General features: G+C 61.4%; 51 protein-coding genes and 2 tRNA genes (2 of these 53 cut by a window edge). 30 read left to right on the top strand and 23 right to left on the bottom strand.

Annotated elements, in window-relative coordinates:
- Both ACQ66J_RS12595 and ACQ66J_RS12590 read right to left on the bottom strand, forming a co-directional pair.
- A protein-coding gene (locus tag ACQ66J_RS12595) for a hypothetical protein (protein ID WP_430431900.1) crosses the window boundary here: on the bottom strand, positions 1–285 show its 5' portion. It extends 156 nt beyond the left edge of the window; 285 of the gene's 441 nt are visible here — the first part of the coding sequence; its start codon is at positions 283–285; its stop codon lies off the left edge, out of view.
- A 330-nt stretch (positions 286–615) separates the two neighbouring features.
- Positions 616–691 (bottom strand) — tRNA-Phe (locus tag ACQ66J_RS12590).
- A gap of 194 nt (positions 692–885) precedes the next feature.
- Here ACQ66J_RS12590 and ACQ66J_RS12585 point away from each other — a divergent pair.
- Positions 886–3,522, top strand: coding sequence for a TonB-dependent receptor domain-containing protein (locus tag ACQ66J_RS12585; RefSeq protein WP_430431899.1), 2,637 nt, complete (start codon positions 886–888; stop codon positions 3,520–3,522).
- Positions 3,523–3,591: 69 nt separating this feature from the next.
- Here the strand turns inward: ACQ66J_RS12585 and ACQ66J_RS12580 are convergent, their stop codons facing one another.
- The 9 genes from ACQ66J_RS12580 to ACQ66J_RS12540 form a co-directional block, all read right to left on the bottom strand.
- Positions 3,592–3,792, bottom strand: a complete 201-nt coding sequence (locus tag ACQ66J_RS12580; protein WP_022701932.1) for a DNA gyrase inhibitor YacG — start codon at positions 3,790–3,792, stop codon at positions 3,592–3,594.
- Positions 3,789–4,853 carry a ribonuclease E/G gene (locus tag ACQ66J_RS12575; protein WP_430431898.1) on the bottom strand — a complete coding sequence of 355 codons (1,065 nt, stop codon included), beginning with the start codon at positions 4,851–4,853 and terminating at the stop codon, positions 3,789–3,791. Before ACQ66J_RS12575 ends, ACQ66J_RS12580 begins: the two co-directional genes overlap by 4 nt.
- The gene (locus ACQ66J_RS12570; RefSeq protein WP_430431897.1) at positions 4,850–5,434 is read right to left on the bottom strand and encodes a Maf family protein; all 585 of its coding nucleotides are present in this window, start codon (positions 5,432–5,434) and stop codon (positions 4,850–4,852) included. Before ACQ66J_RS12570 ends, ACQ66J_RS12575 begins: the two co-directional genes overlap by 4 nt.
- A gap of 7 nt (positions 5,435–5,441) precedes the next feature.
- Positions 5,442–5,660, bottom strand: a complete 219-nt coding sequence (gene infA, locus ACQ66J_RS12565) for a translation initiation factor IF-1 (protein ID WP_009800516.1) — start codon at positions 5,658–5,660, stop codon at positions 5,442–5,444.
- 154 nt (positions 5,661–5,814) lie between these two features.
- Entirely contained in the window at positions 5,815–6,237 is a 423-nt protein-coding gene (locus tag ACQ66J_RS12560; RefSeq protein WP_375549386.1) for a low molecular weight phosphatase family protein, read from the bottom strand.
- 2 nt (positions 6,238–6,239) lie between these two features.
- Positions 6,240–6,713 carry a UPF0262 family protein gene (locus ACQ66J_RS12555; RefSeq protein ID WP_375549387.1) on the bottom strand — a complete coding sequence of 158 codons (474 nt, stop codon included), beginning with the start codon at positions 6,711–6,713 and terminating at the stop codon, positions 6,240–6,242.
- A 28-nt stretch (positions 6,714–6,741) separates the two neighbouring features.
- Complete coding sequence (locus tag ACQ66J_RS12550) at positions 6,742–7,188, bottom strand: DUF2948 family protein (protein ID WP_375549388.1); 447 nt, start codon at positions 7,186–7,188, stop codon at positions 6,742–6,744.
- Positions 7,189–8,466, bottom strand: a complete 1,278-nt coding sequence (murA, locus tag ACQ66J_RS12545) for a UDP-N-acetylglucosamine 1-carboxyvinyltransferase (protein ID WP_430431896.1) — start codon at positions 8,464–8,466, stop codon at positions 7,189–7,191.
- Between the two features lie 152 nt (positions 8,467–8,618).
- Positions 8,619–8,768, bottom strand: a complete 150-nt coding sequence (locus ACQ66J_RS12540) for a hypothetical protein (RefSeq protein WP_375549390.1) — start codon at positions 8,766–8,768, stop codon at positions 8,619–8,621.
- Positions 8,769–8,884: 116 nt separating this feature from the next.
- Here ACQ66J_RS12540 and ACQ66J_RS12535 point away from each other — a divergent pair.
- Positions 8,885–8,959: transfer RNA gene (locus ACQ66J_RS12535), tRNA-Thr, on the top strand.
- A gap of 357 nt (positions 8,960–9,316) precedes the next feature.
- A complete protein-coding gene (locus ACQ66J_RS12530; RefSeq protein WP_430431895.1) occupies positions 9,317–10,330 on the top strand; it encodes an alpha/beta fold hydrolase in 1,014 nt (337 codons plus the stop codon).
- Positions 10,331–10,349: 19 nt separating this feature from the next.
- Here the strand turns inward: ACQ66J_RS12530 and ACQ66J_RS12525 are convergent, their stop codons facing one another.
- Positions 10,350–11,171 (bottom strand): DUF2793 domain-containing protein, encoded by an 822-nt coding sequence (locus tag ACQ66J_RS12525; protein WP_430431894.1) that lies wholly within the window; start codon positions 11,169–11,171, stop codon positions 10,350–10,352.
- Positions 11,172–11,314: 143 nt separating this feature from the next.
- Between ACQ66J_RS12525 and ACQ66J_RS12520 the strand changes: the two genes are divergently transcribed.
- From ACQ66J_RS12520 to meaB, 9 genes are all read left to right on the top strand, one after another.
- Entirely contained in the window at positions 11,315–13,282 is a 1,968-nt protein-coding gene (locus ACQ66J_RS12520; RefSeq protein WP_430431893.1) for a methylmalonyl-CoA mutase family protein, read from the top strand.
- Complete coding sequence (gene scpA / locus ACQ66J_RS12515) at positions 13,279–15,420, top strand: methylmalonyl-CoA mutase (protein ID WP_430431892.1); 2,142 nt, start codon at positions 13,279–13,281, stop codon at positions 15,418–15,420. Before ACQ66J_RS12520 ends, scpA begins: the two co-directional genes overlap by 4 nt.
- Positions 15,421–15,494: 74 nt before the next feature.
- The gene (locus ACQ66J_RS12510) at positions 15,495–15,815 is read left to right on the top strand and encodes a heavy metal-binding domain-containing protein (protein WP_430431891.1); all 321 of its coding nucleotides are present in this window, start codon (positions 15,495–15,497) and stop codon (positions 15,813–15,815) included.
- Between the two features lie 164 nt (positions 15,816–15,979).
- A complete protein-coding gene (locus tag ACQ66J_RS12505; RefSeq protein WP_430431890.1) occupies positions 15,980–16,264 on the top strand; it encodes a GIY-YIG nuclease family protein in 285 nt (94 codons plus the stop codon).
- A 258-nt stretch (positions 16,265–16,522) separates the two neighbouring features.
- Positions 16,523–16,954 carry a peptidase S1 gene (locus ACQ66J_RS12500; protein ID WP_375549396.1) on the top strand — a complete coding sequence of 144 codons (432 nt, stop codon included), beginning with the start codon at positions 16,523–16,525 and terminating at the stop codon, positions 16,952–16,954.
- A gap of 293 nt (positions 16,955–17,247) precedes the next feature.
- Positions 17,248–17,685: a peptidase S1 gene (locus tag ACQ66J_RS12495; protein ID WP_375549397.1), complete on the top strand. Its 438-nt coding sequence runs from the start codon at positions 17,248–17,250 to the stop codon at positions 17,683–17,685.
- A gap of 177 nt (positions 17,686–17,862) precedes the next feature.
- Complete coding sequence (locus ACQ66J_RS12490; RefSeq protein ID WP_430431889.1) at positions 17,863–18,378, top strand: CC0125/CC1285 family lipoprotein; 516 nt, start codon at positions 17,863–17,865, stop codon at positions 18,376–18,378.
- A 69-nt stretch (positions 18,379–18,447) separates the two neighbouring features.
- Positions 18,448–18,963, top strand: coding sequence for a CC0125/CC1285 family lipoprotein (locus ACQ66J_RS12485; RefSeq protein WP_430431888.1), 516 nt, complete (start codon positions 18,448–18,450; stop codon positions 18,961–18,963).
- 60 nt (positions 18,964–19,023) lie between these two features.
- Positions 19,024–19,992: a methylmalonyl Co-A mutase-associated GTPase MeaB gene (gene meaB / locus ACQ66J_RS12480; RefSeq protein WP_430431887.1), complete on the top strand. Its 969-nt coding sequence runs from the start codon at positions 19,024–19,026 to the stop codon at positions 19,990–19,992.
- A gap of 15 nt (positions 19,993–20,007) precedes the next feature.
- Here meaB and ACQ66J_RS12475 read toward each other — a convergent pair whose 3' ends face one another.
- From ACQ66J_RS12475 to ACQ66J_RS12465, 3 genes are all read right to left on the bottom strand, one after another.
- Positions 20,008–20,544, bottom strand: a complete 537-nt coding sequence (locus ACQ66J_RS12475; RefSeq protein WP_430431886.1) for a helix-hairpin-helix domain-containing protein — start codon at positions 20,542–20,544, stop codon at positions 20,008–20,010.
- On the bottom strand, positions 20,544–21,626 hold the full coding sequence (locus tag ACQ66J_RS12470) for a hypothetical protein (protein ID WP_430431885.1): 1,083 nt from the start codon (positions 21,624–21,626) through the stop codon (positions 20,544–20,546). The genes ACQ66J_RS12475 and ACQ66J_RS12470 overlap by 1 nt, the downstream gene beginning before the upstream one ends.
- A 70-nt stretch (positions 21,627–21,696) precedes the next feature.
- Positions 21,697–23,097: a helix-turn-helix domain-containing protein gene (locus tag ACQ66J_RS12465; protein ID WP_430431884.1), complete on the bottom strand. Its 1,401-nt coding sequence runs from the start codon at positions 23,095–23,097 to the stop codon at positions 21,697–21,699.
- A 144-nt stretch (positions 23,098–23,241) separates the two neighbouring features.
- On the opposite strand from ACQ66J_RS12465, the gene aceA reads away from it, so the two are divergent.
- From aceA to aceB, 3 genes are all read left to right on the top strand, one after another.
- Complete coding sequence (gene aceA / locus ACQ66J_RS12460) at positions 23,242–24,537, top strand: isocitrate lyase (RefSeq protein WP_430431883.1); 1,296 nt, start codon at positions 23,242–23,244, stop codon at positions 24,535–24,537.
- 150 nt (positions 24,538–24,687) lie between these two features.
- Positions 24,688–25,173, top strand: coding sequence for a ribonuclease E activity regulator RraA (gene rraA, locus ACQ66J_RS12455; protein ID WP_430431882.1), 486 nt, complete (start codon positions 24,688–24,690; stop codon positions 25,171–25,173).
- A 17-nt stretch (positions 25,174–25,190) separates the two neighbouring features.
- Complete coding sequence (gene aceB, locus ACQ66J_RS12450) at positions 25,191–26,789, top strand: malate synthase A (RefSeq protein WP_430431881.1); 1,599 nt, start codon at positions 25,191–25,193, stop codon at positions 26,787–26,789.
- A gap of 182 nt (positions 26,790–26,971) precedes the next feature.
- On the opposite strand, the gene ACQ66J_RS12445 is transcribed toward aceB, so the two are convergent.
- Positions 26,972–29,518, bottom strand: a complete 2,547-nt coding sequence (locus ACQ66J_RS12445) for a TonB-dependent receptor (RefSeq protein ID WP_430431880.1) — start codon at positions 29,516–29,518, stop codon at positions 26,972–26,974.
- 398 nt (positions 29,519–29,916) lie between these two features.
- Positions 29,917–32,469: a TonB-dependent receptor gene (locus ACQ66J_RS12440; RefSeq protein WP_430431879.1), complete on the bottom strand. Its 2,553-nt coding sequence runs from the start codon at positions 32,467–32,469 to the stop codon at positions 29,917–29,919.
- 300 nt (positions 32,470–32,769) lie between these two features.
- On the opposite strand from ACQ66J_RS12440, the gene ACQ66J_RS12435 reads away from it, so the two are divergent.
- The 5 genes from ACQ66J_RS12435 to ACQ66J_RS12415 all read left to right on the top strand — a co-directional run bounded on the left by ACQ66J_RS12435 (position 32,770) and on the right by ACQ66J_RS12415 (position 38,558).
- Positions 32,770–33,939: a hypothetical protein gene (locus ACQ66J_RS12435; RefSeq protein ID WP_430431878.1), complete on the top strand. Its 1,170-nt coding sequence runs from the start codon at positions 32,770–32,772 to the stop codon at positions 33,937–33,939.
- A gap of 66 nt (positions 33,940–34,005) precedes the next feature.
- Positions 34,006–36,063, top strand: coding sequence for a prolyl oligopeptidase family serine peptidase (locus ACQ66J_RS12430; protein ID WP_430431877.1), 2,058 nt, complete (start codon positions 34,006–34,008; stop codon positions 36,061–36,063).
- Positions 36,063–36,695 (top strand): class I SAM-dependent DNA methyltransferase, encoded by a 633-nt coding sequence (locus tag ACQ66J_RS12425; RefSeq protein WP_430431876.1) that lies wholly within the window; start codon positions 36,063–36,065, stop codon positions 36,693–36,695. The genes ACQ66J_RS12430 and ACQ66J_RS12425 overlap by 1 nt, the downstream gene beginning before the upstream one ends.
- 109 nt (positions 36,696–36,804) lie before the next feature.
- Positions 36,805–37,779 carry an LLM class oxidoreductase gene (locus ACQ66J_RS12420; protein ID WP_430431875.1) on the top strand — a complete coding sequence of 325 codons (975 nt, stop codon included), beginning with the start codon at positions 36,805–36,807 and terminating at the stop codon, positions 37,777–37,779.
- On the top strand, positions 37,776–38,558 hold the full coding sequence (locus ACQ66J_RS12415; protein ID WP_430431874.1) for an SDR family NAD(P)-dependent oxidoreductase: 783 nt from the start codon (positions 37,776–37,778) through the stop codon (positions 38,556–38,558). Before ACQ66J_RS12420 ends, ACQ66J_RS12415 begins: the two co-directional genes overlap by 4 nt.
- On the opposite strand, the gene ACQ66J_RS12410 is transcribed toward ACQ66J_RS12415, so the two are convergent.
- Entirely contained in the window at positions 38,549–39,178 is a 630-nt protein-coding gene (locus ACQ66J_RS12410; RefSeq protein ID WP_375549414.1) for a glutathione S-transferase family protein, read from the bottom strand. The genes ACQ66J_RS12415 and ACQ66J_RS12410 overlap by 10 nt on opposite strands.
- Before the next feature lie 377 nt (positions 39,179–39,555).
- Between ACQ66J_RS12410 and ACQ66J_RS12405 the strand changes: the two genes are divergently transcribed.
- Positions 39,556–40,614: a hypothetical protein gene (locus ACQ66J_RS12405; protein ID WP_430431873.1), complete on the top strand. Its 1,059-nt coding sequence runs from the start codon at positions 39,556–39,558 to the stop codon at positions 40,612–40,614.
- 71 nt (positions 40,615–40,685) lie between these two features.
- Positions 40,686–41,474, top strand: a complete 789-nt coding sequence (locus tag ACQ66J_RS12400; RefSeq protein WP_430431872.1) for a hypothetical protein — start codon at positions 40,686–40,688, stop codon at positions 41,472–41,474.
- A 94-nt stretch (positions 41,475–41,568) separates the two neighbouring features.
- Here ACQ66J_RS12400 and ACQ66J_RS12395 read toward each other — a convergent pair whose 3' ends face one another.
- Entirely contained in the window at positions 41,569–42,183 is a 615-nt protein-coding gene (locus ACQ66J_RS12395) for an FMN-dependent NADH-azoreductase (RefSeq protein WP_430431871.1), read from the bottom strand.
- A 111-nt stretch (positions 42,184–42,294) separates the two neighbouring features.
- Positions 42,295–43,737 (bottom strand): M20/M25/M40 family metallo-hydrolase, encoded by a 1,443-nt coding sequence (locus ACQ66J_RS12390; protein ID WP_430431870.1) that lies wholly within the window; start codon positions 43,735–43,737, stop codon positions 42,295–42,297.
- A 107-nt stretch (positions 43,738–43,844) separates the two neighbouring features.
- Between ACQ66J_RS12390 and ACQ66J_RS12385 the strand changes: the two genes are divergently transcribed.
- Both ACQ66J_RS12385 and ACQ66J_RS12380 read left to right on the top strand, forming a co-directional pair.
- A complete protein-coding gene (locus ACQ66J_RS12385) occupies positions 43,845–44,783 on the top strand; it encodes an FkbM family methyltransferase (protein ID WP_430431869.1) in 939 nt (312 codons plus the stop codon).
- 33 nt (positions 44,784–44,816) lie between these two features.
- Positions 44,817–45,758, top strand: a complete 942-nt coding sequence (locus ACQ66J_RS12380; RefSeq protein ID WP_430431868.1) for a pirin family protein — start codon at positions 44,817–44,819, stop codon at positions 45,756–45,758.
- A 70-nt stretch (positions 45,759–45,828) separates the two neighbouring features.
- On the opposite strand, the gene ACQ66J_RS12375 is transcribed toward ACQ66J_RS12380, so the two are convergent.
- On the bottom strand, positions 45,829–47,178 hold the full coding sequence (locus ACQ66J_RS12375; protein ID WP_430431867.1) for a DEAD/DEAH box helicase: 1,350 nt from the start codon (positions 47,176–47,178) through the stop codon (positions 45,829–45,831).
- Between the two features lie 518 nt (positions 47,179–47,696).
- On the opposite strand from ACQ66J_RS12375, the gene ACQ66J_RS12370 reads away from it, so the two are divergent.
- The 6 genes from ACQ66J_RS12370 (at position 47,697) to ACQ66J_RS12345 (ending at position 53,679) form a co-directional block, all read left to right on the top strand.
- Positions 47,697–49,409 carry an FAD-dependent oxidoreductase gene (locus tag ACQ66J_RS12370; protein ID WP_430431866.1) on the top strand — a complete coding sequence of 571 codons (1,713 nt, stop codon included), beginning with the start codon at positions 47,697–47,699 and terminating at the stop codon, positions 49,407–49,409.
- Positions 49,410–49,689: 280 nt separating this feature from the next.
- Positions 49,690–50,889: a tyrosine-type recombinase/integrase gene (locus tag ACQ66J_RS12365; RefSeq protein WP_430431865.1), complete on the top strand. Its 1,200-nt coding sequence runs from the start codon at positions 49,690–49,692 to the stop codon at positions 50,887–50,889.
- 1 nt (position 50,890) lies between these two features.
- Positions 50,891–51,592: a hypothetical protein gene (locus tag ACQ66J_RS12360; protein WP_430431864.1), complete on the top strand. Its 702-nt coding sequence runs from the start codon at positions 50,891–50,893 to the stop codon at positions 51,590–51,592.
- Positions 51,593–51,719: 127 nt separating this feature from the next.
- The gene (locus tag ACQ66J_RS12355) at positions 51,720–51,947 is read left to right on the top strand and encodes a helix-turn-helix transcriptional regulator (protein ID WP_430431863.1); all 228 of its coding nucleotides are present in this window, start codon (positions 51,720–51,722) and stop codon (positions 51,945–51,947) included.
- 176 nt (positions 51,948–52,123) lie between these two features.
- A complete protein-coding gene (locus tag ACQ66J_RS12350) occupies positions 52,124–52,480 on the top strand; it encodes a DUF736 domain-containing protein (protein WP_430431862.1) in 357 nt (118 codons plus the stop codon).
- Positions 52,481–52,542: 62 nt separating this feature from the next.
- Positions 52,543–53,679, top strand: coding sequence for a hypothetical protein (locus ACQ66J_RS12345; protein WP_430431861.1), 1,137 nt, complete (start codon positions 52,543–52,545; stop codon positions 53,677–53,679).
- A gap of 28 nt (positions 53,680–53,707) precedes the next feature.
- On the opposite strand, the gene ACQ66J_RS12340 is transcribed toward ACQ66J_RS12345, so the two are convergent.
- Complete coding sequence (locus tag ACQ66J_RS12340) at positions 53,708–56,236, bottom strand: DEAD/DEAH box helicase (protein WP_430431860.1); 2,529 nt, start codon at positions 56,234–56,236, stop codon at positions 53,708–53,710.
- Positions 56,233–57,282 carry the 3' portion of a site-specific DNA-methyltransferase gene (locus tag ACQ66J_RS12335; protein ID WP_430431859.1) on the bottom strand. 834 nt of this gene lie beyond the right edge of the window, so the window shows 1,050 of its 1,884 coding nt (coding positions 835–1,884); the start codon falls outside the window, past its right edge; it ends in the stop codon at positions 56,233–56,235. The genes ACQ66J_RS12340 and ACQ66J_RS12335 overlap by 4 nt, the downstream gene beginning before the upstream one ends.

The raw sequence follows: 57,282 nt of genomic DNA, 5'->3' as shown, positions 1-57,282 counted from the left end.
AGCGTTGCCGCCCGCAGAACCGACATACCCGTCTGCGCCGAAGACGTCAGACAGGACTTGCTCACGCAGCTGATCAAGACTGCGTCTTGCGCGCTCGACGCCCTCCGGCGTCGAGATGTCGCCCGGTCCGTCTTCCAGCGAGATGATGTAATTGACCCGGTCCGCCATAGGCTGCTCCTGCGCGCCTGCTTGCTCGGACGCTGAGGGCGCAGCGCATCCTCCCGCACATGCCAGTGCAGCGCTCAAGGCTGTGATCATGATCACAGAATACGAGTGATTGCGCATATGGGTCCGCCCTCCCCTGAGCGTCACTGCAGCCCGCAGACAGGCCGCAAATACGATCATTAAACCTTCAACCGCCTGAATGCGCCATTAACGGGTTTTTCCATGGCTGACTCAACCCGAGACAGAAGAATCCGTCGAGCTTCATTTCAAGCGCGTGCAAGTCTTCAGGCAGGCCGACTAAAGTTGACCGATGCTAGACTCATCAAGGACTGAGCACCCGCCAAAAGCGGCGCGGCATCAGACATCAGCCCACTCGCGATGTCGTCGCCATTGAAAGCGCGCAGACCCAAACGGGCGCGAGCGCTGTCATCAATATGGATTGAAAAGAGATGGTGCCCGGGGGCGGATTCGAACCACCGACACGCGGATTTTCAATCCGCTGCTCTACCAACTGAGCTACCCGGGCGGCGAGGCGCACATATAAGTGCGCCGCGCTGAGGACGCGGTTTATAGGCAAGCGCGCGAGGGCTGTCCATGCCCTCCAATCAGTCTTGTGCAGTCAATTTCAGATTTGTCCGGTCTGCCTTCCTGCTTGCCCATCAAGGCCGGGGACTGCTACCCGCTGCGTCATAAATACGTTTAAAACCTCCGAGGCGAGCAATGAATAAAAAAGTCTGCGTCAGTGCGCTGGCCCTGGCGGCCGTGCTGGGTGAAGGCGGCATGGCGTTCGGCCAGTCCGTCACGAGCGATATCATCACCATCACGGCGGGCCGCGCGCCCGGCGCGCAGACAGGCGATCGCCCGGTGGTCACGCTGGATTCTGACGCGCTCGCTGCGAGCGGCCTGTCCGACCTGGGCGACGCGCTGGCGTTCAATCCCGCGATCGTCGGGTCTGAGTTCAATGACGATCCGGGCACGCAGAACGACACCTCAGGCACGTCGAGCGTCAATCTGCGCGGTCTGGGTCTCGGCGCGACCTTGGTGCTGGTCAACGGCGTCCGGCAAACCCCGTCTTCTGTGGCGTCTGACGACGGCGCGAGCTTTGTGGACATGAACGCGCTTGTGCCAGACATCGCCATCAGCCAAGTCGAGATCCTGAAAGACGGCGCCTCGCCGCTTCACGGCTCGGACGCCATTGCAGGCGTGGTGAATGTGATCACGCGCGACCGGTTTGACGGCGTCGAAGTTCAGGCCGAGGCGCGCGGACCGGACGGGTTTGAGGGCGCAGGCTTCACCTCCATCCTCTCCGCCATCGCCGGGACCGAACTGGGCGCCCTGCATCTGACCGGCGCGGTGAGCTATCGCGACACCGATGGCGTTGAGGGCTTTGAGACGGACTTCATTCCGGGCACCGGCCTGTCCGCTCTGGGCCAGCCGGGCGCGTATTCAGTTTCCACGCCGGGCGGCTCGCAGGTGATCATTGACCGCGATTGCGCCGCGGGGGGCGGCCAGCCCCTGGTGCTGGGCGCGGACACAGCCTTTGGCACGCCGGGCTATTGCCGACTTGATTACGGCCAGTTCTTCTCGCTCATCCCCGATGAAAGCCGGCTCAATGTCTATGGCGCGCTGACGGGTGATTTCGGCGACACGCGCCTGACCGTGCGGGCGGCCGGGGCCGATACGCAGCTGACACGCGGCAACTCGCCCTCTCTGCCCGCCTTGAGCTTTCCCACCATCCCCACCGCCAATCCGGGCAATTATTTCGGGCAGGACGTGATCTGGAACGGGCGTCCTCGGGGCGTCAGCGCAGGCGCGGCGCGCCGTAGTTTTGACCATGATACGCTGCGCTTTGACGCCGGGCTGGAGCGTGATTTTAACGCTCTGGGCCGCGACTGGACGGGCGCGGTCACCCTCGCCTATTCCCGCAATGAGCTGGAAGCGACCATCACCGATCATATAGGCGACCGTGTAAGCGCGGCGCTGAACGGCTTTGGCGGCGCCGCTTGCCAGCCCGGCGCCAGCGCGGGCGATCAGAGCGCAGGGTGCTATTGGTTCAACCCGTTCGGCTCGGGCGGCCTGGTCACAGACCCGTCAGATCCGCGCTATAACAATCCGGACCTTCTGGCCTGGATGCTGGGCAAGGATGTGCGCACCTCCACCTCCGAGCTCACCAGCCTGGACGCCAGCATGACCAGTGCGGCGCTGTTCGCGCTGCCCGCTGGCGACGTGTCCTTGACCATCGGCGGTCAGCTGCGCACGGAAAGCCTTGAGGTCAATCACGGCCAGACCTTCAATGACGACGCCTTCCTCTTTATTGTCGGCGGCCCTGATTATGCGGGCGAGCGTGACGTGGTCAGCCTGTTCGCGGAAAGCGTCATCCCGCTTCACGAGCGCGCCCGGCTGACGCTGGCGGCGCGGCATGAAGACCTTGAAGCGTTCTCCTCCACCGATCCCAAAGTCGGGTTGGCGGTGGATGTCACCGAGACCCTGACCCTGTCGGCGAGCTGGTCGCAATCCTTCCGCGCGCCGTCCTTGCATCAGCAAGTCAGCGCCACGACCACGCTGCAATCGCTGACCCTGGGCAATCAGAGCCTGTTCCGCCCGGTGCGCACGGTGGGCTCGACGGCGCTCGATCCGGAAACCTCTGACAGCGTGACGCTGAGCGCCAGCTGGCGCTACGCGGGCTGGAGCGCGCGGGTGGACGCCTGGCGGCTTGAGATCGAGGACCTGATCATCGAGGAAAGCGCCAACGCCATCCTCGCCGCCGATTTCGCCGATGACGGGATCTACAATGACCCGCGCGTCGAGCTGTCCCAGTCTGGCGATGTGGTGCTGGTGCGCGCCAATTTCGTCAACGCCCCGAGCGTTGAAGCGCAGGGCGTGGATTTCGCCCTCTCCCATGACGGGGTGGATCTGGGCCGGTTCGGCCTGATCAATGCCGGGCTGGACGCGGTCTATATCGACGAATTCACGCTATTCGACCCCGTGCTCAACACGACGATCGACGCGGCGGGTAATCGCAACTTCACAAACTTCGCTCGCTCCCTGCCGCAATGGCGCGCCAGCGCACGCGCCGGCTGGATGAACGGGCCGTGGAGCGTCAACGCGCAAGCGCGTTTCATCTCGGCCTATGATGATGATGAAAACGGCGGCGCCGAGATCGACAGCTGGACCGCCTATGACCTTCAGGCCGGCTGGAGCGAAGAGATGCGCGGCCATGTGCTGACCGCTTCCATCGGCGCGCTCAACGTCTTTGATGAAGCCGCGCCGACCGTGAACACGCCGCTGGGCTATGACACCAAGGTGCATGACGCGCGCGGCCGCGTGCTCTATGCCCGGATCAGCGTGACGCGCTAGGCTCCGAGTTCAGATCAAACAAAAGCCCCGCAGCAATGCTGCGGGGCTTTTTTTGTACTCGAGAGCGGATCAGTGTTGATCGCCGCCTTCTTCATCGCCGCGCGCTTCGGGCGGCAGGGCTTCGGGCGGGACCGGCTCGCCGGGCACCGCATAGGCGCCGGAGAACCAGCGCCCGAGGTCTGCATCAGCGCAGCGCGCCGAACAGAAGGGCTTGTATTGCGGGTCGACAGGTTTCTTGCAGATGGGGCAGCCGGGTTTGGATTTGCTCATAGCGGGCGCACCTCAAAATCGCGCGCCCCCTTGGCTTCATCCAGCACCAGTTCAAACCGGTCGCCGAGGCGCGATTTCATCGCTTTTGACCATCCGATGGGATCAGTTTCAAGCCAGGCGTGAACCTCTTTACCGGCCAGCAGCGCCAGACGGCCGCCGCGCTTGGCCTGGCCTTCGGCCTCCAGACGGCGCAGAGCGGCGAGCGCGCACGTCTCCACATTGTCGACGCCAAAGCGCTCCCAAGCGATTTCATGCAGGGCGCGGCCCAGGCGCTGACGCGCCAGCTCAACAATGGCGAACCGGCTCGACGGCGCAACATCGACCTTGGCGGGATCGCGCTTGAACGCGCCCTTCAGCGTCTGGTCGAGCTGGCTCTGGTCCTGCTTTTTCTTCAAGGGCAGAAAATCAATCGCTACCACGCCGCCAATGCCGCGCAACCGGATTTGACGCGCCGCCTCGCGCGCGGCGGTCTTGTTCAGATCCAGCGCCATTTTCGGCGCGCCGCCTTGGGACTGGCGCCCTGCGGCGTCCACATCAATCACGGTCATGGCGGTCACTGGTTCGATGATCAGCTTGCCGCCGCCGGGCAGCGGAACCACCGCTTCCAGCGCCTCGTCAAACAACTCATCAAGGGCGACATCGGCCTCTTTGGGCGTGCGCACCGGCGCTTCAAACATCATCGACAGACGCTCGGCCAGCGGCGGCGCAGACACCACGATTTCCGGCGCCTCGCCCGGCTCGACCTCAAACAGGGTCAGCGTCGGGCCTTTGTCCTGAAACTGTTCGCGTGCGATCTGAACGCCGATCGCGGCGCCTTCATGCAGACCTTCAGGGCGGCCGGCCTTGCCAAACGGCAGAAAGGCCGTCGGACCGCGCCCGATTTCGCAAAATGCGCCGTTCAGCGATCCGTCCACCTTGGTGACGCGAGCGCGAAAGACTTCGCCGCGCAAAGCACGTTGGCCGCGCTCGGACCAGCGCTCCAGATGCAGCTCGATGGCGCGATCACCATCGAGGACAGCGGCGCGGGTTTCCCCCACATGATCAGCAGCGACGATTCTCAAAACACATATCCCAATCCGACCAGCATCTGACGCGCCTCATAGACCGGAAGTCCCATCACCCCGGTGTAAGAGCCGATCAGCTTACTGATATAGGCGCCGGCGCGGCCCTGAATGCCATAACCGCCCGCTTTGCCATCCCACTCCCCGCTATCAAGATAGGCGGTGAGTTCATCTTCGCTCAGACGTTTGAAGGCCAGCCGGGTTTCAACCACGCGGCTGATCTCGCGACCGTCCGGCGCACGCACAGCGACGCCGGTATAAACCCGGTGATTGCGACCGCTCAAAAGCCGCAGACACGCCTCGGCGGTTTCCCGGTCTTCGGATTTCGGCAGGATGCGGCGTCCGACGGACACAACCGTGTCGCTCGCCAAAACATAAGCGCCCGGATGCTCGGCGGCGGCGAGTTTCCCAACCGCCAGCCGCAGCGCCAGATCGCGCGGCAGCTCTCCAGGTCGTTCGGTCTCATCGATATCGGTGGGCGCGATCTGATCGGGCGGCGCACCGATCCCGACCAGCAGATCGCGTCGACGCGGAGAGGCGCTCGCCAGGACAAACGGCGCGCGCACAATATCGGGCGTCACGCTCACCTTATTTGAAGCGATAAGTGATGCGCCCTTTGGTCAGGTCGTAAGGCGTCATCTCGACCAGAACCTTGTCGCCAGCCAGCACGCGGATGCGATTCTTGCGCATCTTGCCCGCCGTATGAGCGATGATTTCGTGATCATTTTCCAGTTTGACCTTGAAGGTCGCATTGGGCAGCAGTTCCACGACTTCGCCTGGAAACTCCAGCAGTTCTTCCTTCGCCATGCAGCTCCTCTTGATCAATGGCGTATTTTCAGGCGCGAGTGCGCCAAACGCAAAAACCCCGTACGCTCTAGCATGAGATGTCATGCCAGCGTCGGGCGGTCTCGTGCCGCTATATAAGCGTGATCGCGCCGATCGTCGAGCGCGGTTGTAAGGACTAGCCCGGAATAAAGGCTGAAATACGCGCTTTTATGTCGTCACGCGCAGCGCGATAGGCGTCCAGACGCGCTTCATGACGGCCTTCAACCGCCGCCGGATCGGGAATCGCCCACAGGTGATAGTCCGCCCCCCGCGCCTCGGCGAAGGCGCTGGCGGCGGGATCGGCGTCCTGAGCCAGGCACACGACGAGCTCGACGGGATCATCCGCCGTATCAGCGAGATCCCGGCATTCGAAGTTTGACAGATCGACGCCGCTTTCCTCCATGACATTGATCATGAAGCCATCTGGCCAGGCGGCCGGCTCGACGCCGCAGGATCGCGCCAGGCAATCCGCGCCGAAACGCGCTTTCCAGAACCCTTCAGCCATGGGGGAGCGCACCGCATTGCGGCCGCACACAAAAACGACGGAGGGAACCGCCATGCTCAGGCGCCCCGCCGGTGCAAGGCGCAAATCAGGGTGAAGAGGCGCCGCGAGGTGTCAAAATCCACCTCGATCTTGCCCGCCAGACGCTCGCGCAACAGCTCGGAGCCTTCATTGTGCACGCCGCGCCGACCCATATCGATCGCCTCGATCTGGCCCAGGGGCGCATCGCGCACAGCCGCGTAATAGCTTTCACACATCAAGAAATAGTCCTTGATGATCCGGCGCAGCGGCCCCAGCGAAAACACAAACATGCGAACGGCGTCGCCGTTCTCGCGCTTGATGTCGAAAACCAGACGCTGGTCCTCGATGGCCAGACGCAGCGCATAGGGTCCAGCCTCGGACTCAGCGGGATGGAAGGTGTTGGAATCCAAGAGATCAGCAATAGCCACGCGGCGCTCATGCTCCACGGCCTCATCGGCCTTGCCGATGGTCAGTTGGTCAAGCTCGACCGCGACCAGGCGCTGATCGGTCATAGAGAACTCCTGTCGACCCCGATGGGGGTCATGCCTCGTCTTCGTCTGGATGGCTCGGCCGCGCCGCCGCCCGCCAGGGCTCGGACACATCCGCCAGAGCCATATCAATGCATTCCACCTCAAGACGCAGCTCGCCGCCACCGGAAAAGGTGAAGCTGAGCACCCCGCCCGGCGCTTCCTCAGGCTCAAACGCCAGCGTCAGGAGACTGATCACCCCGTCTTCATTGGTCTGGTTGAGACGTTTCGCCTGCGCCTTGAGCACCGAGCCGACCTGCAGCGCCGCGCGCACGCGCTCGCCATGCCCCTTGCTCGGCCCTTCCCAGCGAAACCGGTTGAGCGCCAGGGTGAACTGGCGCGCCTTCGGCTCGTACTGAAAATCACCCAGCAGCCCCACAGCGTCCTGCAACGCGGCTGAGAGCACAGTGAGGTCGTCCGGGGATTGCGCCAGCAGGCGCATCGGCGTGTAGCCGGCCATTCAATTCTCCGCAGTTTCGGCGACGCGGCGAATCTGTGCGCCGCAGGCGGACAGCTTGTCCTCCAGGCGCTCAAATCCCCGGTCCAGATGATAGATTCGGCTGACCATCGTCTCACCTTCAGCAGCAAGACCGGCGATGACAAGGCTGACAGATGCGCGCAGATCCGTGGCCATCACCGGCGCACCCTTGAGCGCGCATGGACCACGCACCACCGCTTCGTTGCCGCGCACATCAATCCGGGCGCCCAGACGCGACAATTCCGGCGCGTGCATGAAGCGGTTCTCAAAAATGGTTTCGCGGATCACCGACGCGCCGTCCGCCAGACTCATCAACGCCATGAATTGCGCCTGAAGATCAGTGGGAAAGCCCGGGAAAGGCGCGGTTTGCATGTCGACCGCCGTGAGACCGCCAGGGCGTTTAACCCGCACGCCGCCCTCTTCCGCCTGGATCTCGACACCGGCTTTACGCAGCAAAGCCCACAGTGCGCCGTTATGGTCAAAGATGGCATCCTTGAGCAGGACGTCGCCGCCAGGAACGGCCGCGGCCGCCATGGCGTAGGTGCCGGTTTCGATCCGGTCTGGCACCACGGCCCAGTCCGCACCATGAAGCTTAGACACGCCCTCAATGGTGATGGTGGCGGTTCCCGCGCCGCTGACCTTTGCGCCCATGGCGTTCAGACAGCCGACGAGATCGGCGATTTCCGGCTCGCGCGCGCAGTTTTCCAGCACCGTCTCGCCCTTCGCCAGAACGGCCGCCAGCATGGCGTGCTCTGTGGCGCCCACTGAGACCATGGGAAAGACGATCCGCGCGCCTGTCAGGCCGCCTGATGGCGCTTTGGCGTTCACATAACCTTCTGACAGCTCAATCTCCGCACCCAGCGCTTCAAGCGCCTGCAAATGCAGATCCACGGGCCGAGCGCCGATGGCGCACCCGCCCGGCAGCGAGACCTTAGCATGGCCGACCCGCGCGATGAGGGGGCCGAGGACATTGAAGCTCGCCCGCATTTTGCGCACCAGATCATAGGGCGCGAAGGGCTCGCCCAGATTGCTCGCATGCATGAACAGCTTCGCTCCGGCGCGCTCCTCCACCGTCACGCCCAACCGGGCCAGCAAATGCCCCAGAAAGCGCGTGTCAGCAAGGCGCGGCATGCGCGACAGCTCAAGCGGCCCGTCCGTCAGCAGACAGGCGGCCATGAGCTTGAGCGCGGAGTTTTTCGCGCCTGAAATCTCGATGTCACCGGAAAGGCGCGATCCGCCGCGAATAGAAATGCTGTCCATACTGCCCTCATGGTTCTAGAAGCGCGCGCCGACGCCAGCGCCCCACCCTGCTGCGCCCGTATCTAAGGGCATTCGCACGATGACGAAATAAGGGCGTCACAGAGGCGATGATTTGTGGTCGCCGCGCTTGGAACGCAAGGGCGCAGACTTGCTTATGACCCTGCGTCCGGTTTGGGCGCATCGTTCTTGCGCGCCGCCGCCTTGCGGCGTCGCAAATTGGCGCGCAAGGCCTGGGCCAGGCGCTGCTCTCGATCGGTGGGCGAAGTTTCACCCTTTGCAGGCTTGTGATCTGAGGTGCTCATGGGCTCTCAACTGCCTTATATCTGCAAAAGAGGTCAAGCCCGGTCTTGGCGCGCGAAGAATCAAACGCTATAAGCCCGGCTCCGACGACGCGAGAGCATGCTCTTGCTTTCCGGACGCCGCTATAGCTCAGGGGTAGAGCGTTCCCTTGGTAAGGGAGAGGTCGAGTGTTCAATTCACTCTAGCGGCACCACTCTTCTCATAAAATTGTTGCACTGGCCGGGGACGAACGCTCCTGTCGAGCTAATCCTTTCCGTCGTGCTTCGGGTTTACGCATTGTGTGGGCACAAATGCGCTACGCTTTTTTATGCAAAAGCTCGGTTATATCTTTTTCCGTTGCACGTTTCGCCTTTGCGAGACGGCTTTCAGGGCGCACGACGCGCAAACTGGCGAGGACTTACTCTCGCAGACACGGCGAAGTCTTTCCTTTTTTGTCTGCAAACAACCGCCGCCTTTTAGTCTTCCCGCTTTAAATCGCATGCAAATAAAGCAATAAATTGAAAGAACTTTCTCGCGCGCCGCATCTGCCAGGTCCCATTGCATGCCTCTCATGACCCCGCTTTTCCCCGCGCTTGAGCCCTATTCCAGCACCTGGCTTTCCGACGATCAGGGTAGCGCGCTCTATGTCGAAAGCTCCGGCTTACCCGATGCGCCCACAGTGCTGTTTGTGCACGGCGGACCAGGGTCCGGCGCCAGCCCGCGACACCGGCGGTATTTCAATCCCAGCAAATGGAATATTGTTTTGTTTGATCAGCGCGGATGCGGGCGCTCACGGCCCTTGTTCGAGCTGGAAACCAACACCACCGCACATCTGATCGAGGATATGGAGCGCGTACGAGAGGCGCTAGGCTTGGAGCGATGGACCCTGTTTGGTCCGTCCTGGGGCTCCACCCTGGCGCTCGCTTATGCGCAAACCCACCCGGATCGTGTTGAAACCCTGGTGATTGAAGGCGTGTTGCTGGGCGAACGTGAAGAGATGGACTGGTTCCATGATCCTGCCGGCGCAGGGTCGATCCGCCCTGACGCGCTCGAACGCCTGATGCAGGGCGTGCCGGCCGCCTACCAGACCCCGGTCGAGTTTCGCCATTGGGCGCTTGCGCAAATGCAAGAAGAAATCGCCGCCGGGCGGCCGCTTCTGGCAGGACTTGAAGATCCTGACACTCCGTTGGAAACCCTGCAGCGGTCGGTTCTCTACCGCTGGAGCGAGTATGAGGAAACCCTGGGCTGGCTCGACAAGTCCAATGCTGAGATCAAAAAGGACTATGCCGAGCGCGGCGTCGACTGGCTGACCGCGCACTCAGTGTTAGAGGCCTGGTATTTCGCCCATGATTGCTTTCTGGAACCGGGGCAGATTCTGGACAACGCCCATACGCTGACAATGCCGGTTCAGATCATCCAGAGCCGTTATGATCTGGTATGTCCGGGACGCGCGTCCCAACGACTCGCCGAAGTCACGCCCCATGCGCGTCTGCACTGGGTTGAGCGATCAGGGCATGTCATGACCACACCGGTGCATCGCGAAGTCCGCGCCGTGTTCGAGGCGTTGGCGTCCAATCGTCGCTAAGCTGAATCTGCGCGCCAGCTCACCACGCCGCCAGCGCAGCGCGCCGCCACTGATTAGCCGCTACGCAAACATAAATATATGCGGCGTCCCAACAGATTGCGCCCGCCTCGCCCGGCGCAGCCGCGCTTGCTGGCGTGTGGCTGGCGCTCAAGCTGAGCCGATCTGACAGCACCGCCAGCCCCGACAGCCTGACAACGCCATCCGCTTGCGACACTTTCAGCGCTTCCAGCCAGCTGGAGCCATCATCTGAGACCTTGATGGAAAACGCCTCCTCGCCCGCCAGGCCAAACTCGGCGCGGCCAGACCAGTTTGATTGAAACACCAGGCTCGCGGTTCGCGCGGCGTCCGACTTGTTCAAGGTCAGGCGCATATCGCCAGGCCCGGCGTCATCGGCTGACATCAGAACGCCGGTGGACTTGATCGCAACGCGATTGACCGCATCCGCCTGCGTCCCCACCCCCAACGCCTCAAGCGCCCCCAGCGCACGAACCTGATCCGTGAGGGCAGTCCATTCGGCGCCGTCATGCACCAGGCTCACCGCTTCATCCGCCACAAAGACGGTCAGCCCCGCCCAGGGCTCAACGGCGGTCCAGACGCCTTCATGATACACCATCAACACGCCTTCGCTCTGCGATGACCAAACTTCGCCCTGAGGCGCGTCTGGCAGCAGATAACCCTCGCCTTCTGACGGCGTCTCGGGCTGGTCTGTGAGCGTGCGGCTCAAGACGCTGGCCTGCACCAGCATATCCAGACGCGCCAGCGCCTCATTGACGGTCACATGTTTCTGAGCCTGGGCCGGCATCAGCCATGGCAGGTCCAGCCGAGGGGTGCGATCTTGCATGGGGTTAGGTCCTTTCATTGCTGACAGGGACCAAGCTTAAAAGGCGGAGCATCGCTGGCGGATAAGCCGAGCCGCTTTCCGCAGTGGCGAAACGCCGACACGGGCGGCTTTTCTAATCGTCAAAGCCGGTGTACCCACACGATATGACTGACTCTATCCGCCCCCTGGCCGAGGGATTTGAGGCCATCGACGACGCGCAATGGCGTGTCATGGCAGAGGCCGCCCTCAAAGGCGCCCCACTGGAGCGGCTTGTTCGCAAAACCCTGGACGGGGTCGCGCGCGGCCCCTTGTTCACACGGACGGACCGTGACGAGATCGGTCCGCTGCCCGCCCCTGGCACCGCGCCCTATCTGCGCGGGCTCACAGCGGAACGCGATCCCTACCTGCCCTGGGGCATACGTCAGATCATTGACGACGCCGATCCAAAGGCCGCGAACGCCGCCATGCTGGCCGAGCTGTCAGGCGGGGTCAGCGAAATTGCGCTCACCCTTGATCCGACAGGCGCCATGGGCGTCGCAGTCCGGACGCTGGACGAGCTGAAAACCGTGCTGGACGGGGTCATGCTCGATCTCGCGCCGGTCTATCTGCAGCCCTCGCGCATGGCGCCGCAATACGCCGCTCTGGCGCTGGCCTATATGCGCGATCAGGGGTTGGATCTGAGCACGCTGAAAGGCGGGCTCGGCCTGTCGCCCATTGGTCAGAAATCCCTGGCCGGCGGCGGCGCGGAAAACCTGCCTGAGCGCCTGAAGCGCACGGCGGAGGCCGCCGCCTGGTGCGCCGATCACGCGCCCAACATCAAAGTGGTCTCAATCACCGCCAACGCGCCCCATGAAGCGGGCGGCTCGGCGGCGCAAGAGCTCGCTTTCGCCTGCGGCGGCGGCGCCAGCTATATGCGCGCCTTCATCGATCATGGTTTGACGCCGGATCAGGCGGCCAATGCGCTGGAGTTCAGTTTCGCCGCCGATGCGGACGTGCATCTGACCATCGCCAAACTGCGCGCGGCGCGGCGTGTCTGGGCGCGCGTGGCGGAAGCGTTCGGCTGTTCGCCGGACGCGCAAGGCATGCGCATTTGCGCCATCTCATCCTCGCGCATGCTGACGGCGCGCGACGCCTGGACCAATCTGATCCGCAACGCCTGCGCCGGCTTGGGCGCGGCGGCCGGCGGCGCGGATTCCATAACCGTGCGGCCGTTCAACGAACCGATCGGCGCGGCGACTCCCTTCGCGCGACGTGTCGGCCGCAATCTTCAGATCATGCTGATGGAAGAGAGCCATCTGGGCGTGACCGCAGACCCGGCGGGCGGCAGCTATCTGCACGAAACCCTGGGCCATCGGCTCGCGCAAGCGGGCTGGGATCTGTTCCAGCAGATCGAACGCCGCGGCGGCCTGTTTGAAACGGTCAAGGCGGGCTGGCTGCAAAACGAAGTCGCCAAGACTCGTGACGCCTATGTCGCGCAATACGCCGAGGGCCGCGAAAGCCTGATCGGCGTGACGCAATACGCCAATCTGGAAGAGCGTCCCGTCGAGGCGGGCCAGCGCAGCTATACCCCGCCCAAGCTCGATGCGCCGACGCTTGAGCCACAACCCTTTGCTGACAAGATTGAAGCGGCCGCCCAAGGCCACGCCATACGCCTGCTGGACGCGCCGGACCAGAACTGGCCGCCCTTGCGATACATGCGGATGGCGGAGCCCTTTGAAGCCCTGCGCGACGCCTCAGACGCCCACGCGAACAAGACCGGTCAGCCCCCCAAGGCCTTCCTCGCCACTCTGGGCGCGTTAGCGGATTTCAACGCCCGCGCCAGCTTCGCGTCAAACCGGCTGGCCGTGTCCGGCGTCGAAACCGATCAAGCGCGCGAATACGCCGATATCGACGCCTGTGCAGAGGCATTCGCCGAGACTGGCGCCAAGCTCGCCGTGGTCTGCGGTACAGACGATGCCTATTCGGATATGGCTGAAGAACTGGCTGAAGCACTCAAACAGGCCGGCGCGAGCGAGATCTGGGTGGCGGGCAAGCCGGGCTCCATTCCCGGCGTCGCCCATTTCATCCATATGCGCAGCCATAGCCTTGAGGATGGCGAGCGCGCTCATAAGATCCTGGGAGTGAGCGCATGAGCCAGCATCCTGATTTCACCCAGATCGGCCTGGGCCAGCCTGACATTCAGCCCGGCCCCAGCCCGGAGCGCACGCCTCACATGACGGCGGAAGAACTGCCGATCCAGCCCGCCTATACCGCTGAAGACGTCGCCGGGCTTGATTTCACCGACGGGTACCCTGGCGCCGCGCCCTATCATCGCGGCCCCTACCCCACCATGTTCGTGCAGCGGCCCTGGACGATCCGGCAATATGCCGGCTTCTCGACGGCGGCGGAATCCAACGCATTTTACCGCCGCAATCTCAAAGCCGGTCAGAAAGGCCTGTCGGTGGCCTTCGATCTGGCCACCCACCGCGGCTATGACAGCGACAATCCGCGCGTCATTGGCGATGTGGGCATGGCGGGCGTCGCCATCGATTCCATTCTGGACATGCGCCAGCTCTTTGACGGCATTCCGCTCGATCAGATGAGCGTGTCGATGACCATGAACGGCGCCGTGCTGCCGGTTCTGGCGCTCTATATCGTCGCCGCCGAGGAACAGGGCGTCAGCCCCAAACAGCTTTCAGGAACGATCCAGAACGACATCCTGAAAGAGTTCATGGTGCGCAACACCTATATCTATCCGCCGCGCCCCTCCATGCGGATCATCTCCGACATCTTCGCCTATACGGCCAAGGAGATGCCGCGTTTCAACTCGATCTCGATCTCCGGCTATCACATGCAGGAGGCGGGAGCCCCCGCCGATCTCGAGCTCGCCTACACCATCGCCGACGGTCTTGATTACATCCGCTCGGGCGTCGAGGCGGGTCTGGATGTGGACGCCTTCGCGCCGCGGCTCAGCTTTTTCTGGGGCGTGTCCATGAATTACTTCATGGAGATCGCCAAAATGCGCGCCGCGCGTCTGATCTGGGCCAGCCTTGTGAAGGCGCGGTTTGATCCCAAGAACGCCAAATCCCTCGCCCTGCGCACCCACAGCCAGACCTCGGGCTGGTCCCTGACCGCCCAAGACGTATTCAACAATGTGGGCCGCACTGCGGTCGAGGCGATGGCGGCGGTCGATGGGCACACCCAGTCGCTGCACACCAACTCGCTTGATGAAGCGCTGGCCCTGCCGACGGACTTCTCCGCCCGCATCGCGCGAAATACGCAATTGGTGCTGGAGACCGAAGCGCACCTCACCGACGCCATCGATCCCTGGGGCGGCAGTTATTATGTCGAGCGGTTGACCCATGATCTGGCCGCCCGCGCGCTCGATCACATCGCCGAAGTGGATTCGCTGGGCGGCATGGCGAAAGCCATCGAAGAGGGCCTGCCCAAGCTTCGCATCGAGGAAGCCGCGGCCAAGACGCAGGCCAAGATCGATTCCGGTCTGCAGACCATCGTCGGCGTCAACAAATTCCGCCTCAATGAGCCGGAAGACATTCCGGTCCTCAAGGTGGACAATTCCAAGGTCCGCGCCGAACAGCTCGCCAAACTCGAAAAGCTCCGCGCCGAACGTGATCCCAAAGCCGTTGAGAGCGCGCTGGAAGCGCTGACCAACGCGGCTGAGCGGGGCGGAAATCTCTTGCAGCTCTCTGTCGCGGCCGCCCGCGCCAAGGCGACGGTCGGGGAGATCTCGGACGCCATGGAAAAGGTGTTCGGCCGCCACAAGGCGGAAATCAAATCGGTTCAGGGGGTGTTCTTGAAAGCCTCAGGTGATGACGAAAAGGTCAAGACGGCGCTTGAAGCCTCTGACGCCTTTGCTGAAAACGAAGGCCGCCGCCCGCGCATCCTGATCGCAAAAATGGGCCAGGACGGCCATGATCGCGGCCAGAAGGTCGTCGCCTCCGCCTTCGCCGATCTCGGCTGGGACGTGGATATCGGCCCGCTCTTCCAGACCCCCGAAGAAGCCGCCCGCCAAGCGGTGGAGAACGACGTCCACGTGGTCGCCGCCTCATCGCTCGCCGCCGGTCACCTGACCCTGGTTCCCGAGCTGAAAAAACAGCTCGCCGAAATGGGCCGCCCCGACATCACCATCATTGTCGGCGGCGTCATCCCGCCCGAAGACGTCCCGATCCTCAAAGACATGGGCGCGGCCGCGGTCTATCCGCCAGGTACGGTCATCGCGGACAGCGCAGTGGAGCTGATCAGCATTGTCGAGAAGGCAAGCGCGGCCTGACAGGACCGTAAGGTGACATCCATCAAGTGAGGCTCCACGCTTCGCCTCACAGACACAAGCCAAGGAGCCGCCCGATGATCGTCACCACCACCCCGTCCGTCGAAGACCAGCACATCCAGGACTATAAGGGCGTCGTCACCGGCGAGGCGATCCTCGGTGCGCACCTGTTCCGGGATTTGTTCGCGGGCATTCGCGACATTGTCGGCGGTCGGTCAGGCTCGTACGAGAAATCTCTGCGCGAGGCGCGCCAAATCGCGCTGTCAGAGCTTGAAGACGAAGCGCGCAAGCTCGGCGCAAACGCCGTGGTAGGCGTGGATCTCGACTATGAAGTGATCGGCGAGCAAGGCTCCATGCTGATGGTGTCCGCGTCAGGGACTGCGGTGGTGCTGGGGTGAGAGCATTCTGAAGCGCTGTGAATGCTTCACCCGACCGGCATGGGTTCGCCGGACAAGCCGTAGAATGACAAACTCAAAGACTAAACACATGTCATCCCCCGCTTAATGCGGGGGATCCATTCCGTGACATTGCCGACGAGCCTATCGGCGGCCATGCTCGAGCCATGTACTTCGTCTACCTCATGGCCAGTCGAAAGCATCGGACGCTCTATTGCGGCGTCACCAATGATCTGATGCGCCGTGTCTATGAGCACCGCGAAGGACTGATTGAGGGCTTCACAGAGAGCTATGGTGTCAAACGGCTCGTCTGGTTCGAGCCTCATGATAGCGTTGAACACGCCATTCGACGCGAGAAACGCATCAAGAATTATCCACGCCAATGGAAGATCAATCTGATTGAGACCGAGAACGCCGAATGGGCGGACCTCTGGAACCGTCTTTCGCTCTGAGAACGACCGGCATGGATCCCCCGCATGAAGCGGGGGATGACAGACTGAAAATTAGAAGCATGTCATTCAACGCGAGGCACTTTCCCCCAACCCTCTCAGGGTTAACGCGAATTTTTTGCGATTTGCAGATCGCGATCACCTTGCGTTCATCTTTGACGGGGCAAGGTCCGCCTGCATTCGCCGCCACTCTTCAACACAGGGCGGACGAGCCGGGCTGGCGACAGGCGCCAGACGAACACACCTTTCTTGGGGGACGCCATGAACAAGACTTTCCTGACCGCCGTCGCGATGGCCGCCATCGCCAGCACCGCCGCCATCGCTCAGGACTACACCCTGGACCCGACCTATGGCACGCATTCGCTGAACGCCGGCTTCCTGCCCGATCCGGCTGAGCTGCAGATCACCGCCGGCGGCCTGGTTGATGCAGGCAATGTGGGCTGTGCGGGCGTTATCGCCAACGCACCCGACGCGCGCCTGATGTGGGGCGGCGGCAGCATGACCATCGGCGCCAACTCCAACGATGACACCACCTTGGTGGTCAATGCGCCGGACGGCGAGTGGTATTGTTCTGACGACGTGAACGGCCTGAACCCGGCCCTCTCATTCAGCGCCGCCGGCCAGTACGACGTCTGGGTCGGCGTCTATGATGGCGACAACGCCCCGGCGACCCTTTACGTCACCGAATACTAGTCGCTTCGCTTAACGCAGATCACCGAAAGGCGGCGCTCATCCAGGGCGCCGCTTTTTTGTTCAGGCCGTGGCAAAATGTCCTGAAACGGCCGACGCCTCAAACAACACCGCTCTCTTTTCACGCGCAAATATCTCAATAAGAACAAATTTGTGTAGATTTGCGTCACAATCACCTTGCGTTCATGTTTGGCAGGTCATGGTGCCCCTGTCTCGTATCCGACTTGCGCAATACGCGAGGCGAGCACTAGGCTGGCGACCATCGCCAGTACACTTAATCTCTTTTGGGGGACGCCATGAAAAAGACCTTTCTGACCGCCGTCGCTATCGCCGCTGTCGCCAGCACCGCCGCCATCGCTCAAGATTACAGCCTGAACCCGAATTTCGGCACGTATTCACTGTCGCCGGGTTTCCTGCCGGATCCATCTGAAGTGAACATCGTCGCAGGCGGCTCCATCAACGCCTCGCGCCTGGGCGGCAGCTGCGCCGGCAACATCTCCAACGCACCAGACGTGCGTCTTCAGTGGTCGGGCGGCCGCATGACGATTGGCGCGCGCTCGGGCTCAGACACCACGCTGGTGGTCAACGCCCCTGACGGCAGCTGGTATTGCAATGACGACGCCAATGGTCTGGACCCGGCCATGGTGTTCAACCAGGGCGGCCAGTACGACATCTGGGTCGGCACCTATAATGGCGGCACCGCCTCTGCGACCCTGTACGTCACTGAATACTAAGGCGTTTCGCCTGATTGAACGACATGGAGCGGCGCCCGTATCGGGCGCCGCTTTTTATTGGTGACTTCGTCTGTGAACATCAGAACCGTCATCCATTGCGCCCAGGCTTGGGTTTGCCCCTGTTTCGCCACGACAATCAGGTTAGTCTGACGGCAATTCCGTTTCAGGAGATTTGCCATGCCTCGCGCCCTCCTTGTCAGCCTGACTGCACTCAGCCTCGCCGCCTGCGCTTCCAGCGCCGGGCCGGTTTATGGCCCGTCCAGCGCCTATTCCAATGGCGCAGGCTATTCCGACTATCGCATTGAGAATGACCGCTGGCGCATCCGGTATACGGGCGCACGCGGTCAGGATGAGGACGATATCGAGCGGCTGGCCTTGCGGCGCGCAGGTGAGCTGGCGATCTCCAACGGCTATGACTGGTTCACCGTGGTCCAGCGCCAAATCGACACCGAGGGCGATGAAAACGAGCAGCCCGTGCGCGTGGGCGGCTCGATTGGCCAGACCTTCGGCTCAGGCGGATTTCGCGGCTCCAGCGTCGGCATCGGCATCGCCATCAATCCTGGAGCCGGCAAGACCGAAACCGAGCTGAGCCTCGAGATCATCGCCGGCCGCGGCGAGCCCCGCCCTGAGGGCGCCTATGACGCGGCGCGTATGGCCAATCCCGCCGGCGCCTACGCCCCAGGCGCCCTCTAGAGCCTGACTTGCGAATTCTCGCGAACCGGTCGACTTTCAAAGACTCGTGAACACAGCAAAGAGGCGGGCATGCGCGCGCTATGGCTCACCGGACCGCTCGCCCTGGTCGCTCTGACCGGGTGCGCCGTCACCTCCGACGCTTTTGTCAGCCCGCCGCTTAGCGCCTATGGCCCGGCCAGCGCCAGCGTGGACGGGCTGGGCTATGACGCGTTGCGTACGGGGCCCGAAACCTGGCGGGTCTGGTACACCGCCCATGCCCGCACAGACCACGCCCAGGTTGAACAGTACGCCCTGCGCCACGCCGCCGAGACAGTTCACAACGCCGGCTATGCCTGGTTCCGCATCCGATATGAGGCGACGCCGCGCCATGCAGACGGCTATCGTCCGGTCAGCCGGTCAGGTGACATCACGCCCGCCTATGTGGACGATGTGGAGCGCGCCGGGCCGATGGGGCTGGTGCGAAACTGGGTTTTCCGTGAAGGCCCGCAAGGCCAGATCACCGCAATCCTCGACGTTCAGGGCGGACGGGGCGCGCGTCCGGGCGGCGCTCATGATCCGCTGGTGATCCTCGGCTCTTATCCGTAATCGCGAGCGAATGACACAATTGCGCTTGCCCCTCGTCCCGGCTCGCGTTTGAACAGACCCATGACATATGCGCTCGCAGACAAGCTGATCGATGGAGATCGCGCCGCCCTCGCCCGCGGCATCACCCTGGTGGAATCCACACGCCCCGAGCATCAGGCCCGGGCGCGGGATTTGCTCACTCACGTCATGGACCGGACCGGCAAAGCTTGGCGTGTCGGGCTGACGGGTGTGCCGGGCGTGGGCAAGTCCACCTTGATAGAACGACTGGGCGGGCATCTGACGGCGCAGGGCCGCAAGGTCGCCGTGCTGGCGGTGGATCCGTCTTCGTCGCGCACCAAAGGCTCCATTCTGGGCGACAAGACCCGCATGGGCGCGCTGGCGGTAGACCGCAACGCCTTCATCCGTCCCTCGCCTAGCGCCGGGTCCCTGGGCGGCGTCGCCCGCAAAACCCGCGAATCCATGCTGCTGTGCGAAGCCGCAGGCTATGATGTGGTGATCGTCGAGACGGTGGGCGTGGGCCAGTCTGAAACTGTCGTGGCGGACATGGTGGACGTGTTCGTGGCGTTGATGCTGCCCGGCGCTGGCGACGAATTGCAAGGCATCAAGAAGGGGCTGCTGGAGCTGGCGGAAATCCTATTCGTCAACAAGGCGGACGGCGAAAACGACACCCGCGCCCGCCGCGCCCAGCGCGACCTTGAAGCGGCGCTGCATCTGTTCGCGCCCGTCAGCCCCCACTGGAGCCCGGCGGTTTTGAGAGGCTCAGGCCTGACCGGTGACGGCGTTGAAGCGTTGTGGGAGACGGTCAAGAAGCACCGCCAGGCGCTGGACAGCGCAGGCGCGCTTCACGCCAAGCGCTCCGGCCAGCAGGTGCGCTGGTTGTGGTCGATGGTGGAAGAGCGGGTGCTGCAGAGCTTTCACGCCGACCCTGACATCAAGACGCTGGCGCCAGAGCTTGAACGGGCGGTCGCGGACGGACGCTTGCCCGCCAGCGAGGCCGCAGAGCGGCTGTGGCGGGCCAACCAGAACTAAACCATCTCGAAGCGCCTAGGCGGACAGCGCTTTCGCCTGCCCCACCCAGTCATCGCGTTCAATGCGTCCGCGACCGTTGATCACATCATCCATACGCGCCACATCGTCGGCGGTCCAGTTTGCGATCTGGGCCAGGGACGTCACCCCGTTCTCAGACAGTTTCGCCGCGGCTTTCGGGCCAAGCCCTTTGATCTGGGTGAGATCATCACTGACCGGCGCGGTCTCGGTTTCAGGCTCAGGGGTGCCTGACGTCTCATCAAAACCGTCGTTTTCAGAAGCGTCGTTTTCGGTACGGGTCACAAGATCCGGCGCCGTTTCTTGCAGCAAATCCGCCGCGCGCTTTTTCGGCGCCGCCGGTTCGGCCTTGAGCGGTTCTGCGTCCACTGTCGCGCTGCTGGCGTGACTGTGCGGCCCCTGGGCGGGTTCAAGCAGCCCCCGCGGGCCGGATTTCGGCGCCTCGTCGGATTTGCCGTGCAAAATCCAGCCTGTCACCACGCCGCCGATAAAGGCCAGCAGCAACAGGATCCACATATTCCAGATCAGCCACATCATCAGCCTTGTTCCTCTTCCAGTTCGGCGGTCATGGGTTCGGGGTCGGGTCGAGGCGTCAACCGGAACTGCAATGCGTCCTGGGCGCCCAGCGGCGCCGCCTCAGCCAGAAAATGAGTGCGCTCCACCCCGGCTTCCGCCATGGCGTCCGCCGCCGCCTCGCCGCGCATCAGAGCCAGACCTGCACCCTCATCGCCAGGTTCGTCGGCGCGCACGGCGATGATCAGATCACCAGCGCCTACACAGGCGGCATAGACTTCGCCTGCGCGGCGCAGCGCGGCGCGACTGTCAGCGGTCAAACCATTGCGGCCTGGCGCGAAGGCGATGGGGCGGCGCCCCAGCGCGCCCCGGATCAGCAATTCACATAATCCTGCATCGGTGAGTTCGGCCTGGTAGCTTTCACCATCCGCCCGAACGAGCGCGGCGGATTGAAATCCCGCTGGCGCATCCAGGAACTGGCGCCGCACATCTCGCGCAGCGGCGGAGCTGGGCGCAAGCCCGGTCAAGGCCGCACGATCACGCGTGACCAGCCCTGCCCCAGCATCCAATTGTCCCAGCGCACGGATCACTTCAGTCACCATCGGCTCCCAGCCGGCAGGCGCCGCGCCGGGGGCCAGACGGAAGTGGACATCCACGCGTCCAGAACTTTGCTCACGCGCCAGATCGGCCAGACGCTCGCCGGTTTCAGCATCGGGGATCAGGCCGACCAGATGCATGCGTCCGCCCGTCAGGTCCAGACGCAGAGCGAAACTCTCCGCCTCGCCAGGCAAACGGGTCTGGTCGACCATTTCAGTCACGCCGCCGGCGACGACGCCGCCCGCCCAACTGGCGGTCGCGACCGCCTGCAAAGCCGAATCACGCGCCTGGCGCGACGGCGCCAGACCACTGAGCGTGGCGGACTGCCCGTTCATCTCGACACGCGCCCATTCATCCGCGCGCATGGCGTACAGTGCGTCATCCGCAGCGCTTTGAAGGCGCTCTTCGAGCACCTGCGCGGACATCGGACTGGCGTGGATGGCGACACCGCCGAGCACAAGGAAGACTGCGCCCGCGATGAGAGCGGCTTTTCGACGTGGAGACAGCATGGCGGCGATCCGGAATCGGCGGCTGAAGGAGTGTGATCATACGACCTACTCCCAAGGATGGAAAAGCTTATTACTCCCCAAAACTGAACGGGGCGGCGCCGCGCAGATGAGGATCAGCGCGCAAGGCGCGTTGCATAGGAGGAAACGCACGCACGGCGCAATCGTTCCGATCACACAGACGGCAGGACAGGCCAATCGGAGTGAAACGCTCGCCAGGGCTGTAGATGATCCGGTCCTGGGCGCTGACTTCACATCCCACTGCGACCGCATTCAGCGCCGCCCCGCCATCCGCCAGAGGGCGCGTGACCGCGCGGGAGATGGAGATGAACCGGCTGCCATCGGTCAGTTCAAGCCCCTGAACCTGTAACTGTTCAGGCGTCCGGAACACATCATAGAGCCGCCAGCGCGCGCAGCCGCCGCCCGACCGGGCGAACGCCAGAACCCCGCCGCCGAACCGCTTGGTCACATTGCCGGCCTGATCGATCCGGATCATGAAGAAGGGCACGCCGCGCGCTCCCGGACGATGTAGCGTGGTCAGGCGATGGCAGACCTGCTCAAAGCTCACTTCAAATCGGCGGCGCAATGCGTCGATGTCATAGCGGCTGCGCTCCGCAGCTTCGAAAAAGGTCTGATACGGCATCATCAATGCAGCGGCGGCGTAACTCGCCAGGGTCGACCGCAACATCGCGCGCGCATCATCGCTGAGCCCGGACGCCCGGTGCGCCTCCTGATCGAGCACATCGCCCAATTCCAAATTGACCAAAGTCACCGCCAGGTGAAACACCCGGCCCGACGGCTCCAGCAGATCGGAGAGCAACAATTTGCGCGCATGAAAATCAAACCGACGCAACGCGCCGCCCATCACTGCGTCGTCATACAGGCGCACTGCGGCGCCGTGAGAGGATTTCAAACGCGCGGTCAGCGCCGCGCCCAGATCAGCCGTTTCATCCAGCCCGGCGCGAAACCGGTCGCAAGCGTCTTCAATGGCGGGGAAATAGTTCGAAGCATCATCCAGAGCGTCCCGCACTTCTTCCAGAGGGCTGAGAATGGACGCCCCCTCCTCCCCGGTCGCGCGCAGGGCCAGATCAGCGGCGGCGGCGTTGCTCTCGCGATAAGCCTGGTGAAGCTTCGCCAGCGCTTCAGCGGCGCGTGGATGAGCGTCCGCCAGCTCCTGCACGTCGCGCGCGTCCAGATCCGCGCTTTTCAGAACCGGGTCAGCAGCGGCTTCCTTGAGATCCGCCAGAAGCTGGCGGTCACTTTCCGCGGCGAAGGCGCGCACATCCACGTCGAACACGTCTGCGAGCGATAACAGGACACGCGCTGTGACCGGGCGCTGATTGCGCTCAAGCAAGTTGAGATAGCTGGGAGAGACGCTGAGGCTTTCAGCGAACTGGGCTTGGGTCTGGCCCAGCTCCTTGCGGAGGCGACGCAAGCGGGCGCCGGCGAATAGCTTTTCCTGAGAAGCGCTCATTTGTAAACTTTATTACATCAACACACTATGACAAGTGTGTATCGTATACCTCGTATCCTCTTTTTATGCAATGAGGTCGTGGCCACGCTGCAAGTGCGTTGTAAGGTCGTTGACAACAAATCTTGCAATGAAGGGGTAACCCCGATGACGACGTTTTATGATCTGGTTCCCGCCGCCGCAAAAGGCCGCTTTGACGGCATTGAGCGCAATTATTCCGCTGAGGATGTTCTCAAGCTGCGCGGTTCCGTGCAGATCCAGCACACCCTCGCCGAGCGCGGCGCGGCCAAGCTGTGGGAGCTGATCAACAACGAGCCCTACATCAACGCGCTGGGCGCCCTGTCGGGCAACCAGGCCATGCAAATGGTGCGCGCAGGCCTGAAGGCGATCTATCTGTCTGGCTGGCAGGTCGCCGCTGACGCCAATGTCGCGGGCGCCATGTATCCCGACCAGTCTCTGTATCCGGCGAACTCCGCCCCGGAGCTGGCCAAGAAAATCAACCGCACCCTGCAGCGCGCCGACCAGATCGAAGTCGCTGAAAACGGCGAAGCCAGCCGTGACTGGTTCGCGCCGATCGTGGCCGACGCCGAAGCCGGTTTTGGCGGCACGCTCAACTGCTATGAGATCATGAAGGCCTTCATCGAAGCCGGCGCCGCAGGCGTTCACTTCGAAGATCAGGTCGCCGCAGAAAAGAAATGCGGACATCTGGGCGGCAAAGTGCTGATCCCGACCAGCCAGCATGAACGCAACCTCAACGCGGCGCGCCTGGCCGCCGATGTGATGGGCACGCCGACCCTGACGGTAGCCCGCACCGATGCGGAATCCGCCACCTTGATCAACTCAGACGTTGACGAGCGCGACCATGAGTTCATCGATTATGACGCTGGCCGCACCGCAGAGGGCTTCTACCGCCTGAAGCCGGGCATGGGCGTGGATCACTGCATCAAGCGTGGCCTGGCCTACGCCAAAGTCGCTGACCTTTTGTGGTGGGAGACGTCCAAGCCCAACCTGGAAGAAGCCAGGCGCTTCGCCGAGGCCGTGCAGAAAGAGTATCCCGGCAAGATGATGGCGTATAACTGCTCGCCCTCATTCAATTGGGAAGCCAATCTGGACAAGGCCACCATCGAGACCTACCAGCGTGAGCTGGGCGCGATGGGCTACAAGTTCCAGTTCGTGACGCTGGCGGGCTTCCACCAGCTCAATTACGGCATGTTCCAGCTGGCTTCCGGCTATCGCGATCGCGGCATGGGCGCCTATTCCGAACTGCAACAGGCCGAGTTCGGCGCCGAGAAGGATGGCTACACCGCCACCCGTCACCAGCGCGAAGTGGGCACCGGCTATTTCGACCTCGTGAACATGACCCTGTCTGGCGGCAAAGCCTCGACCACCGCCATGGGCGCCTCCACCGAGACCGACCAGTTCACCACCGACGCAGCGGAATAATCCGCTCTATCGACCTCAGGGATTGCGTTGGTGGACACGCAATCCCTGACTGAGGGCGCTGTGGCGGGCCGCTGGATGCCCGCCCGGCGCTCTCAAGCATTTCTGGACCCGCATTTTCCACCTCTGCTTACCCCTGACCAGGAGACCTTCATGACCCCGGTTTGCGATTTATGCGACGCGTTCCCCGAGGCTGTTCAAGTGCTCGAGCCCGTCCTCAAATCGTATGGCGGCGAACAGGCGTTTTTTGGCCAGGTGGAGACCATCCGCACCCATGAAGACAATTCGCGTGTTCGCGACGCGGTCAATGAGCCCGGATCCGGCCGCATACTGGTCGTTGATGGCGGCGCATCGCTGAAGCGTTCGCTGCTGGGCGGAGATCTCGCCGGCAAGGCCGCCAGCAACGGCTGGGCGGGCGTGATCGTCAATGGCGCCGTGCGCGATGCAGCGGAGCTGGAAAGAGAAGCCCTCGGCGTACTCGCCCTGGCGCTGATCCCGATGAAAACCGAAAAGCGCGATCTTGGCGTGCGCGGCGTACCGATCACTGTGGCGGGCGCCGTCGTGCGCCGCGGTGACTGGCTCTATGCTGACCGGGACGGCGTTATCGTCTCCGCCGAGCCGCTGCATCTGCAAACCTGAAACCATAGGAGCGCCCCATGAGCGTCGCCCCCGAAGGCCTTGTCATCCATGGCCCGATGAAGCCCGGCTTTGAACACATTCTCACCCCGGACGCGCTGAGCCTGCTCGCTGACGTGCACCGCCGGTTTGACGGTGAGCGCCTCGCGCTCTTGCAAGAGCGGCTGAAGCGCCAGGCGCGACTGGATTCAGGCGAAGAGACCCTCGATTTTGCCAAAGAGACCCAGGCCATCCGCAAAGGCGACTGGACAATCCCCGCCGCGCCAGCCGATCTCCAGGACCGCCGGGTTGAGATCACGGGTCCGGTGGATCGCAAAATGGTCATCAACGCGCTGAACTCTGGCGCGAAATGCTTCATGGCCGACTTCGAAGACGCCTCGACTCCCTCTTGGGAGAACATGGTCGAAGGCCAGATCAATTTGCGTGACGCCAATGCGCGCACCATCGGTTTTACGGATGAAAAGTCGGGCAAATCCTATGCGCTGAAAGAGGATCCGGCGGTTCTGATCGCTCGGGCGCGCGGCCTGCATCTGGACGAAGCGCATGTGACGGTTGACGGCGCGCCGGTGTCGGGCGGCTTCTTCGACTTTGTGCTCTATCTCTTCCACAACCATGCCAGCACGGCGAAAAACGGATCCGGCCCGTATTTCTACATTCCCAAGCTGGAAACACGCTTTGAGGCGAGGCTCTGGTCGCTGGTGATCCGCCATTGCGAAGAAGCGCTCGGGCTTGCGCGCGGCACGGTGCGCATCACGGTGCTGATCGAGACCCTGCCGGCGGCCTTCGAACTCGACGAGATCCTCTACGAGCTGCGTGAGAACATCACCGCCTTCAACGCTGGTCGCTGGGATTACATCTTCAGCTATATCAAACGGCAGAAATCAGACAGCGGCAAAGTGCTGCCCGATCGCGCCCAGGTGACCATGGCCGCCCCCTTCATGGCGGCCTACGCCCAGCGCGTGATCGCCGTTTGCCATCGCCGCGGCGCCCACGCCATGGGCGGCATGTCCGCCTTTATCCCGGTGAAGGGCGATGACGCCGCCAATGAGGCAGCGGTCGAGAAGGTGAAAGCGGACAAGACCCGCGAAGCCAGCATCGGCCATGACGGCGCCTGGGTGGCGCACCCCGCGCTGGTCCCGGTGGCCATGGCGGCGTTCGACGCCGTCATGCCAGGCCCCAACCAGCTCGACAAAAAGCCCGAGACCAAAGAGGACCGCAGCGCGCTGACCGAGCCGTGCGAAGGCACGATCACCGAGGCGGGGCTATATGGCAACGTCGATGTCGCCATCCGTTATATCGCCAGCTGGCTGCAAGGCCGTGGCGCCGCGCCGATCCACAATCTGATGGAAGACGCCGCTACGGCGGAAATCTCCCGCGCCCAGCTCTGGCAATGGCGCACCCATGGCGCAAAGACCGATGATGGCCAACTGATCGACGCTGATCGCATCAAGACCGTAATCGCCAAGGCCTCTGACGCCATCAAGCAGGAAGTGGGCGACAACGCCTGGGCTGGTGGGCGCTTGTCAGAAGCCGCTGACATCCTGACGGAGTTGGCGTTAAGCGACACGTTTGAGGAATTTCTCACCCTGCCCGCTTATCAGAAAATCCAGTCGCGTTGATCAGAACGATATGACGGAGTCAGGGCGGCCCGAGGGCCGCCCTTTTTTTGTTCTGCGAGGGGTCCGCGCCTCAAGCTGGCGGTGCAAAAGACAAAGCACAAAAGACAAGGGCCGGAGCTTGTGCTCCGGCCCTCGCCATCCTCCCTGACTGGTCTTTTTTTCGCCAATCAGTTGTCTTGATCTTACCACTCCTTGCGAAGCGTCACACCCCAGGTTCTGGGAGCGCCCATAAAGGCGCCAAAGCCGCCAGACTGAGCGAACTGGTCGAACGCCACCTGAGCATAGGCTTCATCGGTGAGGTTGCGGCCCCAGGCTTCAAGTGACCATTCGCCGTCAGCCTGTGACAGACCGACACGCGCGTTCAGGATGGTGAAGGCGTCTTGAACCTTCTCCGGGTCCAGGTCAGAGCCCGTATTGTACTCGCTGACATAACGGGCATCCAGGCTCGCCAGACCCCAGATATCGCCCCAGATAGGACGCTCATAGATCACCTGCGCCGTCAGGAAGTTTTCCGGCGACAGAGAAATCTGGTTGCCGCGCAGATTCGGCGCGGTCGAGGCTTCATCGCCATATTCGGCGTTCACATAGGCGTAGCCGCCCGAGATATCGAGACCGTCGATCGGCGTGGCGTAGGCGAAGTCGATCTCAACACCGTAGCTTTCGATGCTAGCGATGGAGTCCACCACGAACGAAATGCCCGTGAAGGTGTTGAGCTGGAAGTCCTCAACCTCCTGATAGAAGGCGTTGGCGTTCAGCTGCAGCACATTGCCGAAGAGCTGGGATTTGAAGCCCACTTCATAGGCGTCAATGATTTCCGGCGCGAAGCCAGAATCCACATCGGTATAGCCAAGGGCGGGATCAATCGGACCGTTGAATGAGCGGTCAAGGTTGAAACCACCCGCTTTGAAGCCGCGCGAATACCCGACATAGCCCATGAAATCGTCTGCAAAATCATAGGTCAGGCGGACCGTACCCGAAACTTGCTCATCGGTGCGCTCACGATCATAGCCGGTCTGGTCCAGAGCCGTCCGGGCATACGGCAGACAGATATTGCCTGCAGCCGTAGCCAGACCGGAAATAGACGCCGCCGGCAGTCCTGCTGCAGTCGCAGCGGCCACAAGGCCCGCCACAGGGTCTGGTCCGAACGCCGTTTCCAAGGCGCCGCAAGCCGCGGGGCTGTTGGTATTAAATGTGGCGTACACGTTCTTGGTCTCGTGCGTATAACGCAGACCCGCCGTCAGGCTGAGATTGTCCGTCAGACGATAGGTGTTGTGGGTGAACAGCGCCCAGCTTTCCGCCGTCTGATCATACACGTCACCGGCGACACCCGTGCCCTCGGGAATGGCGGAGCCCGGTGCCGGGATCGGCAGCACGCCCTGTGCGCCCGGAACACCGATCAGAGCGGCGACAGGCGCAAGCCCAGCCATGGCTTGCAAAGTAGCGGAGACGCCAGCCGTCGTCCCCAGCGGCGGCACGGAGCCAGCCGTCAGAAGGCGTCCCAGATAGCCCTCCCAGTCATCGCCGAAGCGGATCGCGTCGCCCAGTTCCAGCTCTTCATGAGATAGGAAACCGCCCACGAGCCAGTCCAGATCACCCCAGATGCCCGTCAGGCGGACTTCTTGGGAAAAACGGCTCAGGTCCGTGTAATTGCCGTCAGCGCGATACGCGATATCGGCCGTCGAATAATCGATATCCTGGGTCCGGCTGTTTTCCCACTGACGCCAGGAGGTGACGCTGGTCAGGGTGCCGATCGGCAATTCAATGTCGAACTCGGCGGAGACCCCTTGGTCTTCGACCTCTTGCACATATTCGCGGTTTGCATACGCCACGCGCGCTTCAGGGTCGGCCGGCTGCATCACCTGACCGCCGACAGAGCCAACAAAGACGGCCGGGGTAGCCGCATAATCCCATTGCACCGCCGAGCAGCACAGCTCATCGCGCTTGGAGTAATCCGCGATAAAGCGCCCTTCAACGGAATTGCTGGGCGTCCACAAGGCTTGTGCGCGGAACGTGAAATACTCTTGCGTTTCAGAGTTGGTGACTTCCGCCGGGCCGTTTCCGTCGTCCAGAATCAGCTGCTGAAATCCGTCACGATCACCCGTAGCGCCGAACAAGCGGACAGCCAGCACGTCTTCAAAAATCGGCCCCGTGATCGAACCGCTGAAACGGCTGTAGCCATAATCGCCAAGCGAGGCTTCCAGACTGCCGCCCGCTTCAAACTCAGGTGCAGCTGTGACGACATTCAGAACGCCTGCCGAGGTATTCTTGCCAAACAGCGTGCCCTGCGGACCGCGCAGCACTTCGATACGTTCAATTTCACCGAGATCGCCAAAGCCCACGCCGTTACGCGACCGGAACACGCCGTCGATGTAAACGCCGACCGAGCTTTCCAGGCCGAAATTGTCGCCCACTGTGCCGATGCCGCGAATACGGGCGGTGGTGATGGTCTCGGACTGGGTCGAGGTCACCATCAGGCCCGGTGCGATCGAAATCAGATCCTTGATGTCCTTCACGCCGGCGTTGGCGAGCGCATCAGTGTCATAGGCGCCGATGGACAGCGGCACGTCCTGTGCGCTTTCTTCACGCTGTTGCGCCGTAACCGTGATGACGTCGACGGTGCGGCGCTCGCCGCCACCGACCTGCTCAAAGACCTGCGCTTGCGCAGCCGCGCCCAGCACAAAAGTGGATGCGGCCGCATAAAGAGCGGTGCGCGTGAACTTAGACATCATGAATTTGTCTCCTCCCTAATTCAGCGCGTCCGGCATCGCCGGTGGCCGTTGGGCGCGAGTCCGCGCCATTCATCGCTGACTAATGTCCATACAAAGGTGACTGATTTTGCAAAGGCATGGAAGCACCCAATAGCGCTTAAGCATTCTCGCAGAGGCCATATGGGGTGCTTTTTTGAATTTTGATATACAACTGTTGCGGCACAGTCACGATGACGCGAACGTCAATCTATGTTGCAGCTGCACAGTACAATTGGATTGTTGACTGAAAACACGCGCTGCATATGCAGCAAAACCCGCCAATCGAGCCAGCGTCAGAATCATTCAAGCAGATAAAAGAAAAGGCCGATTCCTTTCGGAATCGGCCTTTCGCATCTGCAGCTAAGTCGCGAAGTGGGGTTTTACCACTCCGTACGCAGGGTCACGCCCCAGGTGCGCGGCGCTCCGAGGAAGGCCGAATAGCTAGCGGTGCCGCGAGCGTCGAGCGATGTGCCCGCGCCCGCGCGACGGCCTTGAGCGAAGGCGTCAATCGCCACTTGCGCATAGGTCTCGTCGGTGAGGTTGCGGCCCCACAGCTCGACGGACCATGCGCCGTCTTCACGCCCCAGGCCCAGACGGGCGTTCACTGTGGTGAAAGCGTCCTGCACCTTTTCCGGATCCAGATCGGAACCGGTGTTGTACTCGGACGCCCAGCGCGCATCCACGCTGGCGCTGGCCAGCAGGGTGTCGAAAACCGGACGCGAATAGATCACCTGGGTGGTGAAGGTCTGATCAGGAACCAGCGAGAAGTCCTGGCCTTGCAGCGCATCCACCAGCGGGTCGCCCGTATTCACCTCAGTGTACTCGGTGTTGGTGTAGGCATAGCCGGCAGTCAGATCGAGACCCTCGATCGGGGTGGCGTAGAAGAAGTCCAGTTCCACGCCATAGGTCTCAGCTTCTTCAATGCTCTCAACCACAAAGGCGATGCCATTGAAGGTGTTGAGCTGGAAGTCGCCGACTTGCTGGAAAAACGCAGAGCCGTTGAGCTGGACCACATTGCCGAACAACTGGGATTTGAAGCCGATCTCGTAGGAATCCACGGTTTCAGCCGCAAAGGAGTTGTCAGAGTTCAGATAACCGTCTGCGCCGATCGGGCCGTTGAGCTGGCGGTCCAGGTTGAACCCGCCCGCCTTGAAGCCGCGCGAATAACCGCCGAAGACCATGACATCATCATTGATGTCGTAGGTCAGACGCAGGGTGCCGGACACTTCTTCGTCCGTGCGCGCATTATCATATCCGTTCGCGTCCAGACCGGTCCGCGCGTACGGCAGACAGATATTGGCGATCGCGGTGGCGCCGCCCTGGATGGTCGCGGCCGGAAGGTTCTGCGCGGTCGCTGCGGCGATGAACCCGTTGATCGGATCAAAACCGAACGCCTGTTCGACAGCCGCACAGGCCAGCGGCTGGTTGGTGTCGAAGGTCGCGTAAACGTCCTTGTTTTCATGGGTGTAACGCAGACCTGCGGTCACCGTCAGATTGTCAGTCAGACGATAGGCGTTGTGCGTGAACACAGCCCAGCTGTCCGCTGTTTGATTGTACACGTCCTGATTCACGCCCTGGCCGCCCAGAAATGCGGAGCCGGGGGGAATATTGATCAGACCGCCCGTCAGCTGCGCCAGCGTAGCGCTGACGCCTGCCGGCGTGCCCAGCGGCGGCACGGCGCCCGCCGTCAGAGAGCGGCCCAGGAAGGCTTCCCAGTCATCGCCGAGACGGATGGCGTCGCCCAGCACCAGATCTTCATGCGAGTAGAACGCGCCCACAAGCCAGTCGAGATCACCCCATTGACCGTTCAGGCGCACTTCCTGGGAGAGGCGCTCGATATCAGTGTAGTTGTTGTCGCTGTCGCGATAGGCCAGGTCCGCGCTGGTGTAGTCGATGTCCTGGCTGCGAGAATTCTCCCAGTTACGGAAAGAGGTGACGGTGGTCAGCGTACCGATCGGCAGCTCGATATCGAATTCCGCGGACATGCCCCAGTCTTCGACCATCTGTTCGTATGTGCGGTTGGAGAAGGCGACGCGCTCACTCGGGTCCGCCGGGTACAGGGTGTCGCCGCCAACCGAATTCACCAGTGCGATTCCGGCCGGGGTGTAATCCCAGGAGGCTGCAGAACAGCACACTTCATCACGCTTGGTGTAATCGGCGATCAGGCGCCCCGTGACAGACTCGCTCGGAGTCCACTCCAGCTGACCGCGCATGGACCAGAAGCCCTGATCGTCAGAATCCGTATTCGTGTACTGGCCATTCTGGTCTTGGACATACAGGTCCATATAGCCGTTGCGCTGACCTTGCACCGCAAACACACGGCCTGCCAGCACGTCTTCGATAATGGCGCCGGTCAGGTGGCCGCTGAAACGTGAGTAGCCGAAATCGCCGATGGTCGCTTCAAGAGCGCCGCCGTTTTCAAACTCAGGGCCTGCGGTGACGATGTTCAGAACGCCAGCGGAGGTGTTCTTGCCAAACAGCGTGCCTTGCGGGCCGCGCAGGACTTCGATCCGCTCAAGCTCGCCCAGATCGTTGAAACCCACGCCGTTACGCGCGCGGAAGACGCCGTCGATATAGACGCCGACTGAACTTTCCAGGCCAAAGTTGTCGCCCACAGTGCCGATGCCGCGAATACGGGCGGTGGTGATGGTCTCGGACTGGGTCGATGTTACGATCAGGCCCGGCGCAATCGCCTGCAGGTCCTTGATGTCGCGCACGCCGGCGTTGGCGAGCGCTTGGGTATCATAGGCGCCAATAGAGATCGGAACGTCTTGTGCGCTTTCTTCACGCTGCTGAGCGGTGACCGTGATCACGTCGACCGTACGGCGTTCGCCGCCGCCGACCTGATCGAAAACTTGCGCTTGAGATGCTGCGCTGAGCGTCAGGCTCGACGCCGCTGCAAGCAAGGCGATCCGTTTGAAGGATGACACCATGGAGACTCTCCCTGATTGAACGCAGTCTTCATCCGACTGCTTGTCTATCTGATCAGCCTGAGGCTGGACGCGCGGACCATGACTGATTTGCAACGCAATAAAAAGATGCTGCATGCGCGCCATTCAGTCGAGAATGGCTGAAAAAGACCTTTTTGTTTGAATAATTTATTACCGGTGCGGCGCAGCAACAGATTGCAGCATCTTGCCAGCGTCTCGTGCGCACCCCCGCGGCTGAATTCAGTTACGCTCTGACAACGCCTTCAGGGTTAAGATCAGTCTGGATCAACGAAAGGCCCGAGCGTGAACGACGACGTGATGACCCAGCTCAAGCGCCATTTGGCGAGCGCTGAGCAGATTGACGTAAGCCGCTACCAGTTCGTGAACATGGACCGGGTGCGCGATGCTGCGGGCGATCGTTGGCCGGAATGGCGCGAGCGGGTTTTCATCGCCTCTCGCTCCATCATCGACAAGCGCGTGGCCGAAGACGACCTGATCATTCAATGCGCCAGCGGCTATCTGGTCATCTTCAAGGCTCTGTCTGGACCACAGGCGCAAAAGCTGACCAACAAGATCCGCCATGAGATGGAGGAATTCTTCCTTGGCGAATCGTTCATCAACCAGCTCAAGGTTGAAGCCAAAAGCGAACAGCTGAGCGTTGAGGAATTCGCCGCCACGATGGCGTCCGCCGAGATTGATGAACCCCGCCCATCTAAAACCGTCCAGACCGAGCCCAACCAGAACAAGGCCTTCTCCCTGTTTTACCAACCGGTCTGGGACAAGAAGCGCGAAGCGGTCGCCAGTTACTTCGTGCGCGCCGTGAATGCAGACGTGGACTCCCCATATCAGGCGCGAAACACCGACCTGATGCTGACCGATCTCAAGCCGGACGCACGTCTGGCTGTCGACATTGCGGTGCTTGGCGATGCTGCAGAAGCGCTCGAAGACCTGGTTCGAACGGGCACCCGCTGCGCCTTGATCGTGCCGGCGGGCTATACCTCTCTGAGCAATCCGCGCACCCGTTCGCAATATGTCATGGCGCTGGCCGACCTGCCGAGCGAATTGCGCCAGCTTGTCTGGGTCCAGATCAAGGACGCCCCTGCGGACCCGCCCTCAACCGTGCTGGATGAAACCTTGCGAATTCTGCGCTCGCAGAGTGCGAAACTCTATGTGCATGTGCGCACGGACTGGCCGTACTGGAGTCGGTTCGAGAATCTAGGCGTGGACGCCATCGGCGCAGACCTGCCCGAACGCCTGACCGAGAATGACCGTCTGGACATCGAGCGCTTGCTCGCCAGCGCAAAACGAGGCGGCAGCTCGGTTTATTTCAACCAGGTCGAGAGTTGGGAGACGTTTCGCGCGGCGACCCGGACTGGAGCGCAACTGTTCGCAGGACGCGCCGTCGGGCAATTGCCCCATCCGGCAGCGCCCTTCCGGCTCACACGCGCGCGACTGCTCAACTCGGCTCGATAACCACCCCCTTGCCCTTAAGCAGTTCAGGGCCTTACGGTGCCAGATCAGAGATTTGGAGCGTCCATGATGAACCGTCTACTCCTTGCTTCGCTGGCCTGCGCGCTGGCGACCCCCAGCGCTTTCGCGTCGACACAAGCTTCTGGCGGGCCGTTGCAAGCCGCCGACATTTTCAGTCTGGAAATGGCGAGTGATCCGCAAATCAGCCCGAATGGACAATTTGTCGTCTATCAGCGCCGCTCCAACGACATCATGACCGACCGGACGCGGTCCGCGCTGTGGATTGCGCCCTATGACGGCGGCTCGAACCGTCCGTTGATCACTGGCGCTGGCGATTACTCCTCGCCGCGTTGGTCACCGAACTCAAACCAGCTTGTCTATATCGCCAATGAGGACGGGCAGAGCCTGCTCAAGAGCGTGTGGGTGGATAGCGGGCGCAGCGCCACCCTCGCCCATTTGCCGGGCGGCGCGGGCAATCTCAGCTGGTCGCCGGACGGACGCTGGATCGCCTTCACAATGTTCATGAGCGCGCCTGAGCCGCAGGTTGATATTGGCATGCCGGCTCAACCACGCGGCGCCGAATGGGCGGATCCGGCGCTAGTGGATGAAACCACACGCTATGAGTTTGACGGCGCAGGCGAGCTGCCCTCCGGTTTCACGCAAATTTTCGTCGCCCCGGCAGACGGCGGCGCTCCGCGACAACTGACTCAAGTGAGCGACGGATCCATTTCAGGCGTCAGCTGGGGTCCGGACTCCCAAGCGCTGTATTACTCGCTCGGCGGACGGCAAGCGGATGGCTTTGATTTCCGCGAAGCCGACATTTACGCCATTACGCTCGATGCGTCCGATCCGGTTCAGATCACCGATTATCCGGGTGGAGAATCCAGCCCGCGCATCTCACCGGACGGTGAGACTTTGGCCTATCTCTCAACCCCACGCGTTGAGACCTCGCACGCAGATACGGATCTGAAAGTCGTCTCGCTCAATGGCGGCGAGCCGCGCGAGCTATTGTCTGACCTTGATCGCGGGATTGACCAGGCCGAATGGGATGAACGCGGACGCGGCCTATGGGTCCGCTTTGATGATCGCGGCCATACGATACTGGGTTATGCCGGGCTCAATGGTGGTCTTGATCGCGTCCGTGACGATCTGGGCGGCACGACTTTTGGGCGGCCTTATACCTCGGGTGTCTTCACCGTGTCTGACAATGACCGCTGGGCGGCGACGCTCGCCAGCGCCACGGACCTCGCCAATGTAGGCGTCGGCACACGGCGGGGACTTGCGAACCGACTGACAGATGTGAACGCGGATGTGCTGGGCTTGCGGGATCTGGCCGAAGTGGAGCGTTTCACCTGGGACAGCTCCGCCGACGGTCAGGAAATCGAAGGCTGGATCGCCTATCCGCCCGGCTTTGATCCCAGCCAGACCTATCCGATGATCCTTGAGATCCATGGCGGCCCGCACACCGCCTATGGCCCGCAATTCTCAGGCGAGGTCCAGCTTTATGCAGCGGCGGGCTATGTGGTGCTCTACACCAATCCGCGCGGCTCGACCTCTTATGGCGAAACCTTCGCCAATGAGATCGACAAGGCCTATCCCGGCCAGGACGTCGATGACCTTCTGTCAGGCATTGATGCGCTGGTCGCGCGTGGCTTCGTGGATGAAGAGCGCCTGTTCGTCACCGGCGGTTCAGGCGGCGGCGTCCTGACCGCCCAGCTGATCGGGGTGAGCGATCGCTTCGCTGCAGCCGCCGTGGGCAAGCCGGTGATCAACTGGACCAGCTTCACCCTCGCCGCGGATATCGGCCCGAGCATCTATCGCTACTGGTTCGGCGTAACGCCCTGGGACGCGCCGGAAGAGTACTGGCGCCGCAGTCCGCTGTCGCTGGTGGGCAATGTGGAGACGCCCTCGCTGGTGTTTGTGGGCGGTGAAGACCGCCGTACGCCCGTGTTCGAGGCCGAGCAGTATTACAACGCGCTTCAAATCCGCGGCATCGACAGCCGCCTGGTGCGCATCCCCGGCGCCTATCACGGCATCGCGGACAGCCGCCCCTCGCGCCTGTTGCAAAAAGCCGGGCATGTGCTCGCCTGGTTCGAGCAATACGACCCGGCGAACGCCGAAGACTGATGACAGATCGCGATACAGAGGCGGAGGCGCGCGGCGCCTCCGCCATCGCGGACATTTACGAGCGCCACGCCGAACGGTTTGATGCCCGACGGCGGCAGTCAACACCATTTCTGGAAGCGGGCTGGATGGCCCGCTTTCTTGCATCTGCAAAGCCGGGCGGGCGCATTCTCGACCTGGGCTGCGGGTCGGGTTTTCCCATCGCCGCTCACCTCATCGATCAGGGTTTTGCGGTCGAAGGCGTGGATATCGCGTCCGCCATGATCGAGCTCTGTCAAAAGGCCTGGCCCGACCAGACCTGGCGTGTCGGCGACATGCGCGACATTGAGCTCTCCGGCCCCTATGACGGCGCCCTCGCCTGGCATTCAAGCTTTCACCTGCCCGCAAACGATCAGGCGCGCCTGATCCAGCGCGTCAGCCCAAAGCTAGCGCCAGGCGCGCCCTTCATGTTCACCAGCGGGGATGGAGACGGCGTCGCCTGGGGCGATATGTTCGGCGATCCGTTGTTCCACGCCAGCCTCTCCCCCGAACGCTTTGAACGCGTACTCGAGGATGCCGGGCTGGAAGTCATCGACCGCCGCTTCTGGGATGACACATGCGGCGGCGCCAACGTTTGGCTGACGCGCAAGCTCTGATTATCCTCACTTTCGGGATTCTGAAGCCCGACCTCACCCGTTTTTTCAGCAACTTAATCCGACTAACTCTTGGTGTCGTCACTCCAGACGCGACAAGGGCGGATACATTGTGCCTCAGATCGCCTTTCCCAGCTTGAACCGGGGCTATAACGCCAGCTTCAAAGCGGGCCGGATGAGCATAGGCTTGGTGGCGCCCCTTGAGCGCTATCACCAGAGCGCCATTCCGGACATGAGCCGCCATGTCGAGCGGGCGAAACTGGCCGAGGCCTTAGGGTTTTCAGCGCTCTGGATTCGGGACGTGCCGTTCAACGTCCCGGATTTCGGCGATGTGGGGCAGATCTATGACCCGTTCGTCTATCTGGGTTTTCTCTCCGCCCACACGCAGACCATCACCCTGGGCGTGGCCAGCATCATCCTTCCCCTGCGTCACCCGGCCCATGTGGCGAAGGCCGCCGCCAGCGCCGATCAGTTGTCAGGCGGACGTTTGGTCCTGGGGGTGGCGTCTGGCGACAGGCCCGACGAATATCCGGCGCTAAACATGACGCATGACGACCGGGGCGCACGCTTCGCGTCCGCCTACGTCTATATCCGCGACATGGCGGCCTCTTTTCCGGCCTTTCAAAGTCCGCATGGCCGCAGCGAGGGCGAGATCGACATGCTGCCCAAACCCAGCGCGGGCCGCCTGCCGCTTCTGATCACGGGAGCGAGCCAGCAAAACGCGGACTGGTTGGCGCAGCATGGCGATGGCTGGATCACCTATCCGCGTCCCCCTCATATCCAGGCTCGGCTGATCGCCCAGCGCAATCAGAGGATTGAAGCGTCAGGCGGCGCCCCTAGCCCGGTCATGCAATCACTTTACATCGACCTGCTCGATGAATTCGATGCGCCGCCTCAGCCTATTCATCTCGGCTTCCGGTCCGGCGCCGCCGCGCTGATTGATCATCTGACCGCGCTGGAAAACGCCGGCGTCAATCATGTCGCGCTCAACTTGCGTTTCAATCAGGCGGATATCGACGACACGATGCACCGATTGTCTGAACACATTCTTCCTGTCTTCCATGCCTCAAAGAGAGCCGCCTCATGACCGCAAAAACCATTCTCATCACAGGGGCCACAGACGGCCTTGGCCTGGAAACCGCCAAGCGCCTGGCTGCGGAGGGACATCACGTCATCATCCATGGGCGCAACGCTACGAAGTTAGCGGCAGCCAGGGAGAGCTTGGACAGCTCTCTGACATTCCAGGCGGACTTATCCGATATGGATCAGGTCCGCGATCTCGCCGAGCGTGTGCTCGCCGATACGCCGCGTCTGGATGTTCTGATCAATAACGCCGGCGTTTATCGCACGCCCGACCCCATCCGCTCAGATGGTCAGGATGTGCGCTTTGTAGTCAATACGCTCGCGCCCTATCTTTTGGGCCGCCTTCTGAAATCGCATATGGCTCCAAGGGGACGGGTCGTCAATTTATCCTCCGCCGCACAAGCGAGCGTGGATCTGGAAGCGCTCGCCGGCGAACGCGCGCTGGACGATATGGCGGCCTATGCCCAGAGCAAGCTGGCGCTGACCATGTGGTCCGTGGAGCTGGGCTTGAGTGAGACGTCGCCCATCCAGATCGCCGTCAATCCTGGCTCGCTTCTGGCGACAAAAATGGTCAAGGAAGGTTTTGGCGTTGCAGGCTCTGACATCGGGATCGGCGCGGACATCCTGATCCGCGCCGCCCTTTCAGAAGAATTCGCCGATGCGTCCGGTCGTTACTACGACAATGACGCAAGGCGCTTCGCGCACCCCCATCCCGATGCGATGATTCCCGAGACGCGGCGCTCAGTGTTCGAACTCGTTCAAAAACTGACTGGTCACACCTGAGCGCTGGGTCTCGCCTGGCAGGCGTCTCGCCATTGAGCCAGCGCTTCAAGCTCCTCGCCCGGAACCATCTTCACCCAGGCTGCGAACTCCACAAAGACGAAGGCGGTGATGTCAGCGAAGCTGAAGGAATCCCCCGCCAGCCAAGGCGTTTGAGCCAGTCGTGCATCCAGCGTTTTGAAAAACCGCTGGCCGCGCATCATGCCGCGTTCAGCTAGCTGAGCGATTTGCGGCACGGGGTCCGGCCCGGGCAAGGCGCGATCCTTCATGGATTTGGAGGTGTTTCGCAGCACCTCCATCACACTGACCAGACCTTCAAACTCGGCCCGGAACACCCATTCAGCCACCCGCGCCTGCTCGATCGGGCTGACGCCCAGCAGCGGCGGGTCAGGATAGAGCGCTTCGAGATAGCGCACGATTGACGCGTTCTCGCACAGGCTCTCCCCCTCATCTGTCACCAGCACCGGCACGGTGCAGCCGGGATTGAGCGCTGTGAAGTCTGGGCTGAATTGCGCACCGGATCGCAGGTCGACTTCCACGGTCTCCACTTCAATACGCTTTTCAGCGATGACCATACGCGCCCGGCGCGGGCTGGGCGCGGTGGCGCAATCATAAAATTTCATGGACGATCCTCCCGGTTTTCTGGCGTTGCTCGGCGAACGCTTGCGGCTGAGTATCGGCCACGCTCAAGCGCGCTTCAATCTGCGCCCCCAGCGCCAGGGACGCTGTTTGGTCAAAGAAAGCCCCCAAAGCGCGATCAGGACACCGTTTTATGGATGTTCAGCTCCGGTTCAGCCGCAAGGTTGTTCATCTATGTTAACGGCGCTGATACGCCAATCCCGCCTGCGGAGAGGAATGGAGTGAAGCGTGTCCTATAAATGGACACATTTCGTCGCTTTTCCGCCTAGTTTTATTTGATTTCGCCCAACTTAAGCTCGATTGTCAGGACATGGTTAACTCTTGGGCGCTGTGAACAGACTTACTCAAAAGGGGCCGGACCATGCACGAACAATCCCTGCGCGATACGATTGAGACCCAAGATCGGCCAATCACGAACAACCTGCTCGGCTTCAACCGGGGACGGTCAGAGGATTCCGACGAGGTCATGGATACTGAAATTGATCGCAAGACCCATCAGATCGTTGATCGACTGACGGATGCGTATTACCGCGCCTCGGCCTGTTTCGACGCCTATCTGCATTTTCGTCAGACCCGAGGCCGGATGTTTGAGGAAGCGCTGCCGCGCGAGAAATGGATCAATCGCTCTGCGACCTATCCTGAAAGCCACATCATGCACTTCTCCATCCTGGCCGGGATGGTGCTCGTCGAAGGGCTGATCAACGCCTATTTCTTCTCCAAAAGCTCGGATCTTGGCCTGCTCGGCGGTTGGATCCAGGCCATCACCGTGGCCTTCACCAATGTCATCACCGCCTTTTTCCTTATCGGGTTTCTGGGTTTGCGATTGTTGCAAAACCCTGACCGCCCCTTCTCCTTCGCCGCCGCGATCATCGGCACGCCCCTGGCATTGGGCTTCGTGGTCTTTCTCAACTACACCGCCGCGCTTTACCGCGACCTGCTGGAAGTCAACGCCGCCACTCTGGCGCTCGGTGATCTGGCCGAACCAAGCGGAGCGATCCTGGCGCCCGTGAGTTCCGCCATGGCGGGAACCGGCATCCAGACGCTGGAAGGGCTTTTGCTGTTTGGACTGGGCATCACTTTCGCCGCCATCGCCGCCTTCAAGGGCGCAACGTTTGACGACCGCCTGATCGGCTATGGCACCGCCCAGCGCCGGGCGATCAATGCGGCGGCGCATTTGTCCGGCGTGCTCAAGCAATTGCCGCACACCCACCGCGAAAACACGGAAAGCGCCGTCGAGATCGAGGAAAGCCTGAGCGGTCCGACACGGCGTGAAGCGATCGCGCTCAAGCGCAAGATCGACAAGTTTTTCGCCGCCGACAATTCACGCTCGATCCAGCTTTACGAACAGGCGGCGGACACCGATCTCACCGATCCGGTCGAGACGAGCGGGTCAGACAAACCGCCCTTTCCCGGCCGATAACGTCTAGCCATAGGCGGGCGGGCGCCCCATGATGCTCGTCGCTATCGGCTGGCAGAGGGGGCGTCAGACATATGCGCGGCAAGGATATTCTGGGCATCATCAATATTCTGATCGTGATCGGCGTGCTCGGCGCGATCAGCTACGCCGCGCTGGTGCTGCAACCGCCTGAATATGATCCCAATACGCTGTGCCTGAGCGGCGAGCAGCCCGCCCATATGGCGCTGGTGATCGACAAGACTGATCTCTATTCCCCCGAACAGGCCGCCCGTATCGAACAACTCGCGCTCGACAGCCGCGACCGGCTGGAGATCGGTGAGCGTCTGTCTCTGTACGAGCTGGATGCGCGCGGCGAGCTGATCAACACCAATGGTTTCTCGCTGTGCAATCCTGGCCGCGGCGACCAGATCAATCCGCTCTATCGTAATCCGGCCCGGGTCGAGGCGCGTTACCAGGCCTTGTTTGAAGGCCCGCTGCAAAGCGCCCTGGCCGATCTTGTCGAGCCCAAGGAAAGCCCGGCGAGCCCGATTATCGAGGCGCTGGCTGATCTGGCGCTGGAAGAGGGGTTTGCTCCCAACACCCCGCGCCGCACAGTCATCCTCGTGTCCGACATGCTGCAGAATTCACGCCTGTTCAGCGTCTATGGCCGCGCCCGCAGCGATCTGGCGAACCGCCTGCCGCCGCCGGGCCGCGTGGCGGCCCTGATCGAAGATGAATATGGCGATGTGCTTGCCGGCGTCCGGATCGAGATTTACCTGATCGAACGCCGGGGCTGGAGCGCAGAACAACGCGATCTGCTGCAGGCGTACTGGTCGGAGGTGTTTCGCCAGCTCGGCGTGAGGGAGGAGTGGCGGACGCTCTGAACGTCCGCCAACCTGCCACAACTCAGACTTGCCCTGATCTCATTGCGTTTCTCAGCCTTCAAGACCTTGTCGTGCGAGCACGAGACAAGCGTCTTTATTCAGCCGCTTGCGCAGGCTGAACGTCCGCTGTGCGCGCCATCGCGCGGATCGCCTCGCGATCGGATTCCTCACGAAAATCCCAGCGCGAGCCGTCAATGACGCGAATATCGGTGATGCCGACAAAGTTCAGCACCTGACGCAGATAAGGCGTCGCGAAATCCACGCCAGACTCCAGCGGCACCCCGCCCGACGCAACCACGATCCAGGCCGTTTTGCCAGTCAACAATCCTTCAGGCCCCGTTTCGGAATAGCGGAAGGTTTCTCGCGCCCGGGCGATCTGGTCGATCCAGGCCTTCAGGCTGGCAGGGATAGAAAAATTGTAGATCGGCATGCCGATGACGATCTGGTCGGCGGCCTTGAGCTCGGCCACCAAAGCGTCAGACCCTTTGAGACTGTCGCGCTGTGCCTGGCTGCGCTCAGCCGGATCGGTGAAATTGGCGCCGACCCAGTCCGCGTCCACTTGAGGGACCGGCTGTTCGGCAAGGTCCCGCACGGCGACCGTGCCAGCTTCACCAGCCAAGGCTTGGGAAAGCAGCTGCGACAGTTCGCGGCTGACGGAGCCCTCGAGACGGGCGCTGGAATTGACCTGAAGAATAGTGGGCGCAGACATAATCACCTCCATCATGTGTTGCGGCGGCGCCGCTTGATGTGAAGTGATATGCCTACGCCCCGATCCTGCGAGTAGCCCGGCTTCTGGAAGCTCATTGCTTCCAGAACGGAATTACTCGCTCGCTTCCGCTTGCGGCGCCTGCGGCCGGAAATCAGTCTCGCTGTTGGCCAGCAGCCAAACCATCATGGTCCAGGCGGCGACGTTCTGCGCCATTTCCTCGGGCACGATCTTGTCGAACGTGTCGTTGGGGGTGTGGTGGAACTCGAAATAATCCTCACCGTTCTGCTCCAGCCGCACCATGGGCACGCCCATATATTGCAGTGGGATCATGTCAGGGCCGCCGCCGCCCGAATTATCCCCGCGCACCAGGCCCAGGCTCTGCAGTTCGCGGTGAATGGCGTCGATCTCCGGCAAGGCGTGCTCGCCTACATTCGACCGCAGGCGCCAGACTTCACGGGCGCCGAAATCTGATTCTGACCCGATGATGTGATCTCCCACCGTTCCGTCTTCCATGCGGGCGTTGGCGTAAGCGCGTGCGCCCACCAGACCCACTTCCTCGGCGCCGAACAGCACCACACGGATGGTGCGGCGCGGACGATGGCCGCTATCGGCGATCAGGCGCGCAGCGGCGGTGACAATGCCGACGCCCGCGCCGTCATCAAGAGCGCCCGTCGCGGTGTCCCAGCTATCGAGATGCGCGCCAATGATGACGATCTCGTCGGGCGCTTCAGACCCTGTGATCTCGGCGATGACATTCCCGCTCATCACCTCGCCCCGCCAGCCGGCATAGGTGCGCATAGTGATCGAGACTGTTTCGCCCATATCGTGCAGGCGCTCGAGCTGGTCCGCATCCGGCGCCGAAACCGCGAGAGCCGGAATGTCGGGGCGGCGCCCGTCGGGGAAGCTCATCATGCCAGTATGCGCAAAACGGTTTGTGCTGGTGCCCACAGAGCGGATCAGCACGCCCAGCGCGCCGCGATCCTCGGCCAGCACCCAGGCGTCCCGACGCTTGCGATTGGCCCAGCCATAACCCTCGCCGGTGCGGCTCGCGACCATACGGTCATTGACGAAGACCAGCTTGCCCTCGAGCGCGTCTTCATCCGCATCCGACGCCAATAGCGCGTCATAGCTGTCAAAGAAGACGACTTCCGCTTCCAACCCGCCTTCGGGCGTCGCGCCGGCGCCGCCCAGTGAGATGGCGTAGAGTTCCTGCGGATAAGGTGCGGTGATCGCCACTTCTTCGTAGACGGAATGCCCGCGCGTCCACAGATCAAGCTCGAACGGCTCGACGCGGACGTTTTCAAACGCGAGCTCTTCAAGCATCTCCACCGCCCAATCCCGCGCCCGCGCTTCTTGCGGCGTGCCCGCCAGACGGGGGCCGACTTCGGTGGTCAGCGACTCTGTAATTTCATAAGCCAGGTCACTGTCGAGCGCGGCCTGTCCCAGAGCCTGGGCGATCTCACGATTGTCTTGACTCAGATCAAACGACTCGGTCTGGGCGTGCGCCAGACCGGCCATGGAAACCAGGGCGGCGACCGCAAAGGTGCGCAGCATGATGACTCTCCTCCTCAGATTTGCAGAGACCATAAAGGCGCCCTGCAAAACTGGAAACCTGATCTCGTGGTATGCGGTCACGCCCAATTGCGTTTATAAGTCGTCGCATGACCGAGACGACATCAAACTCCGATCAGCTTGCACCTGAGACCGATGAAACGCTGGCCATTCCGCCCGCTCCACCTGAGCTGAAGCGGGCGCAAGGCGGGGCTGTGTCTCACGAACCGCCAGCCCCGGGGTATGGCGCGTACGCCCCCGGCCTTGTCAGCAAGGTCGGCCTCGCCATCGGACGGGCCTTGCCCGCTTCACGCGTCGGCTTGCGTCTGGCCGGCGCCGCGCGCCCTCTGGCGCTCAGCGGCATGAAAGCCGGCCTGGCGGATGTTCAAGCGCTGGGGCTGAAGCTGCGGCTGCACCCCACCGACAATCTGTCGGAAAAACGTCTGTTCATGACGCCGCAATGCTTTGACCCTGCTGAACTCGAGGCGCTGCGCGGCGTGATGGGCCCAGGCAAGGCGTTTATGGATATCGGCGCCAATGCGGGCGCCTATGCGTTGGTGGCGGCTTTGGCGGGCGGCGATAAATCGCGCGTGATCGCGGTCGAGCCCCAACGCGAGATGCGCCGCAGATTGAGCTTCAACGCGCGCCAAAACGCCCTCGGCCAGATCGAGATGGCGGGCGTCGCGCTCGCTGACTATGAGGGCGAAGAGGTCATGCGCATGATCTCGGGCAATCATGGCCAGGCCCGTCTGGGCGGTTCGGAAGGCGAAGCGGTGCGCGTCACCACGCTGCTGACCTTGATGGACGAGCTCAAACTCATCAAGGCTCACGCCATGAAGGTGGATGTTGAGGGCGGGGAAGCCGCCATCCTGTCGCACTTCTTCGCCAAGGCCCCCAAGACACGCTGGCCGGACTTGCTGATCCTGGAGCGCGCCGACATGGCCGATGGCCGCACGACGCCAGACGCCGCCGCCCTGGCGCTGAGCAAGGGCTATCGCATCCGCCAGAGCACCCGTATGAATGTTATTCTCGACCGGGACGCGCGCTAACACTCCCCTCTCTTTCAGCCCAGAGGACGCCCGATGAGCCAGCTTGAACGTATTCTTGAAGGCAAAACCAAGGATCTGGGCGGGTTTTCCGTCGCGCGCATCCTGCCTATGGCGCAGCGTCGCCATGTGGGGCCGTTCGTCTTTTATGACCAGATGGGCCCGGCGCAGTTCAAGCCCGGCGAAGGCATCAATGTGCGCCCCCACCCGCATATCGGGCTGGCGACGGTCACCTATCTTTTTGACGGCGAGATGGATCATCGCGATTGTCTGGGCGTGCATCAGACCATCTATCCCGGCGACGTGAACTGGATGACCGCCGGCAAGGGAGTCACCCATTCTGAACGCACCGGCGACAACGCCCGCGCCAGCGGTCAGTTCATGCATGGCATTCAGGTCTGGGTCGCCTTGCCCGAAGACTGCCAGGAAATCGAGCCTGAGTTTCATCACCATGGCGCGGCTGATCTGCCCGATTTCGAGGTCGGCGACGCGCACTTCCGCCTGATCCTGGGCAGCGCCTATGGCCACACCTCACCGGTGAAGGTCTACTCCCCCATCGTCTACGCCCATATCGAGGCGAAAGCGGGCGCAAGGTTTGACCTGCCCCAAGGCCATGAAGAGCTGGCGTTACATGTGGTTTCTGGTCGCGTTGAAACTGCGGGCGAGCCTCTCTCCGGAGGCCATATGGCGATCTTCACGCCCGGCCAGACCCAGGCGAGCGTCACTGCGACCGAAGACTCCCGCCTGATGCTGCTCGGCGGCCAGCCCCTGGGGCCGCGCCATATGGAGTGGAATTTCGTCTCCACCAGCAAAGAGCGGATCGAGCAGGCGAAAGCTGACTGGCGCGCCTCCATCGCCGCTGGCTTCAAGGACACGCCCTTCCGCATGCCGGTCGAGGAACACGAATACATCCCCCTGCCCGGCGATCCCGAACCCGGCGAACCGCCCGCCTGCACGGAAGAAAACCCGACAAGCTGAGGCGCAGCCAAAACGCAAAACGGGCGCGGTTTGGATGAACCGCGCCCGTTCTAATGGAATGATGTCCGCCCTATTCGGCGGCTGTGGCGCTCGGGCCGCGGCGCTGACCACCGCTGCCTCGGCGATTGCGCTGAGGCTTGCCGCTGCGTGCGCCGTCTCCGCCCTGACGCGGCTTGCCGGAAGCTCCACCCCGCTTTTGCCCGGACGGCGCGCCCTCACCCTGGCCTTGGCCCTGACCGCGGCGACCGCCGCGGCGTCGGCTCTTGGACTTGGCGGCCTCGCCCTTCGGCATGGGCGGCGCGTCATTGAGACCGGCGATGGCGACGCCCATGGTTTTTTCGATATCTTTGAGCATCACGCGCTCGTCCGGGGCGCACAAGGCGACGGCCCGGCCGGTGGCGCCGGCGCGCGCGGTGCGGCCGATACGGTGGACATAGTTCTCGGCCACATTAGGCAGCTCGTAATTGACCACCAGATCAACGCCGTCCACGTCAATGCCGCGCGCCGCGATATCGGTCGCGACCAGCACCGGGGATTCGCCCGATTTGAACGCGTCGAGCGCACGCGTGCGCTGGTTCTGGCTCTTATCGCCGTGAATGGCGTTGGCCTTGTGGCCGTATTTCACCAAGCGCTTCGCCACCCGGTCTGCGCCATGCTTGGTGCGGGTGAAGATGATCGCGCGCTTGCCCGCTTCAGGAACCATCAAATCGATCAGCGCTTCGGGCTTATCCGCAGCTTCGGTGTAAAGCACTTTCTGGTCGATCCGCTCCACCGGTTTGGACGGCGGGGTCACCGCCACGGTTTCCGGATTGGACAGGAAATCATCCGCCAGCTGACGGATGGCCGGCACCATGGTGGCGGAGAACATCAGCGTCTGACGCTCTTTTCCGACCAGGCGCAGCAGTTTACGGATTGCGGGGATGAAGCCGAGATCCAGCATCTGATCCGCCTCGTCCAGCACCACGAAACTGGTCAGGTCCAGACGCGCCTTGCGCTCGCCCAGATGGTCGAGCAAACGGCCCGGCGTCGCCACCAGAATATCGACGCCGCGCGCCAGCACCCGGATTTGCGGGCCCGCTTTGACGCCGCCAAAGATCACGGCGCTCGTCAGCTTGGTGTGCGCGGTATAGGCGCGGACTTGCTCTTCGATTTGTGCAGCCAGTTCACGCGTCGGCGCCAGGATCAGAGCGCGACAGGACCGGCCCGGCGCCTGTTTGTTGTCCGCCAGCAATTGATGGATCAGCGGCAGCACGAAGGCGGCGGTTTTACCGGTGCCCGTTTGCGCCAGGCCGATCAGGTCGCGGCCGGCGAGCACCTGGGGAATGGCGCGCGCCTGGATGGGGGTGGGCGTTTCATAGCCCTGTTCGGCGATCGCCGAGAGAATGGAGTCGTTCAGACCAAGATCTGTAAATCGGGTCAAGGATAACCTCTTAGCAGCGCTCACGGACGATCTCCGGGCGCTATTTCGTTCAAAAATATAGACAACTGGATCGTTCAGCCGCCGTTCTGGGACGAATATCGCCCCCGCCCGGACCTCATCACGGGAGTGTTCTCACTCCGGCTGATCCGTCGCCGCGCAACCAGCCTCGTGCTGGGCGCGTGCTTCGCGTGCCGCCTCTGTGCGCTTAAATGACCAAGAACGCAAGTGATCATTCTGAAAGCAGGGCGCGTCACGCGCTGGCGTCGCCTGTTCAATATCCGGCGCTGGATTGCGGCTACGCGTCTAGGCTGTTCGCATGAGCGCGCTTGAGCGCCTGCGCCTGCGCGAGCACATACGCAAGGCCTCTGGTCGCTTGAGAGCTTAGGCAGACAAGCACCCAATGGCGGGACACCTTCATTTCACAACTCAGCAAGTCAGCCGATTTGCGCGCCCCAATCATCATCACTTGACGACCGCACCCGAATGCCGAGGCTGAGACCTCGAGCTTGGAGTACGCTATGATCCGTCGCCCCGCAGATATTAACTACACCTTTAATAATGAAGAGTTGGCTGCGGTGAGCGCTTACGGAACGGTTCGCCGCCACGACGCCGGTGAAGTTCTGGTTGAGCCAGGGCAGTCACGAGCGGATTGCCTGGTCACTCTGTCAGGGGAAACCCATATCTTCATTGAGGGCGCGGATGGCCCCCAACGGCTTGGATTTATGGAGCGCGGCCAGTTTATCGGCGATTTGGGGACGTTGACCGGTCAAACGGCGCTTGCGCGCACCGTGATGGGGGTCGCAGGCGAAGTTCTGCATATTCCCTTTGAGAAGCTGCAGAAGCTTCTGGTGGAGCAATCCGCCTTGTCAGACATTTTCGTCAACACCTTCTCCGCTCGCCGGGCCTTCGCCCGGCAGCGCGAACTGGGCGCGATCGTCATCATTGGCGCCCCCTATGACCGGCGCGTTTTTTCCATTCGCGACTTTCTCACCCGTCATAACCTGCCCCATACTTGGTTGGATCCCGACACGGCCCCCCTCGCCGCCCAGCTGATGACCGCAAAAGGTCTGAGCGGCAGCGATCTTCCCGCCGTTTTATTGGGGGTTGATCCGGTCTTGCGCAAACCGGGCGTTGATGAAATCGCGGCGCGACTGGGATTGGACCTGCTGCCGGACGGCGCCAGCGCCGATGTCATAGTCGTCGGCGCCGGACCTGCCGGTCTCGCCGCATCCGTTTACGCCGCGTCGGAAGGACTGACTGTCTTGACACTGGATTCCGAAGGCCCGGGCGGGCAGGCGGGGACCTCTTCCAAGATTGAAAATTATCTGGGATTTCCCATGGGCTTGTCAGGTCGTGAACTGGCCGATCGGGCTGCCTTGCAAGCCCAGAAGTTCGGCGTACGAATGGCTGCGCCGGTACGCGCGTCGAGCCTAGAGCGTCTCGAAGACGGCGCTTACTGCCTTCATGTGAAAGATGGCCGAAGCCTGAAAGCCAAGGCCGTGGTGGTCGCCACAGGCGCGCAGTATCGCCGCTTGCCTATTGAGGGTCTCGAGTCGTTTGAAGGACGCGGTGTTTACTACGGCGCCTCTCCTCTGGAAGCCCAACTGTGCACAGGGTCGCAAGCCACCATCGTCGGAGCAGGCAATTCAGCCGGTCAGGGGGCCGTTTTCCTGGCCAAATCCGCCCAGGACGTACACGTGCTGTACCGGCGCAAGGATATACGCGACACCATGTCTGAGTATCTCGTGCGACGACTGGAAGAAACGCCCAACATCCATTTGCATCCGCAAACCTCTATTGAGGCGATGCACGGCGCAGAGGGGGCCGGTCCGGACAATCAGCGCCTGACCGCCCTCACCTTGAAGAATCCCGACGGCACAACCAAGCTGGAAACCCCTTTCGTATTTCTCTTTATCGGCGCCGCTCCCTTCACGGACTGGCTGCCCAAAGACCTGGCGCGAGATCAGAAAGGTTTTGTCAGGACCGGAGCGCAGCTTGAAACGCTGGACCTCGTTCGGGCCGGCTGGCGGGAAGACCGGCTCCCCTCGCCGTTTGAAACCAACCTGCCCAGAATCTATGCGGTCGGCGATGTCCGCTCCGGCTCCGTGAAGCGCGTAGCCAGTTCTGTGGGTGAAGGGTCCGTGGTCGTGTCAGACATCCACAAAGCCATCAGCGAGCTCGTGAATCAAGGTGAGTCGGACAACGGAGTGCAGACCTCATCAACCGCCTGAACTCGCTACGGCCTACAGATACGAAAAAGCCCCGGCCAAATGGCGCGGGGCTTTTTAATTTTGGGTGCGGGGGTAGGATTTGAACCTACGACCTTCAGGTTATGAGAGACAGTCCAGCCATTTCCCGCGTCGTACCGCGTTGACGCCATAGCGCCAAAAGTCAACTATTTTCAACAAATTGCCTTGACCCGAACGACTCCCGTCGTCACCAATGATACCCGCTGAAACGCTGTACGCTGCTTCCTATATGCTTCCAAATTTTTTGGGCGGGAAAATCACCATGTCGAAGATCACGAAACGTTCCGTCGAGGCATTGCCCCCAAAAGACACTGATTATTTCGTCTGGGACGCACTCATTCCGGGCTTCGGCGTGCGCGTCTCTCCCAAGGGCCGAAAGACCTATACCGTCCAATATCGGTCCGGCGGACGCACCAAACGGGTAAGCCTGGGCGTTCATGGCGGCGTGACCGCCGAGCAGGCCCGCGACCTCGCCCGGCAAACCCTGGGACAAGTGGCCAGCGGCGGAGATCCGTCAGGCGACCGGCGGCGAGAGCGGCGCGCGCCGGATATGGCCGCGCTCTGTGACCGCTTCTTAGACGAATATGTTCCGGTTCATCTGAAGCCTTCAACGCAGCGCGAATATCACCGCTGCTGTGAGATCTTCATCAAGCCCAAGCTGGGCGCGATGAAGGTCCAAGACATCAAACGCCCGGACATCGCAGCGCTTCATCATGGATTGCGGGACAAACCCTACCAGGCCAACCGTGTGTTGGGCGTGCTTTCAAAGCTCTTCAATCTCGCTGAGGTTTGGGGCTTGCGAGAGGACGGTACCAATCCGACCCGCCATGTTCAAAAGTACAAAGAGCACAAGCGCGAACGGTATCTCGACCCTGACGAGATCGAGCGCCTTTTCGCCGTGCTTGATGAATGTGTGGCGAACGGAGAAGAGACGCTTCATGTCGCAGCGGCTTTTAAGCTCCTGCTTCTGACTGGATGTCGACTTAGCGAAATCCAAAAGGCGAAATGGTCTTGGGTGCGCGGGAATGTGCTTGTCCTGCCTGACGCCAAAACCGGGCCGCGCCGTGTGCTGCTGAGCCGGAGCGCCGTGGAGCTTTTAAGCCCCCTGCCCCGCTTGCCGGATAACCCGCACATCATCATCGGACATATCGAAGGCCAGCACGTCACGGACCTTCAAAAGCCCTGGCGGCGTATCCGCAAACTCGCAGGCATAGAAGACGTGCGCATCCACGACTTGCGCCACACCTACGCCTCGATAGCCGCCGCAGCCGGTCACTCCCTGCCCATCATCGGTAAACTTCTAGGCCACACCCAGGCGCAAACCACCGCGCGATACGCCCACCTCGCAGAAGCCGTGACGCGCAACGCAGCGGATGATGTGGACGATATGATTGGTGGTTTTGTAGGTGCTGCGTCTCCAAGCGGAGCCAAAGTCATCCCTCTAAATCGCGAGGCCGAATAAAATGGGGCTGACCGACGAAGAAGCGGCAGAACTCGCTAGCGCCTATGGGATATGCGACCCCGCTGACTTGAAAGAGACGTTTAAAAACTGGCTATGGGCCTATCAATATGGGCAACGGAGAGACGACAGCATTAGCCCAACTGGCGTCCGAAACGAGCTGCAGAAAATCGCGAAAAGCGCGGCGAAACTGGAAGGCGAACTCGCTAACGTCTCAGGCAAAACCGTTCGATCTTTAGCGAGTGTCTCGCCAAGTTTTCTTGAGGACCCCGACTTATCTGATGACCTAGCACGTCTAAATCAGGCGGGCTTAATCGGGACGGTCGCGCCTACACCCATGATCGAGGCGGACATCAGAGCCATGTTCGCAGCCATACGCTTCATAGCTCGTCATGCTGATGCAAGCGCCGCGGGCATCGATACCGTCATGCAGAACGACGGCAGGAAAACACCCCCAAGAGGCTATGCCAGCAAACCCGCGCTCTACACGCTGGTTGGCAACATTAAGACCTATTGGGAGGCCAATGTCGGCCCCTACACCCGTAACTTTGACGATTATGACGATGACAGCGGCAAGCCCGCTCAAATACCCCACAACCCCGCTTCGAAGTTCACGGTCGCGTGCGTTCAACGCATCAACCCAGAAATCCAGACAGCCAGCATCGCCAAAGCCATGCAAGAGCGGATTGCTCATGCCAAAAGTTAGTGAACATCGCTGAGAAATTTTCTCCCAAGTTTTAGTGCTTTTCCTCTCAGTGAGTTTTTGCCGCTCCAACGTCAGTCTGTACGTGTCAGGCGCACTTCGCGCCAAACATTGAACGCGGAGACTCGATATGAGCACGAACCAAGGCCCCGATCCCAATCGGCTGCTGTCTGAAGACCAAGCCGCCAAGCGGCTCTCAATTTCCCCCCGCACTTTGCGGAACTGGCGCACCCGTGGCGGTGGACCGAAGTTCATCAAAGTGTCTGGCCGGTGCATCCGGTATCGCATCAAAGACCTGGACGAATGGACCGACCGGCGCACCCGCCGCTCGACGTCTGACCTGGGCATTTTCCGCTAACGAGTTTTTGCCCCGGCGGGGCTGACCCCACCGTCGGGGATTTTTGGAGAGCACCGCTCCCGAAAAGGGGCTGGGCCTTGGCTCAGCCCCACTCGGGAAACTGTGTCTGCTCTCCAAAAACAAAAGGGGTCTCAGCGCGAAGCGCGCATTCAAACCAAACCCAAAAGGAAAGAGAAGTGGCTAACATAGGCACCCTGAAACCCGCCGGCCCGAATGACTTCTGGTCCGACCTACGCGGCGACATCCGCACCTTGAACTTCAAGGCTAGTGTGATGATCACCGCAACCCCCAACCCGTCAGCCAACCCGGACGCCCCGACGCATCGCGTCCAGGTGCGCGATGCGGACGGCGATATGATGGAAGTGGGAAGCGGCTGGAAGCGTGAAATCACGCGCGGCCCGAACATGGGCGACAGCTTCCTCTCCGTCACCCTGGACGATCCCAGCTTCCCCCACCCGCTGAATTTCGCCGTCTTTCGCGATGGCGAAGTGGCGAACGCGACCTGGCGTCGCCGTCAGGAACAATCTGCATAAGACGGAAGTCTGTGAGGGGGTCTCTGTAACACCCCCTCACAGAAATACATGAGAGGGACGCCATGACCGAACCCATCTTGCTTCATCAAGGTTTCGACAATCTGGACATGGCCTATCGTGTCCAGCTTCCCGCCGATCTGCGCAACAAGCTCGCCGCAGCGAAGGCGTCCGCCATTGAAGAGCGCCGGGCTGTGCCGCTGACCTATGCCGGGCGCACCTTCTTGGTGGAAGGACACGGCGGCAAGGGCGGCTATCTCTATTCAGTGGATACCGGCGTGATAGGCGCGGTCTGGTGGTTCAAGGAACCCAACGACAATCGAGACCCCTGGGGCGCGCGCGTTTCATCCCGCGCCCTGCCCCTGGCCACAAAAGGGATTGAAGCGGTCAAAGCCGAACACGATCAATTCCTGATCGATTTAGGAATGCCATTTACGGAAATAGATCGCCGCATTTCCCGATTAGATTACGCAATTGATTTCTATTTCCCGGATTTTGAAATCAATCCAGCTCATTTCGTTTGCCATTCGCGAAAAGCAAAAACAATCGACGGCATTTATTCCGCTAATAGCCGCGGTGATCGCATAACAGGCATTCGCATTGGAACAATGCCGAATGCTCAAATTGCAATTTACGACAAACGCCGCGAGGTGATCGACAAAAAGAAATTCTATTGGTGGGAAATATGGAAAGGGAATGCTGAACAAGCGGAAATTCAATTAACAAGCAAAACCCCTATTTGGCGTTTTGAGCTTCGCGCGGGAAAAAGCTTTCTCGACAAAACCTATTTGCGGAAAACCTGGGAAGCCATCGCGGCCAATCCTTCACTGGTATTCGAAAAGATCGCAACGCAAACGCGCCTTACAATTCCGCATGCTGACACCAACCGCGCACGCTGGCCTTCGGCTCCCATCTGGTCAGAGTGTCAGACACACCTGTCGCAGATCGCCCTACCGCGCTTTGTCAAAATCGACACAGAGGCAATCAAGGCCGCCCTATGGGCTGAATATCTCCAAACTCTATCCGCGCAAAATGCGGGCCTAATTATCTCGCAAATGGCCGCATACGGTTTGGAAAGAAATGACGTTCCAGCCATGCTTTCCCAGCTCGGCCTCGACGTCGAAGACATTCTCGAAAATGATCAAGACGGGATGCTTCTGGCAAAAAGGCGAGCGGGTATGGACGCACGCTATGGCCGTTAAAAGGTCGCCTTAAAAAACGAACACACATCTATCCGAGGTATACAAGTTCTTTCACGTCAAAGCGGTCATTTGGGACAATCTTGTGCAAACCTTCTGCGTATCGTGCGCGTATCCAGGTGCCATCAGAACGATAGGTCCAGAATACATTGCGGTATTCGCGGTGTTGGACCCGGATTTTTTCGACATTCCGGTCTGATTGCAGCCGTCCTGTCTCACCGTCATCCTTGATTTCAATAAGAGCAATCGCGTCAGGGGTTGTGCGACCGCTGACACCCACAACAAAGTCCGGGAAGAAACGATGCCCTGAGGGCAGCATCAGGCGCGTAGCCCATCTTGTGTTTTCGACGTTGCGTAGCCACCATTTGACGGTCCCTGTCTGGTCGGCATCCAGGAACGAGGCAAAGTCTCTTTCTTCTTTATTCATTTCCTGCGGGAAAACGCCATAAGCTGATTTCTCGGCCTGACTTAACCCTTCCGGCCCAAAATACTGTTCTGGAACCGGCTCATTGGCATCTGTCAGAACATTGCGCGCTTGCGCCGTCTTGATCGCTTCTTTCAGCTTGTCCGGTTCCTTCATCCCGGCAAGATCGATAGCGCGGCGCAAGTCGCGTTCGTCAGCTTCAATACCTCTTTCGTAGACGATCTTTTGAAGTTCCTCGACAAGCGCTCGTTTTAGCGCGCGAGGATCGATGGCGTCGTTGAAGTTGAAAGCAAGTTGCGCTTTCTCAGCTACCCGTGCGTTTGAAAGCCGCAAGCGCAGGTCCACCGTTTCCCGCACTTCCGCAGCGAAAAGGTCGCGCAAGTCAAGATGGGCGTTTGTAAGCTTTCGTTGCAACAAACCCGTCACATCGGAAGAACGACAAAACTCACGGGCAATGTCTTGCACCAGATCGTTCAGCTTCATCGGGTCGGGCGGTAGCTCGCGGAGCAGCGCCTTTGGCACGCCCAGGTCTTTCCGCAAAGGATAGGAACGGCTGCTCGGCTTGCTAGATTTTATATTGGTCGCGGGCTTTTCGCGTTCTGGTAGGTCACCGAAAAGCGGCGTATCGCTCATATGCTGTAGGGTCTCCCCTAAAACAATGGCGCGATCCTGATCCGCAACTGGACGGCCTTGAACGTCAGAGGCAACGAGGCCTTGCTCAATCAAATGCGTCAGGCGCATTTGCCGGTCAGCCTGATCTTCAGGAGGTCTAGGGGTAAAGGCCGGGACACGAGCCTCGGATACGCCGGGCAGCTTGTCCGCGTTTCCAAACTCATACACATCAAGGCTATCCGTTATAAGTTCGATGCTTTCACGCACCGCTTTCAACTCGTCTACCGCCGCTTGAAGGCCCATCTGCATATCCGGGTCCGTAAGCAGTACATAGCCGCTGTCCAGGAGGGCGTCTTGCCCGTGAATAGGACGCACGGATGGATGCACGCGCATGATGCGACCCACAATCTGCATACCGAAATCGCGGCCCCGGTTCGGGCGCACAGAGACCAGCGTCCATGCGCGAGGTGCATCAAATCCAGTGGCAACCGCGACCTTGAAGATCAAAACATGAATGTCAGGGTCATAGGCCAGCGAGTGAAAATCCGGGTCAGGTTGACCGGATGTGTGCGTGGCAATAGCGGCGTCATCAACGCCGATCTCCACCAGCTTATCCCGCACCCGCTTCACTGGGTCTTCCGCACCCTTGGCTTGATCTTCCACCTGAACCAGCATTAGGGGCGACACCGCCAACCCGTGTTCTTTGAGCCGCTCGCGCACCCGGCAATGCTGCGTCCACCCGGCCTGTAAGGTCGCCTGTTCGTGGTCGATTAGGTCACGGTCGCCTTCGCGAAAGCGGATCACGCCCAGCTTGAGGCCCACCTTGTTCAATCCGGCTTCGACAACCTCGGCGCGGGGCACGACATAACGGCTGGCGACTTCGATACCCGCCTTCTGTTCAAAGGCGTCCAGCTTCTCATCGCTTGGCGTAGCAGTGGCGAGGATCGTGAAATCGGGCTGAATATGGTCAAGGTAGAACCCCGCAGCGACCTTGGCGGACGCTCCAAAGTTCAAATGCGCCTCGTCGATCACCACGCCGACGAAGAAACCGGCGTCCCGCCATGACGCGATCAAATCATCGAAAGACAATGCCGTCTCAGACGTCCGGCGGACCTTGCGGGCGTCCTTATTGCTAGCGGCGACGGTCGCCCATGTCTGGATGAACACATCGCCGTCGCGCGTACCGTTGGGTTCTCGGTCCGTGGCCACGTCGCGGACGCGCAGACCGCCGCATTGCGACACCAGAGCTTCGCGCGTTTGCGTTACCAGCCCTGAGTAGGGTGCGAACCAAAGCCACACCACAGGGCGGCTCAACGCGCCGCGCAGCCCTTCTAGCACCCGGCCCAGCACAAGCGTCTTACCAGAACCCGTCGGGCTTTGCAGGAGCGTCACGCCACTTTTCAGCGCTATCGTCTGTCGGTGCGCCGGGTCGCGATCGTGCAACTCTGCTACTTGGCGGATCACGCCCGACAAGGCGTCCGCCGCGCGGGTCTGATAGGCGGCCAGGGACAGACGTTCACTCATTGCTGGAACCGCTTTACGAGTGTGTGACGGACGGAACGAATATCCACATGGGTGCCGTCGAGATGCTGCGCGATTTGGCCAGGTGCCCACGCATAGACGAACAGGTTCTGTCTGTCCCGGCCTTTCAACCAATCGAGCAAAGCAGGGTCGAAGCGATCCACCAAAGCGACCGAGGTGGTCTCGCCTTGGTGCAGGTTCCATGAAGCATCAGGGTCATACGGGGTCAGCGGCAGGTCGTGCATTGCCTCCAGCGCAGCCCAGGCATCTGCGGGTTTCAGGTCATAATCGAGGTCTTCAAAGGCAATCTCATGGGTCCGCAGATAGGCAAAGCCTGCGGTGAGGTCCTTATACTTGCCGTCTTCGCTGGCATTCAGGCGTCGTATTCGTTCCGCTGTCACGTCACGGCAGATGTTCTTGTGGGGCTCGTCTTCTGTCGCCTCGGTAGAGGACACCATGATAAAGCGGCGATTGCCGCCGTCTTCGGCATTGAGTTCCATGACTGCCTGGGCAGCTGTGGCTGAGCCTGCGAAGAAGTCGAGAACTATGTCGTCCGGGCCGGTGGACTGACGTACCATTTCTCGGATCAATGAAACCGGCTTCGCATAGGTAAAAGCTTTTGAGCCGAAAATATCTTGTATTTCGGTCGTACCTTCTTGATTGGTCCCGCTGACCAGATGCGCGTTCAAGTCTGCGTCATCACCACTTGGTAATGTGGAGGTTTCCGCAAGCGGTGTAATCCACGAGGATACAGGCTGCGTGCTATTTTTGAGTTCTCGCTTGTAGCGCACCCACTGGGGAATGCCGTAGCCAATCCGTTTTCCAACCCAAAACTCTAGATGTGGCATTTCGTGCCAGATTTTTCTTGTCTTACGCGCCATTGGGACGTCGGCATTATCGATAGCTGTACAAAGGTCCTCCAACGTGTCGAAAACCTGAACACGTTGCTCCTTTGGAAAGACGATGCGCCCTTGCTTTATCCATCGCCCTATTTGGTCTTTGGCGGGCACTTTGCCCTTAGTTGCGTCATCGGGAGGGAATACTGGCAT

Origin of the sequence: Oceanicaulis sp. (assembly GCF_965284345.1) — a bacterium.
GTDB lineage: Bacteria > Pseudomonadota > Alphaproteobacteria > Caulobacterales > Maricaulaceae > Oceanicaulis > Oceanicaulis alexandrii_A.
Note: the sequence above shows the minus strand (reverse complement) of the source record. Positions and strands in the feature narration are given on the sequence as shown.

Coding starts and splice junctions, on each gene's coding strand:
- ACQ66J_RS12585 (WP_430431899.1), top strand. CDS start 886: ATGAATAAAAAAGTCTGCGTCAGTGCGCTGGCCCTGGCGGCCGTGCTG.
- ACQ66J_RS12580 (WP_022701932.1), bottom strand. CDS start 3,792: ATGAGCAAATCCAAACCCGGCTGCCCCATCTGCAAGAAACCTGTCGAC.
- infA (WP_009800516.1), bottom strand. CDS start 5,660: ATGGCGAAGGAAGAACTGCTGGAGTTTCCAGGCGAAGTCGTGGAACTG.
- ACQ66J_RS12560 (WP_375549386.1), bottom strand. CDS start 6,237: ATGGCGGTTCCCTCCGTCGTTTTTGTGTGCGGCCGCAATGCGGTGCGC.
- ACQ66J_RS12555 (WP_375549387.1), bottom strand. CDS start 6,713: ATGACCGATCAGCGCCTGGTCGCGGTCGAGCTTGACCAACTGACCATC.
- ACQ66J_RS12550 (WP_375549388.1), bottom strand. CDS start 7,188: ATGGCCGGCTACACGCCGATGCGCCTGCTGGCGCAATCCCCGGACGAC.
- murA (WP_430431896.1), bottom strand. CDS start 8,466: ATGGACAGCATTTCTATTCGCGGCGGATCGCGCCTTTCCGGTGACATC.
- ACQ66J_RS12540 (WP_375549390.1), bottom strand. CDS start 8,768: ATGAGCACCTCAGATCACAAGCCTGCAAAGGGTGAAACTTCGCCCACC.
- ACQ66J_RS12530 (WP_430431895.1), top strand. CDS start 9,317: ATGACCCCGCTTTTCCCCGCGCTTGAGCCCTATTCCAGCACCTGGCTT.
- ACQ66J_RS12525 (WP_430431894.1), bottom strand. CDS start 11,171: ATGCAAGATCGCACCCCTCGGCTGGACCTGCCATGGCTGATGCCGGCC.
- ACQ66J_RS12520 (WP_430431893.1), top strand. CDS start 11,315: ATGACTGACTCTATCCGCCCCCTGGCCGAGGGATTTGAGGCCATCGAC.
- scpA (WP_430431892.1), top strand. CDS start 13,279: ATGAGCCAGCATCCTGATTTCACCCAGATCGGCCTGGGCCAGCCTGAC.
- ACQ66J_RS12510 (WP_430431891.1), top strand. CDS start 15,495: ATGATCGTCACCACCACCCCGTCCGTCGAAGACCAGCACATCCAGGAC.
- ACQ66J_RS12505 (WP_430431890.1), top strand. CDS start 15,980: ATGTACTTCGTCTACCTCATGGCCAGTCGAAAGCATCGGACGCTCTAT.
- ACQ66J_RS12500 (WP_375549396.1), top strand. CDS start 16,523: ATGAACAAGACTTTCCTGACCGCCGTCGCGATGGCCGCCATCGCCAGC.
- ACQ66J_RS12495 (WP_375549397.1), top strand. CDS start 17,248: ATGAAAAAGACCTTTCTGACCGCCGTCGCTATCGCCGCTGTCGCCAGC.
- ACQ66J_RS12490 (WP_430431889.1), top strand. CDS start 17,863: ATGCCTCGCGCCCTCCTTGTCAGCCTGACTGCACTCAGCCTCGCCGCC.
- ACQ66J_RS12485 (WP_430431888.1), top strand. CDS start 18,448: ATGCGCGCGCTATGGCTCACCGGACCGCTCGCCCTGGTCGCTCTGACC.
- meaB (WP_430431887.1), top strand. CDS start 19,024: ATGACATATGCGCTCGCAGACAAGCTGATCGATGGAGATCGCGCCGCC.
- ACQ66J_RS12475 (WP_430431886.1), bottom strand. CDS start 20,544: ATGATGTGGCTGATCTGGAATATGTGGATCCTGTTGCTGCTGGCCTTT.
- ACQ66J_RS12470 (WP_430431885.1), bottom strand. CDS start 21,626: ATGCTGTCTCCACGTCGAAAAGCCGCTCTCATCGCGGGCGCAGTCTTC.
- ACQ66J_RS12465 (WP_430431884.1), bottom strand. CDS start 23,097: ATGAGCGCTTCTCAGGAAAAGCTATTCGCCGGCGCCCGCTTGCGTCGC.
- aceA (WP_430431883.1), top strand. CDS start 23,242: ATGACGACGTTTTATGATCTGGTTCCCGCCGCCGCAAAAGGCCGCTTT.
- rraA (WP_430431882.1), top strand. CDS start 24,688: ATGACCCCGGTTTGCGATTTATGCGACGCGTTCCCCGAGGCTGTTCAA.
- aceB (WP_430431881.1), top strand. CDS start 25,191: ATGAGCGTCGCCCCCGAAGGCCTTGTCATCCATGGCCCGATGAAGCCC.
- ACQ66J_RS12445 (WP_430431880.1), bottom strand. CDS start 29,518: ATGATGTCTAAGTTCACGCGCACCGCTCTTTATGCGGCCGCATCCACT.
- ACQ66J_RS12440 (WP_430431879.1), bottom strand. CDS start 32,469: ATGGTGTCATCCTTCAAACGGATCGCCTTGCTTGCAGCGGCGTCGAGC.
- ACQ66J_RS12430 (WP_430431877.1), top strand. CDS start 34,006: ATGAACCGTCTACTCCTTGCTTCGCTGGCCTGCGCGCTGGCGACCCCC.
- ACQ66J_RS12425 (WP_430431876.1), top strand. CDS start 36,063: ATGACAGATCGCGATACAGAGGCGGAGGCGCGCGGCGCCTCCGCCATC.
- ACQ66J_RS12415 (WP_430431874.1), top strand. CDS start 37,776: ATGACCGCAAAAACCATTCTCATCACAGGGGCCACAGACGGCCTTGGC.
- ACQ66J_RS12410 (WP_375549414.1), bottom strand. CDS start 39,178: ATGAAATTTTATGATTGCGCCACCGCGCCCAGCCCGCGCCGGGCGCGT.
- ACQ66J_RS12405 (WP_430431873.1), top strand. CDS start 39,556: ATGCACGAACAATCCCTGCGCGATACGATTGAGACCCAAGATCGGCCA.
- ACQ66J_RS12400 (WP_430431872.1), top strand. CDS start 40,686: ATGCGCGGCAAGGATATTCTGGGCATCATCAATATTCTGATCGTGATC.
- ACQ66J_RS12395 (WP_430431871.1), bottom strand. CDS start 42,183: ATGTCTGCGCCCACTATTCTTCAGGTCAATTCCAGCGCCCGTCTCGAG.
- ACQ66J_RS12390 (WP_430431870.1), bottom strand. CDS start 43,737: ATGCTGCGCACCTTTGCGGTCGCCGCCCTGGTTTCCATGGCCGGTCTG.
- ACQ66J_RS12385 (WP_430431869.1), top strand. CDS start 43,845: ATGACCGAGACGACATCAAACTCCGATCAGCTTGCACCTGAGACCGAT.
- ACQ66J_RS12380 (WP_430431868.1), top strand. CDS start 44,817: ATGAGCCAGCTTGAACGTATTCTTGAAGGCAAAACCAAGGATCTGGGC.
- ACQ66J_RS12370 (WP_430431866.1), top strand. CDS start 47,697: ATGATCCGTCGCCCCGCAGATATTAACTACACCTTTAATAATGAAGAG.
- ACQ66J_RS12365 (WP_430431865.1), top strand. CDS start 49,690: ATGTCGAAGATCACGAAACGTTCCGTCGAGGCATTGCCCCCAAAAGAC.
- ACQ66J_RS12360 (WP_430431864.1), top strand. CDS start 50,891: ATGGGGCTGACCGACGAAGAAGCGGCAGAACTCGCTAGCGCCTATGGG.
- ACQ66J_RS12355 (WP_430431863.1), top strand. CDS start 51,720: ATGAGCACGAACCAAGGCCCCGATCCCAATCGGCTGCTGTCTGAAGAC.
- ACQ66J_RS12345 (WP_430431861.1), top strand. CDS start 52,543: ATGACCGAACCCATCTTGCTTCATCAAGGTTTCGACAATCTGGACATG.
- ACQ66J_RS12340 (WP_430431860.1), bottom strand. CDS start 56,236: ATGAGTGAACGTCTGTCCCTGGCCGCCTATCAGACCCGCGCGGCGGAC.